The organism is Bacillus sp. mrc49 (assembly GCF_002803435.1).
Map to the genome: position 1 here is coordinate 171,941 of NZ_PHNG01000688.1, position 57,671 is coordinate 229,611.

At 42.5% G+C, this 57,671-nt stretch carries 53 protein-coding genes, 2 pseudogenes and 1 riboswitch (2 of these 56 running past the window's edge); of the genes and pseudogenes, 45 read left to right on the forward strand and 10 right to left on the reverse strand.

The annotated features are described in order from the left end of the window. From CVN76_RS12145 to CVN76_RS12170, 6 genes are all read left to right on the forward strand, one after another. Window positions 1-986: the 3' portion of a THUMP domain-containing class I SAM-dependent RNA methyltransferase gene (locus CVN76_RS12145; protein ID WP_061144235.1), read on the forward strand. Its footprint begins 166 nt before the window's first position; the window shows 986 of its 1,152 coding nt (coding positions 167-1,152); its start codon lies off the left edge, out of view; the stop codon is at window positions 984-986. Window positions 987-1,175: 189 nt separating this feature from the next. Continuing rightward, entirely contained in the window at window positions 1,176-1,376 is a 201-nt protein-coding gene (locus tag CVN76_RS12150) for a cold-shock protein (protein WP_034307871.1), read from the forward strand. 231 nt (window positions 1,377-1,607) lie between these two features. Then, window positions 1,608-3,521: an ATP-dependent DNA helicase gene (locus CVN76_RS12155; RefSeq protein WP_100531448.1), complete on the forward strand. Its 1,914-nt coding sequence runs from the start codon at window positions 1,608-1,610 to the stop codon at window positions 3,519-3,521. Window positions 3,522-3,641: 120 nt separating this feature from the next. Further along, window positions 3,642-5,159 (forward strand): carboxypeptidase M32, encoded by a 1,518-nt coding sequence (locus tag CVN76_RS12160; protein ID WP_100531449.1) that lies wholly within the window; start codon window positions 3,642-3,644, stop codon window positions 5,157-5,159. Between the two features lie 188 nt (window positions 5,160-5,347). Beyond that, window positions 5,348-5,449: riboswitch (purine riboswitch) on the forward strand. Between the two features lie 170 nt (window positions 5,450-5,619). Next, entirely contained in the window at window positions 5,620-6,219 is a 600-nt protein-coding gene (locus CVN76_RS12165) for a xanthine phosphoribosyltransferase (RefSeq protein WP_100531450.1), read from the forward strand. Next, window positions 6,212-7,525 (forward strand): nucleobase:cation symporter-2 family protein, encoded by a 1,314-nt coding sequence (locus CVN76_RS12170; protein WP_100531451.1) that lies wholly within the window; start codon window positions 6,212-6,214, stop codon window positions 7,523-7,525. The genes CVN76_RS12165 and CVN76_RS12170 overlap by 8 nt, the downstream gene beginning before the upstream one ends. Before the next feature lie 361 nt (window positions 7,526-7,886). Here the strand turns inward: CVN76_RS12170 and CVN76_RS12175 are convergent, their stop codons facing one another. After that, entirely contained in the window at window positions 7,887-8,336 is a 450-nt protein-coding gene (locus CVN76_RS12175; RefSeq protein WP_100531452.1) for a chemotaxis protein CheX, read from the reverse strand. A 191-nt stretch (window positions 8,337-8,527) separates the two neighbouring features. Between CVN76_RS12175 and CVN76_RS12180 the strand changes: the two genes are divergently transcribed. The 6 genes from CVN76_RS12180 (at window position 8,528) to CVN76_RS12210 (ending at window position 17,303) form a co-directional block, all read left to right on the forward strand. Next, window positions 8,528-9,613 (forward strand): type III polyketide synthase, encoded by a 1,086-nt coding sequence (locus tag CVN76_RS12180; protein WP_100531453.1) that lies wholly within the window; start codon window positions 8,528-8,530, stop codon window positions 9,611-9,613. Further along, complete coding sequence (locus CVN76_RS12185) at window positions 9,613-10,143, forward strand: isoprenylcysteine carboxyl methyltransferase family protein (protein ID WP_100531454.1); 531 nt, start codon at window positions 9,613-9,615, stop codon at window positions 10,141-10,143. Before CVN76_RS12180 ends, CVN76_RS12185 begins: the two co-directional genes overlap by 1 nt. A gap of 494 nt (window positions 10,144-10,637) precedes the next feature. Beyond that, a complete protein-coding gene (locus CVN76_RS12190) occupies window positions 10,638-14,345 on the forward strand; it encodes a dynamin family protein (RefSeq protein WP_100531455.1) in 3,708 nt (1,235 codons plus the stop codon). A gap of 323 nt (window positions 14,346-14,668) precedes the next feature. Next, a complete protein-coding gene (locus CVN76_RS12200) occupies window positions 14,669-15,496 on the forward strand; it encodes a sulfurtransferase (RefSeq protein WP_100531457.1) in 828 nt (275 codons plus the stop codon). 85 nt (window positions 15,497-15,581) lie between these two features. Next, window positions 15,582-16,457 carry a 5'-3' exonuclease gene (locus CVN76_RS12205; protein ID WP_100531458.1) on the forward strand — a complete coding sequence of 292 codons (876 nt, stop codon included), beginning with the start codon at window positions 15,582-15,584 and terminating at the stop codon, window positions 16,455-16,457. Between the two features lie 552 nt (window positions 16,458-17,009). Continuing rightward, window positions 17,010-17,303, forward strand: coding sequence for a DUF6123 family protein (locus CVN76_RS12210; protein WP_061144225.1), 294 nt, complete (start codon window positions 17,010-17,012; stop codon window positions 17,301-17,303). 44 nt (window positions 17,304-17,347) lie between these two features. Here CVN76_RS12210 and CVN76_RS12215 read toward each other — a convergent pair whose 3' ends face one another. Both CVN76_RS12215 and CVN76_RS12220 read right to left on the reverse strand, forming a co-directional pair. Continuing rightward, entirely contained in the window at window positions 17,348-18,259 is a 912-nt protein-coding gene (locus tag CVN76_RS12215) for a DMT family transporter (protein ID WP_100531459.1), read from the reverse strand. Beyond that, window positions 18,243-18,656 carry a reverse transcriptase-like protein gene (locus tag CVN76_RS12220; RefSeq protein WP_100531460.1) on the reverse strand — a complete coding sequence of 138 codons (414 nt, stop codon included), beginning with the start codon at window positions 18,654-18,656 and terminating at the stop codon, window positions 18,243-18,245. Before CVN76_RS12220 ends, CVN76_RS12215 begins: the two co-directional genes overlap by 17 nt. A gap of 205 nt (window positions 18,657-18,861) precedes the next feature. On the opposite strand from CVN76_RS12220, the gene CVN76_RS12225 reads away from it, so the two are divergent. The 3 genes from CVN76_RS12225 (at window position 18,862) to CVN76_RS12235 (ending at window position 20,790) form a co-directional block, all read left to right on the forward strand. Continuing rightward, window positions 18,862-19,542, forward strand: a complete 681-nt coding sequence (locus CVN76_RS12225) for a reverse transcriptase-like protein (protein ID WP_232732192.1) — start codon at window positions 18,862-18,864, stop codon at window positions 19,540-19,542. Further along, window positions 19,539-19,724, forward strand: coding sequence for a zinc-finger domain-containing protein (locus CVN76_RS12230; RefSeq protein WP_061144222.1), 186 nt, complete (start codon window positions 19,539-19,541; stop codon window positions 19,722-19,724). Before CVN76_RS12225 ends, CVN76_RS12230 begins: the two co-directional genes overlap by 4 nt. A 79-nt stretch (window positions 19,725-19,803) precedes the next feature. Next, the gene (locus CVN76_RS12235) at window positions 19,804-20,790 is read left to right on the forward strand and encodes an HD-GYP domain-containing protein (protein ID WP_100531461.1); all 987 of its coding nucleotides are present in this window, start codon (window positions 19,804-19,806) and stop codon (window positions 20,788-20,790) included. Between the two features lie 19 nt (window positions 20,791-20,809). Here the strand turns inward: CVN76_RS12235 and CVN76_RS12240 are convergent, their stop codons facing one another. Next, the gene (locus CVN76_RS12240) at window positions 20,810-21,271 is read right to left on the reverse strand and encodes an RrF2 family transcriptional regulator (protein WP_100531462.1); all 462 of its coding nucleotides are present in this window, start codon (window positions 21,269-21,271) and stop codon (window positions 20,810-20,812) included. Between the two features lie 170 nt (window positions 21,272-21,441). On the opposite strand from CVN76_RS12240, the gene hmpA reads away from it, so the two are divergent. The 4 genes from hmpA (at window position 21,442) to CVN76_RS12260 (ending at window position 25,887) form a co-directional block, all read left to right on the forward strand. Continuing rightward, window positions 21,442-22,650: an NO-inducible flavohemoprotein gene (gene hmpA / locus CVN76_RS12245; RefSeq protein ID WP_100531463.1), complete on the forward strand. Its 1,209-nt coding sequence runs from the start codon at window positions 21,442-21,444 to the stop codon at window positions 22,648-22,650. Window positions 22,651-22,987: 337 nt separating this feature from the next. Next, on the forward strand, window positions 22,988-24,076 hold the full coding sequence (gene proB / locus CVN76_RS12250) for a glutamate 5-kinase (protein WP_061144218.1): 1,089 nt from the start codon (window positions 22,988-22,990) through the stop codon (window positions 24,074-24,076). 39 nt (window positions 24,077-24,115) lie between these two features. Next, a complete protein-coding gene (locus tag CVN76_RS12255) occupies window positions 24,116-25,363 on the forward strand; it encodes a glutamate-5-semialdehyde dehydrogenase (RefSeq protein WP_100531464.1) in 1,248 nt (415 codons plus the stop codon). An 80-nt stretch (window positions 25,364-25,443) separates the two neighbouring features. After that, on the forward strand, window positions 25,444-25,887 hold the full coding sequence (locus CVN76_RS12260; RefSeq protein ID WP_100531465.1) for a general stress protein: 444 nt from the start codon (window positions 25,444-25,446) through the stop codon (window positions 25,885-25,887). A gap of 202 nt (window positions 25,888-26,089) precedes the next feature. Here CVN76_RS12260 and CVN76_RS12265 read toward each other — a convergent pair whose 3' ends face one another. Further along, entirely contained in the window at window positions 26,090-26,536 is a 447-nt protein-coding gene (locus tag CVN76_RS12265) for a DUF5392 family protein (RefSeq protein ID WP_100531466.1), read from the reverse strand. Between the two features lie 493 nt (window positions 26,537-27,029). Here CVN76_RS12265 and CVN76_RS12275 point away from each other — a divergent pair, with 493 nt between their 5' ends. Then, entirely contained in the window at window positions 27,030-27,410 is a 381-nt protein-coding gene (locus CVN76_RS12275) for a hypothetical protein (RefSeq protein WP_232732193.1), read from the forward strand. Continuing rightward, a complete protein-coding gene (locus CVN76_RS12280; RefSeq protein WP_100531468.1) occupies window positions 27,400-27,876 on the forward strand; it encodes an endolytic transglycosylase MltG in 477 nt (158 codons plus the stop codon). Before CVN76_RS12275 ends, CVN76_RS12280 begins: the two co-directional genes overlap by 11 nt. Before the next feature lie 84 nt (window positions 27,877-27,960). Here the strand turns inward: CVN76_RS12280 and CVN76_RS32375 are convergent. Next, a pseudogene (locus CVN76_RS32375) lies at window positions 27,961-28,781 on the reverse strand (transposase); the annotation flags it as partial. Window positions 28,782-29,142: 361 nt separating this feature from the next. Then, window positions 29,143-30,078 (reverse strand): MerR family transcriptional regulator, encoded by a 936-nt coding sequence (locus tag CVN76_RS12290; protein WP_157805653.1) that lies wholly within the window; start codon window positions 30,076-30,078, stop codon window positions 29,143-29,145. Between the two features lie 315 nt (window positions 30,079-30,393). Here CVN76_RS12290 and CVN76_RS12295 point away from each other — a divergent pair, with 315 nt between their 5' ends. The 9 genes and pseudogenes from CVN76_RS12295 (at window position 30,394) to CVN76_RS12330 (ending at window position 38,665) form a co-directional block, all read left to right on the forward strand. Next, window positions 30,394-31,932 carry a phytoene desaturase family protein gene (locus CVN76_RS12295; RefSeq protein ID WP_100531470.1) on the forward strand — a complete coding sequence of 513 codons (1,539 nt, stop codon included), beginning with the start codon at window positions 30,394-30,396 and terminating at the stop codon, window positions 31,930-31,932. A gap of 11 nt (window positions 31,933-31,943) precedes the next feature. After that, window positions 31,944-32,825: a phytoene/squalene synthase family protein gene (locus tag CVN76_RS12300; RefSeq protein WP_100531471.1), complete on the forward strand. Its 882-nt coding sequence runs from the start codon at window positions 31,944-31,946 to the stop codon at window positions 32,823-32,825. A gap of 75 nt (window positions 32,826-32,900) precedes the next feature. Further along, window positions 32,901-34,406: a phytoene desaturase family protein gene (locus tag CVN76_RS12305; protein ID WP_100531472.1), complete on the forward strand. Its 1,506-nt coding sequence runs from the start codon at window positions 32,901-32,903 to the stop codon at window positions 34,404-34,406. Next, window positions 34,399-34,542 carry a hypothetical protein gene (locus CVN76_RS30995; RefSeq protein ID WP_157805654.1) on the forward strand — a complete coding sequence of 48 codons (144 nt, stop codon included), beginning with the start codon at window positions 34,399-34,401 and terminating at the stop codon, window positions 34,540-34,542. The genes CVN76_RS12305 and CVN76_RS30995 overlap by 8 nt, the downstream gene beginning before the upstream one ends. Before the next feature lie 181 nt (window positions 34,543-34,723). Beyond that, window positions 34,724-34,939, forward strand: coding sequence for a hypothetical protein (locus CVN76_RS12310; RefSeq protein ID WP_100531473.1), 216 nt, complete (start codon window positions 34,724-34,726; stop codon window positions 34,937-34,939). Beyond that, window positions 34,932-35,189, forward strand: a pseudogene (locus CVN76_RS31780) (hypothetical protein). The gene CVN76_RS12310 and the pseudogene CVN76_RS31780 overlap by 8 nt, the downstream one beginning before the upstream one ends. A gap of 376 nt (window positions 35,190-35,565) precedes the next feature. Further along, window positions 35,566-37,014 (forward strand): sensor histidine kinase, encoded by a 1,449-nt coding sequence (locus tag CVN76_RS12320; protein WP_100531600.1) that lies wholly within the window; start codon window positions 35,566-35,568, stop codon window positions 37,012-37,014. Continuing rightward, a complete protein-coding gene (locus tag CVN76_RS12325; protein ID WP_100531475.1) occupies window positions 37,011-37,697 on the forward strand; it encodes a response regulator transcription factor in 687 nt (228 codons plus the stop codon). The genes CVN76_RS12320 and CVN76_RS12325 overlap by 4 nt, the downstream gene beginning before the upstream one ends. A 269-nt stretch (window positions 37,698-37,966) precedes the next feature. Continuing rightward, a complete protein-coding gene (locus tag CVN76_RS12330) occupies window positions 37,967-38,665 on the forward strand; it encodes an ankyrin repeat domain-containing protein (RefSeq protein ID WP_100531476.1) in 699 nt (232 codons plus the stop codon). A gap of 315 nt (window positions 38,666-38,980) precedes the next feature. Here CVN76_RS12330 and speB read toward each other — a convergent pair whose 3' ends face one another. After that, window positions 38,981-39,949: an agmatinase gene (gene speB, locus CVN76_RS12335; protein ID WP_100531601.1), complete on the reverse strand. Its 969-nt coding sequence runs from the start codon at window positions 39,947-39,949 to the stop codon at window positions 38,981-38,983. A gap of 367 nt (window positions 39,950-40,316) precedes the next feature. Between speB and CVN76_RS12340 the strand changes: the two genes are divergently transcribed. Beyond that, window positions 40,317-41,663: an APC family permease gene (locus CVN76_RS12340; RefSeq protein ID WP_442857567.1), complete on the forward strand. Its 1,347-nt coding sequence runs from the start codon at window positions 40,317-40,319 to the stop codon at window positions 41,661-41,663. A gap of 280 nt (window positions 41,664-41,943) precedes the next feature. On the opposite strand, the gene CVN76_RS12345 is transcribed toward CVN76_RS12340, so the two are convergent. After that, window positions 41,944-42,795 carry a MurR/RpiR family transcriptional regulator gene (locus CVN76_RS12345; protein WP_198512545.1) on the reverse strand — a complete coding sequence of 284 codons (852 nt, stop codon included), beginning with the start codon at window positions 42,793-42,795 and terminating at the stop codon, window positions 41,944-41,946. A gap of 197 nt (window positions 42,796-42,992) precedes the next feature. Here CVN76_RS12345 and CVN76_RS12350 point away from each other — a divergent pair, with 197 nt between their 5' ends. The 7 genes from CVN76_RS12350 (at window position 42,993) to CVN76_RS12380 (ending at window position 48,457) form a co-directional block, all read left to right on the forward strand. Then, window positions 42,993-43,382 carry a PTS sugar transporter subunit IIA gene (locus CVN76_RS12350; protein ID WP_100531478.1) on the forward strand — a complete coding sequence of 130 codons (390 nt, stop codon included), beginning with the start codon at window positions 42,993-42,995 and terminating at the stop codon, window positions 43,380-43,382. Window positions 43,383-43,400: 18 nt separating this feature from the next. Continuing rightward, window positions 43,401-43,871 (forward strand): PTS system mannose/fructose/N-acetylgalactosamine-transporter subunit IIB, encoded by a 471-nt coding sequence (locus tag CVN76_RS12355; RefSeq protein ID WP_100531479.1) that lies wholly within the window; start codon window positions 43,401-43,403, stop codon window positions 43,869-43,871. A gap of 39 nt (window positions 43,872-43,910) precedes the next feature. Further along, on the forward strand, window positions 43,911-45,497 hold the full coding sequence (locus CVN76_RS12360; RefSeq protein WP_198512546.1) for a PTS system mannose/fructose/sorbose family transporter subunit IID: 1,587 nt from the start codon (window positions 43,911-43,913) through the stop codon (window positions 45,495-45,497). A 9-nt stretch (window positions 45,498-45,506) separates the two neighbouring features. Beyond that, on the forward strand, window positions 45,507-46,208 hold the full coding sequence (locus tag CVN76_RS12365; RefSeq protein ID WP_100531604.1) for an N-acetylmannosamine-6-phosphate 2-epimerase: 702 nt from the start codon (window positions 45,507-45,509) through the stop codon (window positions 46,206-46,208). 383 nt (window positions 46,209-46,591) lie between these two features. Further along, on the forward strand, window positions 46,592-47,869 hold the full coding sequence (locus tag CVN76_RS12370; RefSeq protein WP_100531480.1) for a Glu/Leu/Phe/Val family dehydrogenase: 1,278 nt from the start codon (window positions 46,592-46,594) through the stop codon (window positions 47,867-47,869). A 32-nt stretch (window positions 47,870-47,901) separates the two neighbouring features. Next, a complete protein-coding gene (locus CVN76_RS12375) occupies window positions 47,902-48,192 on the forward strand; it encodes an SAV0927 family protein (protein ID WP_100531605.1) in 291 nt (96 codons plus the stop codon). 16 nt (window positions 48,193-48,208) lie between these two features. After that, a complete protein-coding gene (locus tag CVN76_RS12380) occupies window positions 48,209-48,457 on the forward strand; it encodes a hypothetical protein (protein WP_061144199.1) in 249 nt (82 codons plus the stop codon). Window positions 48,458-48,558: 101 nt separating this feature from the next. Here the strand turns inward: CVN76_RS12380 and CVN76_RS12385 are convergent, their stop codons facing one another. Beyond that, complete coding sequence (locus tag CVN76_RS12385) at window positions 48,559-49,299, reverse strand: IclR family transcriptional regulator (RefSeq protein WP_100531481.1); 741 nt, start codon at window positions 49,297-49,299, stop codon at window positions 48,559-48,561. A gap of 174 nt (window positions 49,300-49,473) precedes the next feature. Here CVN76_RS12385 and CVN76_RS12390 point away from each other — a divergent pair, with 174 nt between their 5' ends. From CVN76_RS12390 to CVN76_RS12420, 7 genes are all read left to right on the forward strand, one after another. Next, on the forward strand, window positions 49,474-50,331 hold the full coding sequence (locus tag CVN76_RS12390) for a dimethylarginine dimethylaminohydrolase family protein (RefSeq protein WP_100531482.1): 858 nt from the start codon (window positions 49,474-49,476) through the stop codon (window positions 50,329-50,331). Between the two features lie 21 nt (window positions 50,332-50,352). Beyond that, the gene (locus CVN76_RS12395; protein ID WP_100531483.1) at window positions 50,353-51,114 is read left to right on the forward strand and encodes a dimethylarginine dimethylaminohydrolase family protein; all 762 of its coding nucleotides are present in this window, start codon (window positions 50,353-50,355) and stop codon (window positions 51,112-51,114) included. Window positions 51,115-51,187: 73 nt separating this feature from the next. After that, a complete protein-coding gene (locus tag CVN76_RS12400) occupies window positions 51,188-52,804 on the forward strand; it encodes a M20/M25/M40 family metallo-hydrolase (protein WP_100531484.1) in 1,617 nt (538 codons plus the stop codon). 84 nt (window positions 52,805-52,888) lie between these two features. Then, complete coding sequence (locus CVN76_RS12405; RefSeq protein ID WP_100531485.1) at window positions 52,889-54,343, forward strand: YfcC family protein; 1,455 nt, start codon at window positions 52,889-52,891, stop codon at window positions 54,341-54,343. A 48-nt stretch (window positions 54,344-54,391) separates the two neighbouring features. Beyond that, the gene (locus CVN76_RS12410) at window positions 54,392-55,630 is read left to right on the forward strand and encodes an amidohydrolase (protein ID WP_100531486.1); all 1,239 of its coding nucleotides are present in this window, start codon (window positions 54,392-54,394) and stop codon (window positions 55,628-55,630) included. Between the two features lie 87 nt (window positions 55,631-55,717). Further along, complete coding sequence (locus CVN76_RS12415) at window positions 55,718-57,139, forward strand: amino acid permease (RefSeq protein WP_061144193.1); 1,422 nt, start codon at window positions 55,718-55,720, stop codon at window positions 57,137-57,139. 349 nt (window positions 57,140-57,488) lie between these two features. Beyond that, window positions 57,489-57,671 carry the 5' portion of a FadR/GntR family transcriptional regulator gene (locus tag CVN76_RS12420; protein ID WP_061144192.1) on the forward strand. It continues 534 nt past the right edge of the window, so only the first 183 of its 717 coding nucleotides appear in the window; it begins with the start codon at window positions 57,489-57,491; its stop codon lies off the right edge, out of view.

Genomic DNA, 57,671 nt, shown 5'->3' on the forward strand with positions numbered 1-57,671 from the left:
ATAGAGTCAAAATTAAAGTCGGAGAATTCAAAGCATATTCTTTTGATGAATTGTTTGAAAAAACGAAGGCCTTGAATTGGGAAGATTATTTGTCGGCCGATGTCGAGTTCCCTGTTAGCGGTAAATCCGTTAAATCACAGCTTTACAGCGTACCTGATTGCCAGGCTATCGTCAAAAAGGCGATCGTTGACAGATTGAAAAGCAAATATAAGCAAGTATCCTGGTTTGCCGAGACTGGCCCTTTGTTTAAAATTGAAGTATCCATCTTGAAAGATGTAGTGACGCTTACGATGGACACCTCAGGTGCAGGCTTGCACAAACGTGGCTATCGTACCGGGCAGGGGGAAGCGCCCCTTAAAGAAACCTTGGCAGCAGCCTTGATCATGCTGACCAATTGGAAACCGGAAAAACCTTTCATCGATCCATTCTGCGGATCCGGGACCATTCCGATCGAGGCAGCTTTGATCGGGCAGAATATAGCTCCTGGCTTCAATCGCGAATTTGTTGCGGAAACGTGGTCGTGGATGGACGGTAAGGTCTGGGATGAAGCGAGGAATGAAGCGGAGGACTTGGCCGATTATGATCAGCATTTGGATATAACCGGCTGTGATATTGACCATCGAATGGTTGATATAGCCAAGGCCAATAGTTTTGAAGCTGGCCTGGGGGATTTGGTTGAATTCAAGCAAATGCAAGTGAGGGATATATCAACGAGGAAAGAGTATGGTGTCATTGTAGGTAACCCTCCGTATGGTGAACGGCTTGGGGAGAAAAAAGCGGTCGAACAAATGTATCGGGAAATGGGACAGGCGTTCAAGAAGCTTGATACCTGGTCCGTATACATGATCACCTCCAACCCAGACTTCGAACAGCATTACGGGAAGCCAGCAACTAAAAAAAGGAAGTTGTTCAACGGCTTTATCCGTGCCGATCTTTATCAATATTGGGGAAAACGCCCGCCGAGACAGCCCCGAGTCGAGGAATAGGTCCAATATAATGGAACATTTTGAATAGTCAGGACGTTTTATTCATAATAGGTTCCAGTCTTGCTTATCATTTCCTTTTCTGTTATTCTAATAGTGAATTATTTTTGTTCAGATTTAAGGAATACCTTAATGTGCAATGAGCAAGGATAGTAATATAATGTGTGGAAAACACACTAGGAGGCAACAAAAATGGAACAAGGTAAAGTAAAATGGTTTAACGCAGAAAAAGGTTTTGGCTTCATCGAACGTGAAGGTGGAGACGATGTATTCGTACATTTCTCAGCTATCCAAGGCGAAGGTTTCAAAACACTTGAAGAAGGCCAAGATGTTACATTTGATGTAGAACAAGGTCAACGTGGACCACAAGCATCAAACGTAAACAAAGCTTAATTCAACCCTATATTATTTACAGACAGGCTCTTTTTAGAGCCTGTCTTTTATTTTCCTTGGACCAATTGTGAACAGCATACATAGAAGGGAAGCATGTGCTGAACATTTCATTCCTGGTATATTGGCAAATACCTTGACTATTAAAGTGTAATAAAGGATAATATACTTTTGCTTAAGATTATTATGGTGCGGATTTGACTTACTTTATGATAGATAAAAGGGGAGACCAGGATGCTTAAAACACTGCCTTTTTCGGTAACAAAGGAAGATTCTTTTTACGATAAGCTTTCAGAATGGATCGGTGATGTTTTTTACGATATTCTTCCCGAAAAAGGATTTGAGCTGCGTGATGAACAAATCTTCATGGCATTTCAGTTGGAAAAAGCCTTTAAAGAAAAGAATGTAAGTTTTGCTGAAGCTGGTGTAGGGACCGGTAAGACCTTGGTCTATTTACTATATGCGATTTGTTATGCAAGATATACGAACAAGCCGGCAATCATTTCGTGTGCAGATGAAACATTGATTGAACAGCTTGTGAAAGAAGAAGGCGACATTGAAAAAATCAAGAATGCGTTAGGTATTGAAGTGGATGTCCGTCTTGCCAAATACCACGATCAATATGTTTGTCTTAAGAAATTGGAGCATGCGGTCAACCATGAAGATTCTGAAGGCATCGATCAGCTTTATGATGAACTTCCGAAGTTTGTCCATGATAACTCATCCATGAATGCCTATACAGCATACGGGGACCGTAAACAATATCCCTATTTGAATGATGAAGATTGGTCCAAAGTCGGCTGGGATCAGCTTCAAAATTGTTTTACTTGTGATAAACGCCATCGCTGCGGCCAAACCCTATCACGGGATCATTATCGAAAATCAAGTGATTTGATCATTTGTTCCCATGACTTTTTCATGGAGCATGTATGGACTAAAGAGAAACGAAAGCGCGAAGGGCAATTACCTTTACTTCCAGAGCATAGCTGCGTCGTCTTTGATGAAGGCCATCTATTGGAATTTGCTGCTCAAAAGGCGTTAACGTACAAAGTCGGCGAACAAACACTCGCTTCTGTTTTGGAATTGCTTACAGGCAATCAGGTTCGTGAAGAAACGCTTTACATCATTGAAGACTTAATTGACATCAATGAAGAGTTTTTTGATTTGCTCGATGAAAAAGCGATTCATGTCAGCGGATCGAATCGCTATGAAATCCCGATGTCCAAACAAATAACGAGCTTCGCCCAAAAGCTTCATAAAAAGGTTGAAGAGTTGGAGGAGAGCCTCGTTTTTGAAGCGGAAATGTACACGATCAATGATTATGACCTAAAGGTTACGGAAGAATATTTAGAACAGCTGGGCTACTCGCTTTCACTATTCGTGAAGGACGAGCAGGCCGTTTCCTGGTTTGAAGAAAATGAAATGACGAAAACATTGGTCATTATGCCAAGGCTGGTACAGGACATCCTGTCCGAACAAGTATTTTCTAAAAAGATCCCGTACATTTTCTCATCGGCGACATTATCGGATAATAAATCTTTCCAATACATTGCTGATAGCTTAGGGATAGAAAAGTATGACAGCTTCTCTGTGGAATCTCCATTCGACTATGATGAAGTTATGAAAATGAACATGCCTGTCTTTGAAAATGGAGACCAAATGGCGAAGCTTCAGTATACATTGAAAACGATTGAGGAAAATGAAGGACGGACGCTGGTGTTATTCCATTCAAAAGAAGAATTGCATTGGTTCAAGGATCATTGTCCTGAATCCGCTTATCCTTTTTATTTTGAAGGGGAAGCGGAAATCAGTGATCTTGTTAAGAAGTTTCAAGAAGATGAGCAATCATCCCTGTTCTCCTATCATTTATGGGAAGGTCTGGATGTTCCGGGGCCATCACTGCAAAATGTCGTGATACACTCCTTGCCATTCCCGCCGCGTGATCCAGTGTTTGAAGCCAAACGGAATTCGGTTGTCGATGCATTCGAGGAAGTGGATCTTCCATATATGCTCCTTCGCCTGCGTCAAGGGATAGGTCGCTTGATCAGGACGAGCGATGACTCGGGAACCGTTCAGATTTTGACGGAAAAGAATCTTTCGGAACAGGTGAAAGATAAGATCGTCTCCGTTCTTCCTGTTACATTGTAAACGCACTTCAGTCTAGAGCCTAAGGGGGCTTGCTCCCTTGGCTCTTTTTTTTTGCCGATAGTTCTGAGGTGAATGATTTTAGTATAATATGGTAAAGTGTAGGTGGAAGGAGCAGTGAAAATGAATAAAAAGGGTATCGAACTGATAGAAAAGGAATTTAAAGAGTATGTCAAGAAAATTGCAGCCTATAAGGAGGCACTGGCGCTGATTTTTTGGGATTTGCGCACAGGTGCACCGAAAAAAGGAGTAGAGCAGCGATCAGAAGTTGTTGGGGTTTTATCCTCAGAGGTTTTTAATATGAGCACAAGTAAAGAGATGGAGTCCTTCATTTCAGGACTTGCAATGGGGGAAGCGAGCCTGAGCCCTACCACCAATAAAATGGTACAAGAATGTAAAAAAGAGTTCGAAAGAAACAGGAAGATCCCTGCAGATGAATTCAAGGAATTTGTAATTCTGCAATCCCGCTCTGAAAGTGCTTGGGAAGAGGCAAGGGAAAAAGCGGACTTTTCGTTATTTCAACCTTACCTAGAGCAAATTGTTGCGTATACGCGTAAGTTCGTAGAGTATTGGGGCTATGAGGGACAGAAATACAACACCCTATTGGATATGTATGAACCAGGGATAACCGTAGACATACTTGACAAGGTATTCAGTGAACTCCGTGCGAGTATCGTGCCTCTTGTAAAGCAAATCGCTGCAAGTGAACATCAACCGGAAACGGCATTCCTTTATAAAAAGTTCCCAAAGGAAAAACAGCATCAATTGAACCTTGCCGTTTTAGAACAGCTAGGGTATGATTTCAAGGCCGGCAGGCTGGATGAAACCGTCCATCCTTTTGCGACTGGAATCAATCGGGGCGATGTCCGGGTGACGACCCGCTACGATGAGAATGATTTCAGGGGTGCCATCTTTGGTACGATCCATGAATGCGGACATGCCATTTATGAGCAGAATATCGCGGAAGAGTTAACCGGAACGCTGCTTGATGAGGGGACATCAATGGGGATCCATGAATCGCAATCACTGTTTTTCGAGAATTTCATCGGGCGGAACTATAGCTTCTGGAAGAATAAATATTCCCTTCTAAAAGAATTTGCTCCCGGGCAATTCGATGATGTGACGCTGGATGACTTCTACCGTGGCATTAACGAATCAAAGCCATCTTTCATCCGCATTGAGGCAGATGAACTTACATATCCTTTACACATCATGATCCGGTATGAGCTGGAAAAAGCCCTATTCAATGGAGAACTTGAAGTGAAGGACTTGCCTAAGGTCTGGAATGAAAAATATAAGGAATATTTGGGGATCGTGCCTGAGAATGATGCAATGGGTGTATTGCAAGATGTACATTGGTCAGACGGCAGCTTCGGCTACTTCCCATCTTATGCATTGGGATATATGTATGCAGCCCAAATCAAGCAGTCCATGCTAAAAGACTTGCCTGAATTTGATGCTTTGTTGGAATCCGGCAACATGGAACCAATCAGGAAATGGCTGAATGATCATGTCCATAAATACGGCAAAACAAAAAAACCTCTAGAGATTTTGGAAGAAACGACAGGGGAAGGATTGAATGTCCAGTATTTAATTCAGTATCTTGAAAGTAAATACAAAAAAGTTTATAAAATTCAATAGAATATAGGGGACCTTGGTGAAAACGCCAGGGTCTTCACATTTTTTGGAGAATTAGGGAAAATAACCGGCTGTAAAATTTCATAATATTCCAAAAAAACGAATGTTCATTTTACATTTTAATTGAAAGTTCGGTTTTTATCAAAAATGCCTTTTCAAATTAAAGAAGCGTTGTTATAATTCATATATTAATAAAATTATAAAGTTTCACTCGTATAATCGCAGGGATATGGCCTGCAAGTTTCTACCGAATTGCCGTAAATAATTCGACTATGGGTGAGTAATAGATTCTGTCGCATACATAATGGGAGGCTTTTGCTTTTGCCGATTCATTATACATAAATGCCCAGGAATATTGCTTCACTCCAACAAAGTGCCGCAATGTTTCCTGGGCTTTTTCATTTTGTCCGGAAACCGGCACGGTTTATGGGTCAAAAAACATCCAAGACTGGGAGGAACCTTCATGCAACTATTAAAGGAAAAAATCTTGTCCGAGGGTCAAGCTTTATCTGAAGACATATTAAAGGTGGATTCATTCTTAAATCATCAAATGGATCCTTTGCTGATGAAAGAAATCGGTAAAGAATTCGCCAAGCGTTTTGAACAAAAGGAAATAACGAAAGTGCTGACCATTGAATCTTCAGGCATTGGACCTGGATTGATGGCAGCCTTGGAATTGGAAGTCCCGCTAATCTTTGCACGCAAACGTAAATCGCTTACGTTGACAAAGGATTTAGTGACTGCTTCTGTCCATTCCTTCACAAAGCAAGAAACCAATACAATCACGGTTTCCAATAAATATATTGAAGCGGGCGATAAGGTATTGATCATCGATGACTTCCTTGCGGTCGGTCAAGCAGCTAGAGGCCTGGTGGATATTTGCAGTCAGGTTGGTGCAGAAGTGGCAGGAATCGGCATCGTTATCGAAAAAGCTTTCCAAAGCGGCGGGAAGGACCTTAGGGAACAAGGCTTTCAGGTGGAGTCACTTGCAGAAATCGCGGAATTGAAATTAGGTGAGATAATGTTCGTTGAAGAAAAGGAAGGGGCTCCGATCCATGTCTAATCAATCACCATTAAAAGTTGCTTCCTTAGGATTACAGCATGTTCTTGCCATGTATGCAGGTGCGATCGTCATTCCATTGATTGTCGGTGGGGCGTTGGGATTGACCGCAGCGCAGTTAACCTATTTAGTATCGATTGACATTTTAATGTGTGGAATAGCAACCTTATTGCAAGTATGGAAAAATAAATTCTTTGGAATTGGGCTTCCTGTGGTCCTAGGGTGCACGTTCACAGCAGTTAGCCCGATGATAGCAATTGGTACGCAATATGGAATCAACTCCATTTACGGCTCCATTTTAGTATCGGGATTGATTGTCGTGTTAATCAGTAAATTCTTCGGGAAGTTGGCAAGGTTCTTCCCGCCCATTGTCACTGGATCGGTCGTTTTAATCATTGGCATCACGCTCATTCCTGTCGCGATCAACAATCTCGGCGGAGGTCAGGGGGCTGAAGATTTCGGTGACTTGACGAACGTGGCCCTTGGGTTTGGCACTTTATTATTCATCATATTCATGTATAAATTCTCAACGGGATTCGTACGCTCCATTTCCATTTTATTAGGGCTGTTGGTGGGGACCTTGGTTGCATTCTTCCTTGGAAAAGTGGATTTTAGCTCAGTGGTCAATGCCACTTGGCTGCATATGCCACATTTCTTCTACTTCGGCCTTCCGACATTCAACATCACACCGATCATTACCATGACTTTGGTGGCGATCGTCAGCTTGGTGGAGTCGACTGGCGTATATTATGCACTTGGTGAAATTACGGAAAAAGAGATTTCAGAAGACGATTTAGCTCGTGGATACCGTGCCGAGGGGCTAGCCATCATGATTGGCGGTTTGTTCAATGCATTTCCATATACCGCTTTTTCACAAAATGTCGGATTGATTCAACTGTCAGGCATCAAAACAAGGAATGTCATTTATACAACGGCAGGTATTCTTATTTTCATAGGTTTTGTTCCGAAAATTGGTGCATTCACGACCATTATCCCCTCATCCGTACTTGGCGGCGCAATGGTGGCGATGTTCGGTATGGTGGTAGCTGCCGGAATCAAGATGTTAAGCAAAGTGGACTTTGCTTCCCAAGAAAATTTATTGATCATCGCTTGTTCAGTCGGCATGGGCCTAGGGGTGACGGTCGTTCCTGAGCTATTTGCCCAAATCCCGCAAAGTTTTCAAATCTTGACGGAAAACGGTATTGTTGCCGGTAGTTTGACAGCGATTTTCTTGAATATCGTCTTCAACATCATTCCAACGAAGGGAAAAGTAAAGCAAGCGGGTCTGCAAGGCCAGAAGGCAGCCTAAGTTTTAGTAGATTCAGCCGTTTCATGCCCCGAATTCTCAATATCCGAGAATTCGGGGCAATTTTTATGCCTGGAAAAATGCAGCACCATTAAAGATGCATGATGGTTTTATCAGATAAAAGGAAACTATCTTCCGTTATTGAATATATTGATAGTATATGTTCAGGAAAGTAGTGATAGAGATGGAGAAAAAATATTGCATTCATTGTCGGACCATTTTAAGTCAGGAGTTCAGGTGCAGCGTTTGTGGCAAAGAAGAGTTTCAAAGCATAATTATCCAGGTACAAAATCAATCTTCCGTAAAAGAGGAAGAGTGAAAGCACCCCCTTACTTCTTCGGTAAGGGGGCTTTATTGGGTATGGCTATTTTTCGATCATGAGGATGAAATGAATCATCCCTGCACCATCCAATGAGATGGGAAGATTAATGGCTTCATTAAAGCCATATAATTTCGTCTTGCCGACTATGACGGTGGGAGGTGTTATATCCATCGTTGTATCGGCTGCCAAGGAGGTTGCCATATTTCCTGCGAGCATATTGCCTAGCTCGGCTGCGAAAGATTCAAGCATTTCCCCTTCCAATGGCATGCCAAACATGCTTTCACCTATTTTACTGATGCATTCGTTTGTGCCCTCAATGATCAGCCTTCCACGAATATCGCCTGTCATGCCGATGAGGACGCTGATGGATTCCTGCTCGAAAGGCTGCCTAAAGAGAGAGGGCTTTTGAATATCCAACGAGAAAGGAAGGACCGATTTGACAGCGAGAATGGTTCCATTCAGGACTTTTGTGATAACAGCGTTGCTTTCCATATAATATAATCCTCCGATAGTATGGGTTTATTCTCTATCTTACCAAATAAATAGGTTTTTTTACCTATTTATTTTAATGAATTAAGAAAAAATATAAGAGATCAACAAAAGTTGTAGTCATTTAGTTAGGAAGCATAAAAAATGTCCTTGTGGGTATATTATCCATATCAAGAATAATAAGGGGTGGGCTCATGCCGTATTTACTATCTGCTTCACATATAAAGCTGCCATATTTACTTTCACAGGATAAAATAATGGAATTTTCACGGGAGATCTTCGGACCTTCTTTTAAAAATATTGAACGGTTACTAAAGGCCTTTAAGAATGGACAAGTAGAGAATCGGTATTTTTCCAATGATCTTGATTGGTTTAAGGAAGAGCATACTTTTGCCGAACGGAATGATTTATACATCAAGCAGGCCATCGAGTTCGGTGTGGAGGCGATACAAAAATGCTTGGCCAACACGGAATTCTTAAAAGAAGAGCTTCCGGCAAACGAACTGGATGCTTTCTTTTATATTTCGAGCACGGGGATGGCTACTCCGACGATCGATGCCCGGATCATGAATGAACTTCCATTTAATCCGCATGCGAAAAGGATTCCGATTTGGGGGCTAGGCTGTGCTGGGGGGGCGAGCGGCCTATCAAGGGCTTTCGAATATTGCAAGGCTTACCCGAAGGCGAAGGTCATTGTCTTAAGCGTGGAATTATGCAGTTTGACATTCCAAAGAAATGATATTTCAAAAAGCAATCTCATTGGAACCTCCTTATTTTCTGATGGAGTAAGCTGTGTATTGGTGTGCGGCGATGAAGTATCTCCTGGACTATCAAGAAAAGAACGTCATTTGTCCTTCCTGGATTCCCAATCCACCCTCATGCCGGATTCATTGGATGTAATGGGGTGGGATGTTAAGGATCAGGGACTATATGTCGTTTTCTCCAAGGATATTCCCACCATCATCAAGGATTGGCTAAAACCGAATGTACAAGCCTTCTTAGTGGAAAATGAACTGAAGCTAGATGATATTACGGATTTCATTGCTCATCCAGGCGGGAAAAAGGTCATTGATGCCTATCACGAGGCCTTGGGATTCGATGATAGCATGACCAAAGAGTCAATGAATGTATTGAGGGAGTTTGGCAATATGTCATCAGCCACCATTTTGTATGTTTTGGAGAGATTCATGCAGCGCGGCGGAAATAAAGAAGACTTAGGCTTGGCCGCTGCATTGGGGCCAGGATTTTCATCCGAACTGTTATTAATGAGGTGGACATGATGATTTTTGCCATTTTCATTGTCTTGATTGCCATTCAGCGCCTCGTGGAATTATATATTGCCAAACAGAATGAAAAGCAGCTGAAAGGGGCTGGAGCGGTCGAATACGGTGAGTCCCATTACAGATGGATGGTCCTGATGCACGTAAGCTTTTTTATCGTCCTCATTTTTGAAGTGATCGTGTTTGGAAGGGATGTCTCTGCACTATGGCCTATATGGCTGACTCTTTTCCTGGTTGCTCAGTCAGGAAGGATTTGGGTGATCAGCTCATTAGGGAAGCATTGGAATACAAAAATCATCGTCGTTCCAAATGCCGAAGTAGTCATTAAAGGACCTTATAAATTTTTCAAACATCCAAACTATATCATCGTGGCTACGGAGATTATCGTTATTTCCTTGTTATTCAATGCATATTATACAGCGATCATCTTTACGGTTTTGAACATCTGGATGATGGCGGTTAGAATTCCTCTTGAAGAGAAAGCATTAAGGGAAAATACGGAATACTCGGCTGTTTTTAAAGGTAAATAAAAAACATTTCATTTTCTTATTGAAAATGATTATCGTTCGTGATAATATCTTAAATGAAGATGAAAATTATTCTCAATCAAATAACAAAATGAATTCTTTAAAAATAAAAAGCAGTTCAATATAAAAGAGGATGGTGTATGTAATGGTCTGGGTATTCATTTTATTGACAATCGCTACATATGGTTTGGTGATGAAATATGTACTGAGTAATATTCAAAAACCGGCAAAGTCGAATAAACCTTTTGATGAGTCAACAAAGGAAAACCGAGCATCATTTAACCCCCTCCTACAACCAGGTAAATAGCCTGGTTTTTTTTTTGTTTCAAAATAGGGTTTCGATCAATCAAACTGCGCCTAGCCACCAATCGGTGGTTTTCTTTAACATGCCATGTAATGCATCATATAGTAAAACTAAAAGCTGACGGTATGAATAACAATCGAAATCGTTTACAATAAGAGTATTAAAATGACGATAGATTAAGGGGTATGGATTCATGATTCAAGAAACAGTTAAACAACAGTCGAAATTGGGAATTTTGACTGCCATGTATGAGAAATTTCAGTCGGCAGGAGATACAGGCAACGCTGATAAGCTGAAGCAGTTAATCATGAAAGTGAATAATGAGGAATTCATCATCGCTTTTTGCGGGCATTTTTCAGCCGGTAAATCAAGTATGATCAATTTCCTGCTGGATGATCAAGTATTGCCCTCTTCACCGATTCCAACGAGTGCCAATACGGTTAAAGTCCAAAAAGGAGAAGACTATGCCAAAGTCTTTTATCATAACCAGCCGCCCGTTTTATTTCCAGCACCATATGACTTTAAAGAAGTTAAGAAATTTGCAAAAGATGGAGATTCTGTATCGGCTATAACCATAAGTTCCAAGCATTTTTCCCTGCCGGATTCATGTGCCATCATGGATACGCCAGGAATCGATTCGACTGATGATGCACATAGGGTTTCTACGGAATCAGCGCTGCATCTTGCTGATGTCGTTTTCTATGTCATGGACTATAATCACGTTCAATCAGAAGTGAATTTCCTTTTCACCAAAGAATTGCTGGAGGCTGAAAAACCGACCTATTTGATTATCAATATGATCGATAAGCATGATGAGCGTGAGCTTGGCTTTCAAGACTTCAAGCTTTCCGTTTCGGAAGCATTTGCAAATTGGAATGTATACCCTGATGGGATATTTTATACATCCGTTAGAGAACTGAACAATAAAGATAATGAAATCGAAGAGGTTCGTAAGTTTATATATGAAATGGCAGATAGGGGCCAAAATGATGGAAAGGATGCCATCATGCAATCGGCTAAAGCATTAGTCGACAGGCATCTTGCCTGGCTGAAGGAACAGTATGAAGAAGAACACGCGAATCAAATTGAAGTATTGTCGGAACTTCCTTTTGAAGAGCGAACGCACCTGACTCACCAAGTGGACAGCCTAATGAAAGAAAAAAACACATTGAATGGCCGTACCGAGGCTATCAAGGCCCAATATTCCGAGGCTCTGGAAACGATTCTGAAGAGTGCATACATCATGCCCGCATCCACACGTGACCTTGGAAAATCCTTTTTGGAGTCGGCACAACCTGATTTTAAAATGGGTCTATTATTTGCCAAGAAAAAAACGGAGACGGAGCGTGAGGAACGTATCCGGGCATTTTTGGCTGACTTGCAAGAAAAAGTGAAGACCCAGCTTGAATGGCACCTTAAGGAGTTGGCGGTCAAAACGCTGACGAAGGCCGAAGTACATGATTCAGTGCTTGAAAGCAAAGCCCAGACACTGCAAATCGAGGTAACGGAAGCCTACATAAAAGGCTCCCTGAAACCTCAAGTCGATATTACCGGTGAATATGTCTTAAATTATACAAATGACTTGGCCTCTGCCATCAAAAAGAAGGCCCGTGATGTATCGGAAAGCTTTTTGAACCAAATCGCTGCCGTCATGGAAGGAATCGTGGAAGAGCAGTCGCAATCCATCGATAAGGAGCTCGAAGGTTTTGCCGAATTCGCGGAAGCCTTAAAAGCAACGGCGGTTATCAACGCCGAAATCGCTGCCCAATCGGAAAGTTTGGAGGCAATTGCCAATCAAACGGCAACTTTGGCAACGGAGCACGATATCGACAATCTTCTAAGTCAGTGGAATGAAGAGGAAAAAAACATTACCGTCAAAATCATGAAAACCGCTGAAGCAAACCAACCGGAGCATGTCAAAGCGCCTGCTGTGGCAGAGCAAACAGTGCAGGATGCAGAACCTTCCACTGCGGTTCCAATTCAGGGTGCACCGGATCTAAGGGGAAAGGGAAAGTTAATGGAAACGGCGACAAGCTTACAGCAGGCCGCCCAATTGATTCAACCTTTGAGAGGCTTCCAATCACTTTATAAAGAATTGACAGATAAGGCAATTCGTTTGGAGAAGCAGACCTTTACCGTTGCCCTTTTCGGTGCCTTCAGTGCCGGTAAATCTTCCTTTGCCAATGCGTTAATGGGAGAAAGCGTCCTACCCGTTTCTCCGAACCCGACAACAGCTGCCATCAACAAAATCATGGCTTCTGACGCTGATCATCCTCATGGAACAGCAACGGTCAAATTAAAAACGGAAGCGATGCTGTTGGAAGATGTTAGCCTGGCTCTGGCTGCCTTTAATAAATCGGCAAAGACACTTGATGAAGCCCTTCAACTGGCAGGGCAAATCATCGCCCATGCAGGCGAGGTGGATAAAGGGAAAACACATTTATCATTCCTTCGCGCTTTTCACCAAGGAATGCCCGAGCATAAAGACGATTTAGGCAATGTGGTTACGGTGGATCTGGAAGGGTTCAAACGGTTTGCTGCGGAAGAGTCCAAGTCATGTCTCGTGGATTTGATCGAATTGCGGTATGACTGTGAAATGACAAAGCAAGGGATGGTGCTTGTCGACACTCCAGGAGCGGATTCGATAAATGCCCGACATACAGGAGCTGCTTTCGAATACATCAAGAATTCCGACGCCATTCTTTTCGTGACCTACTATAATCATCCGTTTTCCCGGGCAGATAGGGAGTTCCTGATTCAACTTGGCCGTGTGAAAGATTCATTCGCCATGGATAAGATGTTCTTTATCGTCAATGCCGTCGATCTTGCACAAACGTCCGATGAATTGGACGAAGTGATGGATTATGTCAAGAATCAACTGAATGGATTCGGCATCCGTTTTCCAAAGCTGTTTCCACTCACGAGCAAAGGGGCATTATCGGAAAAGCAAACGCCAGGTTCATTTCAGCACTCGTTCCTGCCGAATAGCGGAATTTCCGAGTTCCAAAAGCAATTCGATTCTTTTATCGAAAATGATCTAACAGGACTTGCCATTGAATCGGCACAAGCAGCCGTAAAAAGGACGGAAGAGCTCCTTCGTGATGTGATTGCAGCTTCAAAGCAGGATGAAAAAACGAAACGAAAAGCTTTGGAAACCCTTTCCAGTGAGGCTCACGCGATTTCTGAAATTCTCTCTGTGATGAAAGGGGATGCAGAAAAGCAAAGGTTGAAAAAAGAAATAGACGAATTGACTTTTTATAGTAAACAACGGGTCTTTTTCCGGTTTAATGATTTCTTCAAGGAGTCATTCAACCCATCTGTCCTGAAGGATGATGGCGGGGATTTGAAAATGGTCCTGAGGCAATCACTGAGTAATTTACTGAATGCGTTAGGCTTTGACCTCGCCCAGGAAATGCGGGCAACGGCTTTAAGATCGGAAATGTTCGTCAATAAATTGTTGAACGAAAAACAAAACGGTTTGGTGCAGCAAATGCAGAAAGTAAGAAAAACCCTTTCGGTGCAGCCATATGAACCTAATGAGCGGGAAACGCCAGAATTCTCGGGAGCTTTCGTCCAATTGGATACAGCGGAATTCAAGAAGGAATTGGCTTTATTTAAAAACCCTAAGTCTTTCTTTGAAAAAAATGAAAAAGTGAAAATGAGCGAGGGTCTTCAGAAGCGTTTGGATGAACCTGCCCTTACGTATGTTAAAGAGCAGGGGGAGCGGATTTTTGCCATGTATGATCAAGTGCTTGATCAAGAATTGCTTGCCATTCAAAACGAGTTCAAGAAGGAGGTAACCGATATCTTTGCGGGGCTGCGTGCAGCTTTGGAGGAAAAGGTCGATTTACCATATTATGAAAATGCAGTAACGCAATTGGTGAAAATGCATTCTAAATAAATGTAGTGAGAACCTGGATATCATATGATTGAGAAAAAAATCATAAAACCAAAGAATGGCTGCTGCCGGCAGCCATTCTTTTCATTCATCGAAGAATTTCCAGTTTCCTTTTCATCAGTATATGTGATAAGTAATACGGGAAAATATCCAGCCAAGAAGAAGTGCTTGAAACCGAAAACAATGAATGGGCAGTCCGATTTTGCTGAAAAGCCGAAAAAAATCTTCCCATTAATAGAGGGGAAATCAGCGTACATAAAGAATGAAAGAATGAAGCCTTTTGCATGGAAGTGCACGTGAATGGTCCCAAATAGGAGGAGATATAGATGAGTTATATAATCGATAAAGAAGAATTGTTGCCGTTGCTGACATCCAATGATATCAGGATTTGTGATTTGCGCTTTCGGCTAGGATCGCCTGACGCAGGGCAAAGGGAATTTGAAGAAGACCATATTCCAGGCGCTGTTTATTTCGATCTTGAAAAAGACTTATCAGGTCAGGTTCAGGAACATGGCGGGAGGCATCCGCTTCCGGACTTAACCGTGTTTAAGGGGAAATTGGAAGCAAACGGAATAACGAATGATACGGTACTAGTGGCTTATGACGGCGGAGAAGGTTCTTATGCGTCCAGATTTGTCTGGCTACTGAGTTATCTTGGCCATCGGAATGTCCAAGTGCTGGACGGTGGATATGCTGCCTGGAAGGACGGAGGGTACCCAATAGATGCAGCTCTTTCGTATTATCCATCAACTGAGTACCATATTGAATTAAATGAGTCGGTTCACGCCTCTTATCAAGAAGTGAAGCAATATACATTGAAAAGCGCGGGTGATATCGTTTTGGTGGATTCAAGGGAAGCCAAACGGTATCGGGGAATCGAGGAGCCGATCGATAAAAAAGCCGGACATATTCCAGGCGCAGTCAATAAGCTGTGGACGAAGGTGTTCGATAATGGCCATTTCAAAAAGGAGGAAGCACTTCAGGCGAATTTCAGCGACATCGGCAGAGATAAGGAAATCATCGTGTACTGTGGTTCAGGTGTAACGGCAGCTCCCAATTATGTTGCATTGAAAGAAGCTGGTTACAAACATGTTAAGCTTTATATTGGCAGCTTTAGTGACTGGGTTTCGTATGATGATAATCCGATTGAGTGATTTATTTTCCAAATAAACGCTCCTTAAAAAAGTGGACAGGTATGGTAAAATAAATGTACATCATGATAGAGGTGATAATGTGTTAATGAAAGAAAATGAGCAGCAGCATTCCTTCATGCTTGTTGACGGAATGGCGCTCCTATTCAGGGCTTTTTATGCAACGGCCGTTACGGGGCAGTTCATGATCAATTCAAAAGGAATGCCTACAAATGCCGTTCAAGGCTTTTTGAAGCATATGCTGACAGCTGTGAATCAATTTACACCCAGTCATGTAGCGGTATGCTGGGATATGGGAAGCAAGACATTCCGTAATGAAATATTTGATGGATACAAAGCCAACCGTTCCGAAGCTCCCATCGAAATGATCCCGCAATTCGACCTGGCTAAAAAGGCAGTAGAAGCCTTTGATATTCCAAATATAGGACTCTCTGGTTTTGAGGCGGATGACTGTATCGGGACCATTGCAAAAGCATCTGCCCAGCATAGCCAAGTAAGTATTTTGACAGGCGACCAGGACATGCTCCAGTTAATAGAAGAAAATATATCCGTTCTATTGCTGAAGAAAGGCTACGGTAATTATGAGGTTCATAATCCCGATAGCTTTTATGAGTGGAAAGGGATCACACCAAGGCAAATGGTTGATTTAAAAGCTTTAATGGGTGATACAGCTGATAACTATCCCGGAGTGAAGGGGATTGGCGAGAAAACAGCGTTAAAATTATTGATACAGTATCAAAGCATCGAAGGCATTCTTGAAAATGTCGCTTCCTTGACTAAAGGGCAGCGGGCTAAGATTGAATCTGCCGTTGATATGCTCCATTTATCCAGAAAACTTGCTGAAATAAAATGTGACGTTCCGATTTCATGTTCTTTGGATGATGCTGTGTACCGCTATGACCGTGAGAAAGTGCAAAACCTTGCCAGGGATCATGAATTCAGGGCTTTACTAAGGATGATATGACACAAAACAAGGGGAGCTTCCTAATCGAAGCTCCCCTTTTGAAACTCCTTGGATTGTTACCCTGAATTTCAGAGGTCAGGGAACCAACCAAACGGTTCGATGGCACCAGCTGATCTAACGTAATCATATCAGGTTGATTTCGCTGAATGGAATCGTCCCCTCAAGTTTTTATCATTCCCTTGTGAAACCATAATGACTTTAGGGAAAAGGGTTCTGTCTATTGGTTGAAACAAAGTTGATTGGAGCGGGTGATCGAGGCTCCTGCGGGAATAGCCTTCTATGGACACCACGCAGGCGAAAGCCGAGGAGGATCGGCGGACCGCCTCTTTAGAAGCGTTGCCTGTAGTGGAAAGCAACGGCCGAAGTAGACCCTTCAGAACCGAGGATAAGGGGAAAACCATCCATGAACTTTGAAGATCAATTCGTTTTTAATGGGTTTTGTTTATAGGAAAGGGCCTAACCGAGAGTATGCTCTTCTACTTTGTACCGTGAATTTTTTGTCGAAAAATGGATAGTCAAAATCTTTTATTTACGGTAAGATGAAAATAAGGCATGAATTTTGGAGTGGATGAAGAAGTGGCGAAATCGACTGAGGAGTACGTTCGTTTTTTGGAAGGAAAGGGATTCACTTTTGGCAATGATGCCATTGGCTTTATTTATTTTGGCAAGCGCTATACAGACGCCAGTGATATTTTAGTCAATGCCGCAATAGAGTTGACTTTAAAGGTCCAGAAGAATTTTGACGGGAGCTTTTATATCTCATTTTTGGAGAACTTGAAACAAAATGGCATTGAAACCCGTAATGGTGCGATATCGTTCGCAATGGAACAGGGGCTGTTAAAATAAATCGGACTTCCTTTAGGTAGAAGTCCGATTTATTTTATGTAGCGTCAGGAAATTTCCTGCGCGATCTTCGTTTTTTTCCGCCTTGTTGGCAATTCAGCAAGTATCATTCCCAAGAAAATGAGTGCACAGCCGATGAGGGATGCGGAAGTCAATTTTTCCCCTATCAAAATGTAAGAGGATAAGGCTGCAAAAACCGGTTCCATTGAAAAAATCAATGCAACCCTGGTCGGTGTGGTATAAGCCTGGAAGAAAGTTTGGGCAAAAAAAGCGAATGCAGTGGCAAGTGCTGCCGTCACCAATAAAGCAGTCCACACGTCTTTCTGCAGCATGATAGATGGCCGGAACATGACGGAATGATCTTCGTTGAAAATGAAGGCTGACGCAAAGGACAATAATGAAACTGTTGAAAGCTGGATTAGCGTCAACGGTAACGCAGGCATGCTTTTGGCGTACCTGGCTGTAGTGATGATTTGCATCGCAAAACTTATCGCGCATAAAAATACCAGTAAATCACCGATATTCATGGTCGATCGGTCTGCCAAGGTCATGAAGTAAAGCCCGGCAGTAGCGGCACCGACGCCTATAAGGGTACGAAGGGAAAGCTTATGCTTTAAAAGGAGAAGCGAAAAGACGGGGACCATGACGACACTTAATCCCGTTATGAAGCCTGTCTTTGCAGGAGTCGTATAATTCAGTCCTATCGTTTGGAACCCATACCCTAGAAAAAGCCAAACCCCAATGTGAATGCCTGCTAATAAAAGACCTTTAATGCCTGTTTTTTGCCTTTTGTGAATGGTAAGTAAATAAGGGATGAGCAAGAAAACCACGGCCATCAAAAAACGGACGGCATTAAACGTGAAGGGTTCAAGAAACGACAGAGCGTTTTGGACCATGACAAACGTAACTCCCCAGATGAATACAACGAATAATAATGAAAGATCAGCAGTCTTGTTCATGAACTTCCTCATTCTGATTTAAGCGAATGGCCCGTCTGGCCAATTCATCAGCGGATTTATTTTCGATACTAGGAATCCATTTCATGAAAAATAACTCAAGATTGGCCGAGAGCTTAAGCGCCCGTTCAAGCAATATGGCATACTTTTTTTTTGCATATTCCTTTTCAATGGCCTGGTTAATGGCTTGGGAATCCGTTCGAAATGAAACGACATCATATTTATTGGCAACACAAATTTCCAATGCCTTAATTAGGGCATGGTATTCCGCTTCGTGATTCTCCATTATTCCAAGCGGAATGGAATGCCGCTCGATGACACCGTTATTATTTATGAAGACACCAGCGCCGCTTGGACCAGGATTGCCTGCGCTGGCACCATCGATATATACTTCAATCATGATGTACTCCTCCCTCTGTATAAGCTAGCAATGATTTGGTGAATGAAAATAAGATTGAAACAGAGAATTTCAGGCTAATATGGGGACTATAATAGTAAGGATGCATGAACTCCCTTACATTATATTATAAATGGTATTCGAAAAACAGGTAGGAAATTGAACGATCGTCCGCATGAATATTGAAATGATAAGGAGCTGGAAACCTTTGAAGGTAATTATGCTATGGACCTATCAAGCCTCCAAAAAGCCATCTGCCGCTTTCGTATCGGATTGGCTTGAAGCTGGTACTGCGCTCGTCATTACGGAAGATCTTGAAAAAGCAGGAAGGCTGAAGGAAGTCGAATTTAAGGATGAATTCGATACAGTATGGACGAAGAAGGAGTTAAAGAGACTTTTGACTGAAGTGGAGGAAGAACCGCAAGATGTGTCGGTTTTTTTTGATGGAGGATATCAAAAGCAAGAAGGCCTCGCTGGAATCGGTGTGGCCATTTACTTTCGCCAGGGCAAAAAGTTCTGGCGATTACGCTCCAATCTAAAACTGGAGCAATTGGAATCCAATAATGAAGCGGAATATGCTGCTTTTCATGAAGCCCTCAGGCAACTCGATGAACTAGGGGTCCATCACCAGAGCTGTGTTTTCAAAGGGGATTCGCTTGTTGTCTTGAATCAACTTTCAGGTGAATGGCCATGTATGGAAGAAAGCCTGAATAAATGGCTGGACCGCATTGAAGCGAAGCTTGATAAGTTAAAGATCATTCCGGTTTATAAGCCAATTGCGCGAAAGGACAATCAGGAAGCCGATCGTCTGGCAACCCTTGCTCTTGAGGGAAAAGCCATTTTCAGCAAATCCGAAATTGCAGGGTCAAAGGAGCCATATCAACAATGAATAGGAAAAAAATTTATGAAGAAGTCGAAGATGTTCTGACTTCATTCTGCCAGGATTGCTTTTTGAGAAAACATTTCCGAAAAGAAAAGGGGCGTACTTACGCCCACCAGTTCTGTATTACCGAATGTACCGTTGGAGAAAAGCTAAAGAAATTAGGCAACGAACTTAAAGGACATTTGTAAATTCAGGTCAACATAATATCCTGCAGGATCACCAAGGATATGGTATTATAGGTAAAAAATAGAGAAAAGTGTGAGAGCCTTGAAAAATAGAAAAGGGAAGCTGAATGATAAATCGTTTCCGCCTCTTACCATTCCGGAAATTGACTTCATGATGGCAAAATTGAAAAAAGCCGAAAATTACGGAGCGACCTTGAATGAACATCAAGCACTTTCAAAAGTGGAAATCAATAAAAAAATCAATGAAGCCTCCGTTCAACTGAAAGGTCTTTTTCACGAAATACGCAACAATGGCAATATGCAGCTTGAAACGGTCCAGGCAATTCAATCGGATATTGCACCTGTCATTTTGGAAGCTGCAAAAAATCCGGATATTCATTACCTTTTCGAACGTTTGAAAGCGAGCAGTGAGTACACATACAGCCATAATATCGGTGTAGGGATCATTGCCACTTACATAGGGAGGAAGCTTGGATTTTCCAAAGAAAATCTTTCAACCCTGACTTTGGCCGCCACCTTGCATGATGTTGGAAAAACAAAGATTCCCGAGAGTGTATTGGAAAAACGGGGGAAATTGACTGCTGCAGAGTATGAGGAAATGAAGCGTCATACAATCCATGGGTATGAATTACTTAAAGATATCCCCGGCTTGCCTCCGGCGGTTGCATTATCCGCCCTTCAGCATCATGAACGGGAAGATGGGAATGGGTATCCATTAAGACTGAGGGCAAATGATATTCATCCTCATTCGAAAATCGTGGCGATAGCCGATGTATTCCATGCGATGTCATCCAACCGTGTATATCATCAGGCCATGCCATTCCATAAGGTGATTGAGCAAATGAACCGTGATATGTTCGATAAATTCAACCCGGAATACCTGCTTGGTTTTATATCTCAACTAATGTCTACCTTGGTAGGAAAAGAAGTCCTGCTGACCAATCAGCAAACCGGGACGATCATCATGATCAATCCATACGACCCGCTTAAAGTTTTGTTGAATACGGAAACAGGAATCAAAGACTTGAGAATGGAAGAGGAATGCAGAATCGAACGGATCATTGGTTAATGAAAAAAGGGACCGATCTTTAAGAATCGGTCCCTTCGTCATGCTGTTTAACAGAATCGAAAAAGGCTTTAAGCATCACTTTATTCTCAATAAAGTCTGCAATCGTATATTGATCGAGGACCTGTAGGAAAGCATCCAAAGCATTATTTAGGGCAAATTTCAATGAACAGACAGGAGAAATGATACAGTTGCCGTGATCTTTAAAACATTCCACCAAATAAAAATCCTCTTCGGTTTTCCTTACAATTTCCCCGACGTTTATTTCTGCAGGCGGTTTTGCCAGGCGAAAACCGCCATTTCTACCGCGTATCGTCTCGATATAACCTAATTTACCTAAATTATGAACGATCTTCATCAAATGATTTTTGGATAGTTGATAAACTTCCGAAATCTCTTTAATATTTGATAATTTGCTTTGGTCGTGGGAAGCCAGGTAAATCAACACTCTAAGTGAGTAATCGGAATAACTCGTCAACCTCATGTCTATCGCCTCACATTCTATCCCCATTTGACTATATCATAAATGTGAACAATTTATAAACATCAAACTTTAGCGACTGAAAAGATGTATGAAATATATTGCTTTTCAGTTCGTTCCGTTCTAATATAAACATGTATTCAAAATACTTGTTTATGAGAAGGGGTTTATTTATGCTATCCCAGAAAACCATCAATATTATTAAATCCACAGTGCCGGTATTAGAGGTGCATGGTACAACCATCACAACCGTATTCTACAAAAATCTTTTTGAAGCATATCCGGAATTATTGAATATTTTCAATCATGCCAATCAGAAGAAAGGACGGCAGCAACATGCACTTGCCAACACAGTTTTGGCAGCAGCCAAAAATATCGATCAACTAGAATCGATCTTGCCAGTGGTCAAGCAAATTGCGCAAAAACACAGAAGCCTTGCCGTCAAGCCTGAGCATTATCCCATCGTCGGGGAATATTTATTGGCGGCAATCAAGGAAGTATTACAGGAAGCAGCTACGGAGGAGATCCTCCAAGCCTGGGGGGATGCCTATGGTATCATCGCCGGAGTCTTCACTAGCATCGAAAAGGAAATGTACGATCAAGCTTCGGAACAGGAGGGGGGCTGGGCAGACTTCAAACCATTCACAGTCGTCAAAAAAGTGCCGGAAAGTGATGTAATCACATCCTTTTATTTAAAGCCGGCAGATGGTGCTGTAATTCCATCCTTCCTTCCTGGCCAATATGTAACCGTCAGGATCGCGATACCTGGTGAACGCTATCTTTTCAATCGGCAATATAGTTTGTCGGATGCCGCTGGAAAAGACCACTTCCGGATTTCCGTCAAAAAAGAGAGGCAGGAAAGCTCTCCGGATGGCAGAGTCTCGAACTACCTGCACGATTCCATCCAGGTGGGGGACAGTCTTGACTTAACCGTTCCTGCGGGCCATTTCACCATCGACCTGGAAAAAAGGACACCTGTCGTCTTCCTCGCCGGCGGCGTCGGGATAACCCCTTTCATGAGCATGGTGCATGCAGTTGCCGATCAAACACCCGAACGTGATGTACACTTCATTCATGCTGCCGATAACGGAAAAGTGCAACCGTTTAGAGGCGAACTGACAGACCTAGCACAGAAACTCGTGAGCTATCAATTATCGTTCGTGTTTAAAAATCCGGATGAGCAGGATAAGCAGCTGCAAAATTATGTGAAGGATGGGTATATCGATAAGGAATTATTGAGCCTCCATGTAAAGCATGAAGCTGACTATTATATTTGTGGCCCTGTTCCTTTCATGAAAGCGCTCATCACTTGCCTAAAGGAGTTAGGGGTCGAACCTGATAACATTCACTATGAGTTCTTCGGTCCTGCCATGGCACTATAAGAAGACTGTGGTGCAAGGAATGTTATTGACATCAAGAAGATAATTTTGCATACTATATTAAAACCATGAACGTTGAGAGAAGATTAGTATGCGAGATATGACTGTGACAGAGAGCGGCGTCAATTGCTGGAAGGCCCGCGACAGGAAAGCGCAGAACCTGCTTCTTGAGTCCTATGCAAAACATAGGCGCAAATCCTGGCGTTATCAGGCAAAGTGGAATGCATGAAACTTGCGTTCAATGAAGGTGGTACCACGGAGAGCAGCCCTTTTCGTCCTTATTTCGAGGATGAAAAGGGCTTTTTTTCATGGCTAAGATATTTATTGGAGGACTGAAACGATGGAAAAGAAACGCATCGTAGTTAAGATAGGAAGTAGTTCTTTAACCAACTCACAAGGTGAAATCGATCAAAGCAAATTTTCCGATCACATTCAGGCAGTGGCAGCTTTAAGGAATGCCGGACATGAAGTGGTCCTTGTTTCATCAGGTGCTGTAGCGACCGGATTTCGTAAGCTTGGATATCCGACCAGGCCTGTGACGCTTAAAGGAAAGCAAGCGGCTGCGGCTGTTGGGCAAAGTTTGCTGATTCAGTCATATATGGAACAGTTGGGGCAGTTTGGAATCGTCCCGGCACAGATTCTGTTGACACGGAAGGATTTCTCGAAAAAAGACAGATATAAGAATGCCTATGCTACACTGATGGAATTGCTTGAACGCGGCATCCTGCCGATTATCAATGAAAATGATACGGTATCCGTCGAAGAGCTGACCTTTGGTGACAATGATATGCTCTCCGCCTTAGTGAGCGGCCTGGTACACGCCAACCACTTGATCATTTTGACGGATATCAATGGTCTCTATGATTCCAATCCGCATACGAACCCGGAGGCTAAAAGGTTTGATAAGCTTTCCGAAGTCACGGAAGATTTATTGCAGATGGCAAAAGGTGCAGTCTCCAATGTAGGTACAGGGGGGATGAAATCGAAGCTGATTGCAGCCCAGACAGCACTTTCACTTGGGGTGAAAGTATTTATAGGGTCTGGAGCGGGAAGTGAAAAACTCATCAAGATCCTCGAGGGCGACGGGGACGGCACATACATCGGCAATGATGTCTTGACGACCGTAACGAAAAACAAACAATGGATATCCCTTCATTCACAGGTTTCCGGAAAAATCTTCGTTGATGAAGGCGCTGAACGGGCATTGGTTTCGAATGGAAGCAGTCTATTGCCCGCTGGAATTTATGAAATAACAGGCGTTTTTAACAAGGGGGACGTCGTCGAAGTCTTTGGCACAAATGGATTGCTGGGCCGCGGTGAGGTTCTATATTCCGATGAGGAATTGAAACAGGCCATGGGCAAGCGGACAACCGAGCTTGTGATCACTTCCATCGAGGTCATCCACCGTGATAAATGGGTGAAAGCATAGCTCAAAATCAATCTAAAGGAAGAAAAGGGGGCATTTGAAATGAGTGAAGTGACGGCAAAAGGAAAGGCAGCGAAAGCGGCCAGTTATCAGCTAATCGGATTGACTACAAAAAAGAAGAATGAGGCACTCGAGAAAATAGCAGAGCAACTAGTAAACGATAAGGAAAGTCTATTGATTGAAAACCAAAAAGATCTTGAAGAAGGCCGCAAAAAAGGCTTGAGTGAATCAATATTGGATCGAATCATGTTAAACGATGCACGCATTGATGATATGGCAGCTGCGATAAAGCTTTTAATGGATTTAAAAGACCCTATCGGCGAAACATTGGAAACGATTGAAAAAGAAAACGGCTTATTGATTAAAAAACTGCGGGTGCCAATCGGTGTTATCGGAATGATTTATGAAGCAAGGCCCAATGTAACCATCGATGCGGCTACATTAGCTTTAAAAACGGGGAATGCCGTCCTGTTAAGGGGAAGTTCATCAGCGAGACATTCCAATATGGCATTGGTCTCCTCCATCCATAAGGCCTTGGCGAAAACGGAAATTCCTGTGGAAGCTGTACAGTTAATCGAGGATACGAGCCGTGAAACCGCAAAGGAGCTTTTCCATCTTAATGAGTATTTAGATGTTTTGATTCCCCGAGGCGGTAAGAATTTAATAGAAACGGTCATTAAGGAGTCCACTGTTCCTGTCCTTGAAACAGGAGCAGGCAATTGCCATATCTTTATCGATGAAACGGCAGAAATCGCCATGGTCGAGCGCGTTGTATTAAACGGTAAAACACAGCGCCCATCCGTGTGCAATGCAATCGAGAGCCTTCTTATTCATAAAAACTGGTTTAAAGGAAATGGCGGACGCTTGCTGACGCTCCTCGATGATGCGGGAATAGAAATATTCGGGGATGAAGAGGTTTGTCATACTTTCCCGAAAGCGCAAGCTGCTACGGAGGAAGATTGGTCAAATGAATATTTAGCATTGAAGATCAGCGTGAAAATTGTCGAAGATGTATCGGAAGCCATCGAGCACATTAACCAATACGGTACGAAACATTCCGAAGCGATCCTTACGAAAGATGAACAAAACGCTTCCATATTTTTAAATAAAGTAGATGCAGCAGCTGTTTACCACAATGCCTCCACCCGCTTTACCGATGGTTTCGAATTTGGTTATGGTGCAGAAATCGGCATTTCCACACAAAAACTCCATGCGCGTGGACCAATGGGCTTGCCAGCGATGACTTCGAGCAAATACTTCATTTATGGACAGGGGCAAATTCGCGAGTGACATTCATTTTTTACTTGGAAGGTTAGAAAAGCTCTAGTAAGGGTATTGTATAGTACATTACTTTTAAAGGAGCAGATACCATGGACAAGAGGTTTATAGCAATATATGAAAATGAAAAAGAAGCGACTGAAGCAGTAGAGAACTTAAAGCAACAAGGTTATACTTCCGAACAAATATCTATCATAGCAAAAAACGTTGACAAATTGCCGAATGAAGCGGAAGAAGTCAGCCCGACAAGGACAGATGGATTGGTTGCTGGTGCAGCAGCAGGCGGAGCTGTCGGATTGACTGGCCTATTGATTGGAATGAGTGCATTGGCCGTACCGGGAATAGGACCGATATTGGCAGCCGGGCCGATATTCGCTACATTTGGGGGAGCGGCAGCCGGGGCAGCCTCAGGAGCAGGCGGCTTGAGGAAACCACTATTGGATATGGGATTGGAGGAAGAAGACGTCGATCAATACGTGGAAGATATCAAGGCAGGAAAGATCCTTGTCATTGCAGACCCCGTATTAAGTGAATGAATTCACGCATAAACATAAAAGCCCCTTGTGAGTTCATGAGGGGCTTGCGTTTGTTTTTTCAATCTCTTACTATTGCTTGATAAGATGATGGCCACCGAGTTCCACCTAATGGTTAAGACAAATGTTGATGACTTCCGGACCGCTTCCGGCAAACAGCAATGACCCCTTCTTGATCGTTCAAGAAGGGGTTTTTTTGCCTTTATCATTCATTATGGAAGGACTGATCCTTCCTTTGCTGTTCTTCTGCAAGAAACTCAAAAAAAACATTCATGGCATATAGGGGCTGCTCATTCATCTTCTTATAATAATTACTTTTCCGCGCATCCGTTACATAGCGGCTTTTTTTCATTCTCTCCAACATATAATTCCGGCTCATTCTCGCAATTTCTTTTTGGTTGTGTTTATTTTCTTTTAATAGAGCGAACCCGACTGCCCCAATCAATGCATAGATACCTAGCGCAATATTCGAGGTCGATAATGATTCGTTCTTAAATAAAAGGAAAAAAAGATTGATGACGGAAAACCCGATCATCACAGTCGATAAAAAGCCATATTTCATATTTTTCTTCAACAAAGGAGATAACTTTGCTTGAAGCTGTTCGATTTCGGCCTGCATGAAACGCGGTATATTCGTTAGTTTAATATTCATAGTTTCCTCCTTATAATCTTGCATGCATCCGATAAAAGAATGACATGGGATAATTTTTACCTATTTTATGAAACAGGAAAAGGAACCTTATATCTATATCTTATCGTTTTGAACTGTATTTGTCATGTTTATCTACTTTTCGAAGGCTTGCCTGGATGGAGGCAAGACATGATCGTCTTGAAAAGCGAAAAAATCAGCAAGGGTCGGTAAGGTTTCTAAACATGCATCAAAAATTGCTCGCAAGTAGCGCCAACATTAGACCTGGCCTCCCTAGCTATCAAAAAGTATGGACATGTGGTAAAATAGTCCTTAACTGGAAGGCCGATCTTCCATTTAATCAATAGGAATCGGGAGTGATGGACATATTGCGCCTTTTTTTTACATAAAAATGTGACTATTGTGGTATTTTGTTCTTTTAAATCGAGTTTTGAGACAAATCAATATATAATTAGAAAGCGAGACAATAGATACAAAGATTAAGGAGGGACATAGAATGATGGAATGGGCTCTTGTCATTTTGTTTGGTGCAGCAGTTTTACTGTTCATTTTATCGTTTATTAAAAAGGATTCCGTAAAAATGGACGAACAAATGGAGCAGCTTGCCAGCTCATTTGGAGATGAAATGAGTGTATTACAAGAAAAAATCAGGAACATCGAGATAGATGCAGAAATTACGGCACAAGAGGCAGGCGTTCTTGCTCTGTCTTCGGAAAAACGGAGCTTATTGCGTGAAGTGCTTGATTTACATAAGCGGGGCTATTCAACTGAAAGCATTGCATTGAAAACAAAACATCCAGAGAATGAGATTGAAAACTTGCTTACTCCTTACATAAAAGCGAAGAATGAAAGGAGGACCGTTGCCAATGACATCTAAATCATTGCGCAGTTTTGCAGGTGGCCTCATTGTTGCTGCCGGTCTGTGCGGAGCAGTATACTTCTTTGGCCCAGGGGAAGCTACGGGCACTTCGGAGAAACTTTCTGAAGATGAAATGAAAGATTCCCTCACGAGCAAAGGGTATGTCATTCATTCAGAAAAAGAATGGGAAGATCAGATTGCTGAAGCGGAATCCATTAAAAAACAGATGGATGAGGCAAAAGCGGCAGAAACAGAAAAAGAACCGAAGGAAAAAATCGTTTACCGCACAGTCCTGCGTGTGTCTAAAGGTTCGACAAGCATCGATGTCGGGAAAGACCTTCAAAAAGCAAAAGTCATTAAAAATGCTAATGCATTTTCTAAAGAGGTTGAAAAGAAAGGCAAGGCCAACGGTTTACGCCCTGGAACATATGAGGTGGACAGTAAGATGACGACAGAAAAAATCATATCCATCATATTTAAATAACAAGGATTAACGACCATTTTTAAATGGTCGTTTCAGTTTGTAGACAAAGGGGTTCGGAATTATAAATTCCGAACCCCTTTTAAATTATCTTCGAATGTTCGCCTGGATTTTAGAGATCAGGGCTCGTCCCCTTTGTAAGGCCAGTATTGGACCTTTCCATGTCCAATTGGCCATCTTCTTTACATTCATGGCAGCGAAAGTAAGCATCGCCTGCATCGACAATTTTTTAAGTCCCCTTAAAGTAGTCCAACGCATACCATTTCTTTTGCATCTGCGAATACACGCTCAATCGTTTCTTTACGTTTCGGATAGATAGGGTTTCCATCTTGTTGATGACGCAGATGATCTGACCTTCCACATGTGTTTGCCAGATATGCTGTGTCACCACTTCCTGATGAATTTTGTTGTCTGTACATCGTGATAAAGATGAGCAGGTTGCACAGGTGTATTGGGGCGATTTGTACTCACGATAGCCCTCTTTATTCAATGGTTGTTGAGTACGTTAAAAGCTAACAATCAAAATGTTCATCGTATACCTAGTCATGTTTGCGAAAGAACCCCTCTTCTGTTCGAGGACGTGTACAGGGTAAAGCCGGGATGATTTCTTTGTTAAATAGATAGTTTGTGATTGCCGGTGTATTATAAGCGGCATTTGCGGCAACAGCTTGTGGGTTTCCAACTTTCTCAATCACTTGATCAATAAGAGGCTCTAAAACCTATCGTGTATTTCCAGGTGTTACAAACGTTCCTAATACGAACCCGTTGCGGTCTGCGGCTGCGTGGAATGAATAGGCAAACTGTTTTGTTCGTTCATCTTTCACATAGTAGCCACTCTCGGAATCTGTTGTACTTTCTTTTATTTCTTTGATTTCGTTCTTATCAAATTTATCCGGTGGAAAAGGCTTCTACCTATGAATTTAAACAAAGTTGATTGGAACGGAAGGTACGAGACTCCTGCGGGAAGTGCAAGTCACGGGAACCCCAGAGGCTGTAAAGCCGAGGAGGCTCCCGGACCGCCTCTGGATAAGCGAGTGCCTGGAGAGGAAATCAACGGCCACATTGTCCAACCATAAAAATGGACAAACTCGATTTTCATCGAGTTTGTCTACAGTCTGTAACGACCATTAAAAAATGGTCGTTTTTTTATATAGCGACACTTTTATGGTTGAGCAAACATACCCGTTTTGAATCAAGGGTGAAATGATTAACGAAGACATCCATGCGCAATGAATATCAGCCTTTCGCAGTCTTAATTAAATTCACCCTTCATTGACCTGAAATTCCGGATCCCTTCCCTTGCTTCGTAAGTAAGATTTCTTCGATGCTGTTGGTAACACAAATATTATTGATCGTTTTATCTTTAGTGTATTGCATTGCACCCGCTCCTCCTAAATAAAACTCGATTTCTTTATTTTCAGCAGCGAATAAATCCAGGGTGCTAAGCAAATCAGGATCCTTTTCAAATGGAAGCGTCGTCGATGCAGACAGCAGGACTTTAACGGGCTGTAACCTTGTTATTAGTGATTGGATCGATCCAGGAGCCGGTGAAGCTCCGATCAGTGTCGTTTTCCACCCTCTTAACATGAACCGTAACAAAATATAGTGTACAGGAATTTCATGGTATTCATGTGGAAGACAAGCACCTAAAACTAATTCCGCTTTATCCGAGTATTGAAAGTTACGGCGGATTTGCACAAGGAAGTCCTTGACTACCATACTCGAAACAGATTCCTGATATTCATCCCATTCGCCACTTTCCCACATATCCCCGACTTCTTGTAAAAAAGGTGAGACGACAGAAGTCAAAAATTTTTCCAAACCGTAAAAGTGATAAGCCTGCTTTAGAACGATCAGTAAATCCAATTCGTTACACGTATAGCCTATTTCCATCAACTGAATCACATAATAATTCAGTTCTATGTCAAGAGAGCTTTTGGCCTGAATCGTTGCGTTTTCCATCGTATCGAGCTTCTCTTTTGCCAGGTCCGATGCTTGTTTAATAGAAAATCCCTTTTTTTGAAGCGATTTAATAGTTAAAAGAGTGTTGATATCTTCCTCGCTGTAAAGTCGGTATCCATTCTCATGGCGAACAGGCTGTATGATATCATATCTTTCTTCCCATTTTCGAATCACTTGTTTGGAAATTCCTGTAAGAGCAGAAACCTCTTTTATATAAAACTTGCCACCACGGGCATGGTTCATAGTTTTCATCCCTTATATCAAAATATTTTAGGTATTATCTGTCGGTTCAAACATATAATGAAAATCCTATAACATTGTACAAGGCAACGAGCCGAATGTACATAGAAAAAACCTTATTTACGCTAGTGAACGTGTCAGCTAGTAGAAAAACAACAAGTTTGTATAACGTTTGTATAAAAACATTATACAAAACGGTTGACAACTAAACAACTTCCTAGCAATAATTAACTCAATAACATTACAGGAGTTCTTAAGCTTATTGAAATATTTGGCAATATTACATGAGTGATATGGAAAAAGACATTGGGGGAAACCATGGTTAATAAAAAGAAGGTAATTATTGTTGGAGCGGGAGTAGCAGGGTTGGCAAGTGCGATTAGATTGCAGCATGCGGGGTATCAGGTGGAACTTTTTGAAAAAGAAGCGATACCCGGTGGAAAAATGCACAAAATTGATAAGGATGGTTACAAATTCGACTTAGGACCAAGTATAGTCATGATGCCAGAGCTTTATCAGGAAATTTTCGAATTGGCAGGCCGTAATCCGGATGATTATATTCCAATGGAGAAATTAGATCCGATGTATTCCGTTTTCTTTGGAAGCAAAGCGGAAGATACTTACGAAATTTCTTCAGACTTAGTCGATTTAATGAAAACCTTGGAGGACATTAGTGACAAAGATGCAGAAGGTTTCTTGAAATATCTTCAAAAAATTTATGAACGTTTCATTGTCGCAAAAAATCATTTTATTCAACGTCCATTCCGGCACGCATCCGATTTCTATAATCCTTTCATGATTCGTCAAGCGTTGAAATTGAAGACATTCGATAATGCCGATCATTTCATTGGTAAATATGTGAAAAATGAACGCCTTAAGCAGATGATTAGTTTTCAAACTTTATACATAGGTGTTTCACCATATAATGGACCTTCCTTATATACCATTATCCCGATGATTGAATTACTCTATGGCGTGTGGTTCATCAAGGGTGGCATGTATACGATGGCCCAATCAATGGAACGGCTGTTTATTGAGTTGGGCGGCATGGTTCACTATAACGCGAGTGTTCAAGAAATAATCATTGAAAATCAGCAGGCCCTTGGCATTAAAGTGGATGATAAAGAAATTCATTCTGATTATGTCCTTTGTAATGCCGACTTTCCCTATGCGATGAAAAATCTGGTCAAAGACACGAAATCGAAAGGCAAGTATACAGATAAAAAAATTGACAGCATGAAGTACTCTTGTTCGTGTTTTATTATGTACTTGGGAATGGATCGAAAATATGAATCGTTAAAAACGATCCATAATTTCGTATTTAGTGAAGGTTTGGAGAAGAACTTAAACGACATTTTTGATGGAAGGCTTCTAGATGACCCATCCTTTTATGTCTATCTCGGCTCTAAAATTGACCCATCATTGGCTCCTGAAGGAAAAGATGGGATATATATTCTAGTTCCTGTATCTGATCTGTCAACCTCCGAATACGAATGGAATGATGAAACGATAAGCCATTACCGTTCAAAAGTGTTCGAAGCTCTTAAAAAAATAGAAGGTCTTGAAAATATTGAAAATGAAATTGTTTCGGAATCCTATATGACACCGCCCGATTTTGAATCGAAATTCAATGCCTATAACGGTGCATGCTTCGGCTTACGTCCTAACCTAGCACAAAGTAATCATCTTCGCCCGCAGAGTAAAGCTAAAAAATGCGAAAATCTGTATTTTACTGGAAGCAGCACGCACCCTGGTGCCGGAGTGCCCATCGTATTACTTTCAGCTAAAATCGCTACAGAAGAACTGATTTTGGATGATCGTGGCAGTAAGCAGGCAGTACATGCAGGGAATAACTAGGAGGACGGCCGATGAGATTGACTGATCAAACACTATTGGATGAAGATTATCGGTATTGCGAGGACATCATCAAGCAGAATTCTAAAAGTTTCTATTTTGCTTTTTTAGGCTTACCGAAGGCGAAAGCAAACGCCGTTTATGCCATCTATGCTTTTTGCAGAATTGCCGATGATAGTGTGGATCTGGGAGGGACCAGGTCAGAAAAAATCAACGCGTTGAACCGCATTTATCAGGAGTTAAGCTTATTCCAGGACGAAAAGGAACTGGACCATCCGCTTTGGAGGGCTTTAAGAGATGTGTTCACCCGTTATAAAATGGATATTCAGCCTTTCTTTGATCAGCTGAAAGGTCAGAGAAGGGATATTGATTTCACCATTCCCCAAACAATGAGCCAGGTAGAGGAATACAGCTATTACGTAGCGGGAACGGTTGGTTTAATGCTCTTACCCATCATCGCTTCCGAATCGGAACAAGATCTTACCCAACAAGCGATATCTCTTGGAGTCGCTATGCAAATTACTAATATATTGAGAGATGTTGGGGAGGACTATAGAAAAAACAACCGAATATATTTGCCGTTATACGAGATGGAATCGGAGTCGTACACTGAGGAAGATATTAAACAAGCCAGGATCAATATTGGCTTTATCAGGATTTGGGAGAAGATGGCCAGCCGTGCAGAAGCGTTGTTTGATGACTTTCAAGAAGTGATTAAATATTTTGATAAAGACAGCCGATTTCAGGTTTTGCTATCGGCACGTCTTTATCGTGGAATCTTGAACGCCGTAAGAGATAATGAATATGACTGCTTTTTTAAGAGGAATTTCATTTCTCCAATGGAAATGCAGCAAATTCAACAAGAAACCAAGGTTTTCGCTTCCGCTTCGACTTAGAAAAGGATAGTGAATGAAGATAATCCTTTATTGTTTATCGTTAAATTTTTGAATGGAAAAAGGGGAGTGAAGGGTATGACCAAAACCGCTAAAACGGTCGTCGTTATAGGAGGCGGGCTGGGAGGACTTTCAGCCGCCATATCGATGGCGCAAAGTGGATATAAGGTTTCACTTTATGAAAAGAACGACCATCTTGGTGGTAAACTGAATCGATTGGAACAGGATGGCTTTGGTTTCGACCTTGGCCCATCCATATTGACGATGCCTCAAATATTTGAACGATTGTTTGTAAAAAGCGGCCGCGATATGGCTGACTATATTCCTATGCTTCGCTTAAAGCATGAATGGCGATCCTTCTTTTCAGACGATTCTGTCATAGATCTATATGGAGACTTGAATTTGATGTTACAGGAAAATACTTGCTTGTCTAAAAAGGACATTGAGGAGTATGGACATTTTTTAGAATATGCAAGGCGAATATATGAAGTGACTGAAGAAGGATACTTTGCCAAGGGCTTGGATTCGACGATGGAAATCTTTAAACAACACGGACTGATAGAATCGGTTAAAGGTTTTGATCTATTTTCAACAATGTATGATGCCATCCAGAAACGGATCAGCAATCCAAAGCTTCGGAATATGCTTGCTTATTTTATTAAATATGTAGGGTCTTCTCCATACGACGCTCCTGCCGTTCTTAATATGATGATCTATATGCAGCATGCTCAAGGTGTTTGGTACGTACCTGGCGGGATGAATCGAATTGCTCAAGGCATGGTCAAACTTGCAACTGAATTAGGTGTTGAATTACATACTGGAATGGCAGTCAGAAAACTCATCACCAAGGAAGCTTCAAAGGGAATTTTGGCAGCAGAGCTGGATGATGGGACGAGGAGAACGGCGGATTATTTTATCTCCAATATGGAAGTCATCCCAGCCTATGAAAAATTATTGGATGAAGGAAAGCACTTTATCAAGAAGCTTGAAAAACGGTTTGAGCCTTCCAGTTCCGGTCTAATCCTGCACTTGGGTGTGCGCAAAACATACCCTCAGCTTGCCCATCATAACTTCTTTTTCTCTAATAATCTACAAAAACAAATGAATAAGGTTTTCCGTGACCATGAACTGCCAGACGATCCTACCATTTATTTAGTCAATGTTAATAAAACCGATCCATCTCAATCACTTCCAGGACATGAGAATATTAAAATACTTCCACATATCCCGTATATTCAAGATAAACCATTCACACAGAATGATTACATAGCCCTCCGGGAAAAAGTATTGATGAAATTGGAGAAAATGGGCTTGACTGATTTGCGGCAAAATATTGTGACGGAAGACATGTGGACGCCGCATGATATTGAAAGAAGGTATGGATCACATCGCGGATCCATTTATGGTACAGTCTCCCACCGTAAAAAGAACCGAGGATTCAAACATGCAAAGCAAAGTGAGCGCTACGATAACCTTTATTTCGTGGGCGGTACCGTTAATCCAGGCGGGGGGATGCCGATGGTTACATTAAGCGGCCAACAAGTTCGGGATAAAATAGTACAAAAGGATTCCATTCATGGCTAATTCGAATGCAAATCCATCTCAACTAGAGCAATGGAGAACGGTTTCAAAAAGCCAGAAAGAGCATACCATGACAGAACAATCAATGAACCTGAAGTGCAGGCGCCAGCTTTTTATCCCGATTAAAGAGCATGCTTAGAGATCATGAAGAAGCTGGGTTGGAAGCGTTGAAGGCAGATTTGGGTAAACGAAGCGCCGAGCTTATGCTTCGGAACTGGCTGTTTTGTAAAACGAGATTGATTAAGTAGACCGGCATTTGTCTAAGTGGAGGAGGCCAAGGGGTTAAACCGGCTTTTGCCTGGCGGGTTGGAGAAAGTGAAGTGGTGCAACTCTGGATCATGATTCTTGACATCGTTGCATGGTGTTTCTTCCATATGGTTTTTTCCCTGTATACTGTCAATATACCTAATCACCATTCGTGCATGACAATTTTATATATCGGATTAAAAGATGGGGAAATCACGGAAAGTGTGCTAAACGTATTGCCTAGTGAAGAAATGGAAAAATTACATACCGGATGGTTCAAAAATGATTAAACGCGGTTTTGAAAAGAAACAGCTTCAAGGAACGGATACAATCTCTTTGACGACGTTCATGTTGGAGACAAAACGGGCAGAATCAACTCACTGATTTTCCATCTTTCTAACTGGTTTCTTTTTTCTATGGAATCCAGTTTGGGCAGGGTGGATCATGCTAGCCTATGCGATCTCTTTCAATATTCCAATCATCATAGTTCAAAGATACAATCATGCCCGTTTGCAACAATTGTTGGCCAAGAAGAACTAATCTGTTTAAATAACTGTAAATGAGGACAAGCACGGAAGGGGGGCAGAGCCCAAATAAAATGGATGAATGAAGAATAACAAGGAATAAAATTATGAATGAATAAAAAATGATTGAACCAACGAAATGGATTCTCCGTATACTCTCCTCTAAAATTTCTTCTCCTCTGCGATTCTTGCCCTTCATTGTTTAGGGATTTTTCATACCTGCTTTAGAAAATTTTAAGATTTGTATGGTATGGTTTCTTTAGTGTCTTCATCGGTAAAGTGACTTGTTCACATCAAGGAGAAATCCAAATCAATTGGTAAGGATTAGTGTTACATATTTCTTATTGAATTTATAAGCAAAAGAGTGATAAGTAGTTGTGGAGGTGATTGACATATCGATAAAAACGAGGTTTCTGTTATCTTACGTCGGAGTAATCCTATTTTCCATCGCCTTGCTATTGGTCGCTGGGTTTTTAATTATTTTCGCGATAACGGGCGATCCAAACTCGATTGAAAATTTTTACAAAAAATCTTATGTCCAGAAACCATTGACGAATGTGGAAGAAACCGCATTTCTTGATTTAAAGCTTTTGGCCAAACATAAACCTGAACAGCTTCTTAAAGAAGACCAATTAAAGGAAATTAAACAAAAGGACATCGACATCGTCGTCAGAAAAGATTCGAAGATCGAGTTTACTTCGCTTTCCTTTAACAATCAGGTACTGGGCAGGTCTCTCCCGGGATTCGAAGAAACGAACATCAATACGAGGGATACGATTAAAATCGATGACTTTTTTTACACATATGTCAAATTTGATTTTTATTTCTCGGATAAAAGCCAAGGAAGTATTTTTGTGTTGAGAAAGGTGAGTTCCTCTGCCGAGCTGGCTCGGGAGTTATTCCCTATTTTATTCGGGCTATTATTATTTCTATTCATCATGATTATCGGGCTGTTAAACTATTTAGTTTCCAGAAGCATCATCAAACCCATTTCACTTCTTAAGGAAGGGGCCAGTCGGATCAAATCAGGAGATTTAAACTTCGAAATAAAAGCTGCCTCCAATGATGAAATCGGACAGTTAAATCGGACATTCGATGAAATGAGGATAAAATTAAAAGAATCCGTTAAGATTCAGCTTCAATATGAAGAAAACAGGAAAGAACTTCTATCCAATATTTCGCATGATTTGAAAACGCCGATTACTTCGATTATCGGATATGTTGAGGGAATACAAGATGGTGTCGCCAATACCCCGCAAAAAATGGAAAAGTATTTATCGACTATCCATTTAAAGGCGAAAGACTTGGATTCATTGATCGATGAATTATTCCTATTCTCCAAGCTGGATTTAAATAAAGAACCATTCACTTTTGAAACTGTGGAAATGAATCAATTTATCGGAGACTACGTGGAAGAATTTCATTTGGATTTCCTTCAAGATGGGACTCGAATTGAATGGAATCAAGTGTATGAACCAATATTTGTGACAGCGGATAGGGAGAAACTAAGACGAGTATTGGCTAACTTAATCAGTAATTGCGTGAAGTATGCGGAGAGGGATAAAGTGAACATTTCCATTGCTTTACATGAGGGGCAAGAGGATGTAGCTGTACAGGTTACGGATAATGGCCAAGGAATAGAACCTTCTGCCCTGCCTTTCATTTTTGATCGCTTTTACCGTGCTGAACAATCCAGGAATTCAGAGACTGGTGGCAGCGGCTTAGGGCTGGCGATTGCCAAGCAAATCATACGAGAGCACGAAGGGGATATTTGGGCTACAAGCGAGATGGGAAAGGGCACAAGTGTCTTCTTTACCTTAAAGAAAGGTGAGGAGCAATGAAAAAAATATTACTTATTGAAGATGATGTCAGCATTGCTGAACTGCAGCGGGATTATTTGGAGATTGATGATTTTAAAGTAAACATTCAACATACAGGTGATGCAGGACTTCAGCAGGCCCTTCAAAAAAACTACGATTTAATCATTCTCGATATCATGCTTCCCGGCGTGAACGGGTTTGAGATTTGCAAACAAATACGAGCTGCCAAGGATATACCGATATTGATCGTTTCCGCCAAAAAGGAGGATATCGATAAAATTCGAGGGCTTGGATTAGGCGCTGACGATTATATCACAAAGCCTTTTAGTCCAAGTGAACTGGTTGCTAGGGTGAAAGCGCATTTAGCCCGGTATGATCGTTTGGCAGGGAATCATTCCAAAATAAATACGGTTTTCGTTCACGGTATATCGATAGATAAGTCATCGCGTAAAGTTCATATCAATGGCGGGGAAGTGCCTTTCACGACAAAGGAATTCGATTTGTTGCTGTTTCTAGTGATGCACCCGAACCAAGTATTGAGCAAGGAGCAACTATATGAGAGCAATTGGGGAATGGAGTCGGCGGCGGATGTCTCGACTGTCACCGTCCATATTAGAAAATTACGTGAAAAAATCGAAAGAGACCCGGCACATCCTAAATACCTGGAAACGGTTTGGGGCGCCGGGTATCGTTTCAATGTATAAATGGTCTTTGCATTACCTGTCACAAAAGTGGCGATTTTTGGGATGATAAATAAAATTTAAAAAGACGTTAAGCTTTTTTTGGAAATTGCATAACGGGAGTTAATGATTGGGCGTTAACACCATATTAAACGGATAACAAAGACTCAACTAAGTTTTATGGGATGCGATCGAACAGGGCTGCGTTTTAAACTTGAGTCAGTTAAGTTACAGCGGAATAGGAGGCAAATGCCACGAATGTTGGAAACGAATGTAAAAAGGGCGTGTTATGGATGTGGAAGTGGATGGTTGTAATGGCGGGATGTCTTCTCTTGCTTCAAGCATGTGCCCCTGATTCCAAGAAGAATTTGAAAAAACTTGGAAATGAGGAGATGGAAATGAATGAACAGCTTTTTCAAGCTGCAGAAAAGGAAGACACGGAAACGGTAATCAGGTTGATTGAGGAGGGTGCCGATATCGATTCTCGAGATGCAAAAGGGCGGACAGCCACTTTGATCGCTACTTATCATAATGATCCTGAGACGGCAAAAGTCCTAATCGCAGCAGGTGCAGACGTCAACATCCAGGATGATTTGAAAAACAATCCTTTCCTTTACGCCGGTGCAGAAGGATATCTTGAAATCCTCAAGGCTGCGATTGATGCAGGTGCTGACCCTGCGCTGACCAACCGATATGGCGGAACTGCACTCATACCTGCTTCGGAACATGGGTATGTCCATGTGATCAAGGAACTTTTGACCCAAACTGATATTGATGTAAATCATGTCAATAACCTCGGTTGGACGGCATTATTGGAGGCGATCGTATTGAATGATGGAGGTGAGAAACAACAGCAAACCGTGCAATTGTTGATAGAACATGGTGCTGATGTGAATATAGCCGATCATGATAAGGTGACCCCATTACAGCACGCCCGAATGAAAGGCTTTAAAGACATTGAACAAATGTTGATGAAAAAAGGAGCGCAATAACCACATCAAATGGCTCATCATAAATGCAGTCAGTTAGGCAATGACCTGTTCTCGAAATCAAACAATATGAACGGAAGCCTGATGACGCACTGATACTCAAGCAGAATTCCCCGGTTTGGCAATCGGGCGTATTTCGGGGGCCATATGTGAAGAAGACAAAAGAACCTTTTGTTCGAGGCGTGTGAAGAGTCCAGATTGTACAACCGAAAAAAGACAAACTCGATTTTCATAGAGTTTGTCTACAGTTTGGAAGGGTCATTATTATTAAATGGCTCTTTTTGTCTGTCTGTGGGTTAATCGCGACCACTTGTTGTCCTAGTTTTTTTGACTATTTTCCACTGGCTTTTCTTGTTCTGCCCTCAATTTCAATGCTACTAAACTGGCAAAGTCGTGAATGATGGTGGCTGCCAATAGGGAAGTGATTTGGGTTGGGTCATAGGGTGGGAGAACTTCCACCAAGTCGAAACCGATGAAGTTGAATCCGTGCAGGGAGCGAATCAACTCCAATGTTTCAAAGCTATTCAAACCTCCAACCTCCAAGGTGCCCGTACCAGGAGCGCACGATGGATCTACGAAATCGATATCGAAGCTCAAGAAACATGGTGTATCCCCAATCGTCTTTTTGACTTCCTTCACGACATCCGCGATTCCCCTTTCCTTCAGCTGAGGCGTTGTTATCACGGTATAGCCCAGGTCTGTACTGGAATCAATATCGCCTGGATGATTGAGTGTTCCTCTAATTCCGATTTGGAAAACTTTATCCGTCTGCAGCAGCCCTTCCTCATAAGCACGGATGAACGGTGAACCATGCCAGTATTTCTCTTCATAATAAGTATCCCACGTGTCAGTATGTGAATCGAAATGGAGAAGAGCCACTGGTCCATGGATTTTTGCGGCAGCTCTTAAATTGGCCAATGTTACGGAGTGATCTCCTCCAATTCCGATTGGGATGATGCCCGCTTTCATCAAGTCTGCCATTGCCGATTCAATTAATTCATAGCTTCGGTGGATATTATGGGGAATCACTGAAACATCACCAATATCAATGGCATTACACTCGTCAAATGGAAATACTTTCTGAATGGGATGATAAGGAAACAACGTCATGGATGCCTGACGGACAGCCTGTGGAGCGAACCTTGCTCCTACCCTGAATGAAGCGGCTGTATCAAAGGGCAGGCCAACCACGGCCAATTTGGCATTTTCTCTTGAAGAAGGTAAGCGCATAAAAGTTCCAGTGGTACAAAACTCTGGTTTTACATCGGGAGTTAAAGGATATTTCATTTTTTTATTCCTCCATTTTCTAATCATGTTAAGGGTTTCAATACTCCCCTTTTCAAATGCAATTAACATGCCAAGTCACCTAAAGCGATTTTCTGCAGATACGTATACGTTTTTTTATAAGGAAATTATGCATGGGCGAATAATCTATCGAAAAATGAATCGAGATGCAGTAAAAAAACGGAGCCGCATTTCCCCATGAACGATCGTAATGACATGAATGCTGCTGGAATCCCAGCTATTTACGTTAAATGGCACGATATTTGCATTTAGATATTCAGGTTGTATTTTAAAAAAGAAGGAGGTCTTACGATTTATTTAGGTAATGTCAAATCGAATATTTGAAAGCGTTTTCAAGGAGGAATGATAAGTGGAAAATGATGCGAAACTGAAACGAACGCTAAAATTATGGCAAATTGTTATGATGGGATTGGCTTATATGACTCCTATGGTCGTATTCGATACATTCGGTATCGTATCCGGAATCACCGGGGGACATGTACCGACTGCTTATATATTTGCATTGGTCGGTATGCTCTTTACCGCCGCAAGCTATGGTAAACTCGTAAAGGTTTTTCCAGCAGCAGGATCGGCGTATACGTATACGCAAAAGGCGATTAACCGGCATTTGGGGTTCCTGGTAGGATGGTCCTCGTTGTTGGACTACCTATTTTTACCGATGGTAAATGCATTATTGACCAAAATTTATCTTACTGCATTATTTCCAGAGGTGCCAACATGGATATGGGTCGTACTGTTCGTTGCCGTTGTCACGATTCTCAATCTCCGGAGTGTCAATGTATTGGCTAACTTCAATGCCCTTTTTGTTTTAATTCAAATTGCCATCATGACGGTGTTCATCATTCTTGTAATCAGGGGCCTGCATAGTGGAGAAGGGACAGGGGAAGTGTTCACGATCCAGCCCTTCGTCCAGGATGGGATGGACTATTCTGCCATCATCACCGGGGCCACCATTCTTTGTTTTTCCTTTTTGGGGTTTGACGCCGTAACGACACTATCGGAGGAAACACCAGATCCGAAAAAAACGATACCCAAAGCGATCTTTTTAACGGCACTATGGGGAGGGGTGATATTCATTATCTCCTCTTTCTTTATCCAGCTTTTTTTTCCTGATATCTCCCGTTTCAAGGAACCGGATGCTGCGTTGCCGGAAATTGCCTTATATGTAGGGGGGAAGCTGTTCCAATCGATTTTCTTATGCACCACCCTTGTCAATACGCTAGCATCGGGACTAGCATCGCATGCCAGTGTATCCCGCCTATTGTATGTTATGGGCCGTGATAAGGTGTTTCCGGAAAAATGGTTTGGCTATATTCATCCTAAGTGGAAAACACCTGCCATCAATGTCCTCATCGTGGGGGGCATTGCCTTGTCGGCCTTGTTCTTTGATTTGGTGACGGCTGCGTCACTGATTAATTTTGGTGCATTGATGGCCTTCACTTTTGTAAATCTGTCAGTGATCAGCCATTTTATCATCAAGGAAAAAAAGCATCGAACGATAAAGGGATATTTCCATTACTTAATCATGCCCTTAATCGGGGCCATAGCCATTGGCATACTTTGGATCAATCTTGAGACAAGTTCACTAATCATGGGGGTTGGCTGGTTTTTGGTTGGCTTTTGTTATCTGCTTTACATTACTAAGGCCTTCCGCACTGCTCCGCCCCAATATCAAGTGGAAGAAATTCAGCTATAGACTCTTCGCAAGGAAAATGTCACATGCAAGGACCGGTCAGTTTGCAGAGAAAAGGGGTACGGGATTCCTCCATTCCGTACCCCTTTTGATATGGTGTCGGCTCGAGTGAAGGGAGGGGCTGTATAATATTGTCCGCTATTCTATCTTTTGTTTTTTTACAGGAAACCCATACTACACCATGAAACTAGCAAAAGACTTCGTATTCATTTCAAGACGGATTCACGGTTCGCTGCAGATGCATCGAAGGCGCTTCACATATCGAGACTTCATTAATGATCTTTTACCTTCTTAGTCGGAGGATTTCTTCACGTGCTTTTTGATAATTATCGATGGTTTGTTTGTCGATGCGGTGAAAAACGCTTAAGTAAAGGGCGTCGACCATGTTAAGCTGCATGATCCTCGATGCAATGCTGCCGATTCGGTGATCATGTTCAATGTCAGGAAAGCAAAGCTGTATCGTAGCCAATTTTAATAGAGGAGACTTCGAATAGGCGGTAATGGCGACAATGGGAACGGCGATCTTTTTTGCATATGAAGCCATTTCCAAAACATCCTTCGTTTTTCCGGATGTTGAAAAAAGGACTAAAGCATCTTCGGAAGAGAAATTGGAAACATAGGAGATCACGGTGTGAAAATCCGTGTTCATCCCTGTCGCGACGCCAAGTTTAGCGAATTTATGGCTGGCATCCAATGCAGCTGTAGCGGAGCCGCCGACACCGAAAAAAGCAATCCGTTTTGCCCTGCTCAAGCATTCAACTGCTTTATCAAATTCTTTTTTGTTCAATGTTTGTTCAAGCGAACCCAAGGCAATTTTATTGCTCATCGTTACCTTTTGAAAAAGCTGGTAAGGGGTATCATTTTCACGCAATAAAGAAAGGTCATTTATATTGGCATGGTTTGAACTCAGTTCTTTCACTAAAGTATGTTGAAACGTTTTAAAGCTTTCAATGCCCATCCGTTTACAAAAACGGACAACGCTGGCTTGGGAAACATTGGCGTTACTCGATATTTCAGAAATCGTGTACGTTTGCACCAAATCGGCATGATCCAATATATATTGGGCTACTTGCCGTTCTGCACGTGACAGGGAATCGGCCTTTTCTTTGATTTTTTGTAATAAAGATGAGCTCATAATTGTCCCCCTTATAAGAGATATCCTATTACATTTATATCACAAATGAAATATTATTGTGAGCAAATGCAGAAAAAAATGCCATTTATGAAATTTTATTTCTTAATTTTTTCGTTATAATATTGATATTTTAATTCTTTTTATTTATGATATAAAAGATAGAATATATCAAAAATTCAAAATAAGGAGGTGGTAAGTTGAATAGGGCCATTATACTTGTAAGTCATGGCAACTTAGCCTCGGCAATGAAGGAATGTGTGGAGCTGATTACAGGAAAACAAAAACGCCTTTATGCATTGAACATGGGTGCCGACGAAGCATTCGACTCATTTTCAAGCCGTCTGGGAATTTCAGTCGATCAACTGCGGGTCCGCTACAAAGAGATAATCCTACTGGCTGATATTAAAGGGGGTTCCCCATGCAATGCATCTACACTTCAAGTGTTGAAAGATGACGCCGTACAGGTAATCACCGGTTTCCATTTAGGTTTAGTGATTGAATGCTGTCTATCACCTGCATGTCCGAGAGAGTTAATCGCCAATGCCTCCCAAAGCATTAGCCATATAAACTCCGTAATCATTCGATAATCGTGAAGGAGGTTTGTCATGAGCATTGTTGTTACCCGTATCGATGAAAGGCTTATACATGGACAAGTCGCTTATTCATGGAGCGTTGCTTATCAAGTCACTGAATATCTTGTAGTTGATGATGAAGCGGCGAACGACCCGACCCAAATCCTGCTGCTAAGCATGGCGGTTCCTTCTGGGAAAAAACTTGCCATTCTTTCTGTCGAAGATGCAGTGAGCCATCTCGATGCGCAGCCGGATTCCATGAAAACGTTCATCGTCGTGAAAAGTCCCCATGTTCTCTTATCCCTGATTGAAAAAGGGATTATGCTGCCTTCGATAAATGTAGGCGGCATGTACTATAAAGCTGGCAAACAGGAAATATGTAAAACAGTCTATTTGGACGAAGAAGATAAGGCCGTTTTCCGAAAAATAAAAGATCACGGGATTGCCTGTGAAATCCGAACATCTCCAAGTGACAAATCCATTGATTTATTTACGAAAATATAGAGACGGGAAAGGCCGTCAGAACGTAAAGGGGGAGAAAAAGTGGATATTGGCTTCCTGCCAGCCGTTTTGCTGAGCGCTTTTGTTGCGGGTCTTATGACTGAAAACTATGGGTACGGATATTGGATGATCAGCCGTCCGATTTTTGCGGGCCCGTTACTAGGTTTAATGATGGGCGACCTCCAAACAGGTTTGATTGTAGGGGCGAGCGTCGAATTGATGTTCATGGGGGTCCTGCCGATTGGAGGGAGCATCCCTCCAAATGCACAAATTGCAGGACTGATTGGTACCATTTTTGCAATCAGTGCTGGCGGTAAACCAGAAGTTGGAATTGCCCTGGCCTTGCCAATTGGCATTCTGGCTCAGCTTTTGATCATGCTTGCTTGGAACTTCAATATTTTTCTCGTGCATCGTGCTGAAAATGCTCTAAAAGCGCTTAATCTAAAGAGGGCAGGACGGCTGCACCTGTCTGGTTTGATCGTATTTTTCACAGTCATGTTCATCCCGACGTTTTTGGCCGTTCAGTTTGGAAGCGACTTTGTAAAGAACCTTGTGGATTCCATGCCTGCGTGGTTTCTGGATGGTTTAAAGGTTTCGGCAGGAATTCTGCCTGCCATAGGAATGGCAATGCTCCTGAAAATGATGGACTTCAAGAAGTATTGGTCATTTTTCCTGATTGGATTCGTACTGGCGGTTTATTTGGAACTCCCCGTACTATCGATTGCCTTGTTGGGTCTTGGAATCGCCATCAGCATTTCGGTGGTGATGAATATTGCAGATAACAGTGAAATCGCCCTTCCTTCGTCCCAGCGAGGTGAAGCGGAAACGGCGATCCTGACAAAGAAGGATTTAATCAGTACCTTTTTCCGTTCCTTCTTCAGCATGACGTCGATAAATTATGAGCGCTATGGCAGTTTAGGTTTTTGTTTTGCGGTAATTCCGGCACTCAAAAGACTTTATGGAGACGAAGAGGAATTAAAAGAAGCGATTGTCCGCCATAATGAGTTTTTTAACTGTCACCCGTATACTACCAATGCCATCATCGGTGTGACACTCGCCTTGGAAGAGCAACGGGCACAAGGAAAACCGATCACCTCTGAGACTATTTCTTCAACCAAAGCTGCATTGATGGGACCGCTTTCTGGAATTGGTGACTCTGTGTTTAAAGCGACCTTCATGACCATTTTTGCGGCAATTGGCGCTGGCTTGGCGTTGGAGGGAAACCCGATAGGTCCGATCCTATTCATCGTGCCAAACGTATTGCTAAACATTATCTCCCGCTATTATGGATTGATTTATGGGTACAGGTTTGGAATGAACCTTATCTTGAAAATGAAAGATTCGGATATCCTCAATAAGTTTGTACAGGGGGCAACCATTGTCGGATTAATGGTCACAGGTTCGATGATTGTCCATTTTGTTCAGGTGGGAGTGGCCGCTAAATGGAACTACGCTGGCAAAGAAATCATCTTGCAAGAACTTCTCGATTCGATCTTGCCCGGGCTTTTGCCTCTTCTCTTGACGCTTGGCTTCTTATGGGTTCTGCATAAATATAAAAAGGCAATCTACTGGCTCATTCTTTTTTGCTTTGTTGTAGGTCTAGTTGGAAAATCATTTGGAGTCTTGTAGGTGATAAAGATGGATAAAAAAAACGTATTGAACAAGATCAAGAATGGATTGATTGTGTCGTGCCAGGCAAGGGTAGGCTGGCCCATGTATGGGGCGAATATCATGGGCGCGTTAAGCAAGGCTGCTGAAAAAGGGGGCGCCGTTGGAATAAGGGCAACCGCGCCTGAAAATATCGAAGCGATCAGGAAGGTAACGACCTTGCCTATCATGGGGATTCACAAACAATGGTTGGATGAAAGCGAGGTATATATCACTCCGACCTATGAAAGTGCTAAAAGCATCATTGAGGCTGGTGCCAGCATTGTAGCCCTTGATGGCACCCAACGAAGGCGACCTGGGGGTGAAACGCTTGAAAGCATCATAAAAAATATCAATAGTAAGCATCCCAATATTTTAGTGATGGCAGATTGTGCGACTTTTGAAGATGGGCAGATCGCAGAAGAACTGGGAGCGGATATCGTATCAACGACATTGTGTGGATATACGGAGGAAACGAAAAACGTGAAGGAAGTCGATTATGTTCTCATTCATAAACTCTCTTCTGCATGCAAAATCCCCATCATTGCTGAAGGTCATATTCACACGAAGGATCATGCTCGAAAAGCCATTGAAAGCGGTGCCTTCGCTGTCGTGGTTGGAACGGCCATTACTCGTCCGGAAATTATCACGAAATGGTTCGTGGATGAATTGAAGCTGCTGGCTGAGAAATAGAAGCTTCCAAAACCGATCTATATGGCGGTGTCGGTCTTCTTCGCACAAATGCAAAAAAAGTTCTCATAGGTCAAGTGAAAAGGGCATGCATGCGTGCGTGCCCTTTTTTTGTTTTTTGCATACATCAGCTGCCAACTAGTTCAATATTTCTACTATAGGAATCATCCAGATATGGAGTTTGTAATGTTGCCTATTGATGTCCTGTTACTTGCAATTTCATAATATGCAGACCTGAATGGCTTATGAATTCATACATACCCCAGAAAAAGTTACATTCACCGGCGATGAAGGCAACCTCACGATCTATGGCCGTTTACACAAGTTTTTAAAACTGGCATGAAAGTTGCTTACTAGTTTAATAAGAATAAAAGTGAGGTGCTAAAATGACAGGCAAAACAAACCTGATGGAAACCCGTCAAAGCGACAATCCGCTGCAAGAGTTCCAGGATATTTTAAAAGAAGCGGTTCATGTTTTAGGGTATCCAGATTCTGTATATCAATTTTTGAAAACGCCGATGCGCTTTTTGGAAGTCAGCATTTCCATACAAATGGATAATGGTGAAACGCGGATGTTCCAAGGATACCGTGCCCAGCATAATGATGCGACCGGACCGACGAAAGGCGGGATTCGGTTTCATCCGGAAGTCACACCTGACGAGGTTAAGGCATTGGCGGGATGGATGAGCTTGAAATGTGGAATTACGGATCTTCCATATGGAGGCGCTAAGGGCGGTATTGTCTGTGATACCAGATTGATGAGTTCGTCTGAGCTAGAACGATTAAGCAGAGGGTACGTCAGGGCAGTCAGCCAGATAGTGGGACCGACGAAGGATATTCCTGCACCGGATATGTATACGAATTCCCAAATCATGGCGTGGATGCTCGATGAGTACGATCATATCAGGGAATTCGATTCACCAGGCTTCATTACCGGTAAGCCGCTGACATTAGGCGGATCGAAGGGACGTGAAACAGCTACCTCCAAGGGCGTGTTATATACGCTTCAAATGGTCTGTGAATTAGAGGGAATTCCCATTGAAGGCTTGCGCGTGATCATCCAGGGATTCGGGAATGTTGGCAGCCATTTGGCAATGTATTTGCATGAATGGGGGGCAAAGGTGGTTGGGATAGCGGATGAGCTCGGGGGAATATATGACCCAAACGGGTTGGATATTCCGTATCTTTTGAAGAACAGGGACTCTTTTGGTGTCGTTTCGAATTTATTCAACGAATCATTATCGAATTCCGACATATTGGAGAAGGAATGCGATGTGCTGATTCCTGCGGCAATTAGCGGGGTGGTCCATAAAGGAAATGCCGAACGATTGCAATGTAAAATCTTGATCGAAGCCGCGAACGGGCCGACAACAAAAGAAGCAATCAAAATTCTTGATGAAAAAGGTATCGTTTTGGTACCCGATATTCTGGCCAATTCAGGGGGAGTGATCGTTTCATATTTTGAATGGTGCCAAAACAATCAAGGATATTACTGGACGGAAGAACTTGTGGATGAACGATTGAAGGAAAAGATGGCAGAAAGCTTTTTGAATGTCCATCATACCTCACAAAAATTTTCGGTGAATATGAAAGTTGCTGCCTATATTGAAGGGATACGCAAGATCGCGGAAGCTTCCCGGCTTCGTGGCTGGGTCAGATACTAAAATGATGAAATATGGAAGAAAGGGGCTATCCATTGAACTTTGACATTCTTTCCGAAAATAAAGAAAATCAAGCGATCCATCATTATTGCCTTTTATCCAAAAATTATCGTTATGATGTGACCATTGTATATTCAGCGCAGTTCTTCGGTAAAGCGATGGTAACCTCCTTGCAGAACGGAAGAATGATCCTGATGTGTGCCGGCGATATTTCTTTGGATCAATATTGGGTCCAGGCGCTTGGCGTCGAACAAGAAGATATTCCTGAATTCCAGGATTTTCTTAAGTTAGTCCTGCAATCCCCATTTAATTTGGAACAATACTAAAAGGAGGAATAGTGCCATGTACATTGATGTGATTCTTAGCCCGTGTGAAGGTACGCTTGAAAAAATTTCGCTTTCCGAAAATTCCAGATTTTACGAATGGGAACAACTATTTCAAATCAAGAAAGCGGATGGGAGTGTGGAGATCATTGAAATTGGCGTCAGCGGGGAAATACAATCATTGGAGGTAATGGAGGGGGAAGAAGTGGTGACAGGGGAGGTCCTTGCTTATTTTAAAGAAGACTTATTCGTGACCGGCAGCGATTAATGATAAGCGAAAGAAGATGAAATGACTCATCTTCTTTTTTTGTTTTTCCGTAATCCTTCCCCGCTTTCTGGTTAGGGACAGCGATCGATGGGGGGGAATGGTCATGGTCCCCTATAGCCTAATTTGGAAGAAATCCGCTTGCCTGTTTCCATCACATGTTGAATGAGGAAATCCAGTCTGTCCTCTGTCAGATTAAAGCTGACAAATCCGATACTCACTGCGCCATGCACTTCCCCGAAATGGTTTAAGATCGGAACGGCCACTGAAGAGGTTCCTTCCGTTCTTTCATTGTGGCTGATGCCATAGCCTCTCACTTTCGTTTCTTTCAAGATATCCCATAATGCGGCTCTTTCATTTTCAGGAACAAGAGCATCTATGATTTCGTTCGCTTGGATATATGGCATGTAGGCTAGCATTGCCTTATTGGCGGCACCGATATGCATCGGGATCCGTGAGCCGAGCTGATCATATACGCGAATTTGGCTTTTTTCACTATCGATACGTTCGATGATGAGGGACTCCATTTCCATTGGCTGGCTAAGGTAGACACTTTCTTTCACCCAATTCATCAGCCTTTCCAGCTCTGGCCTGATTTGACTGATATAATCCATTTTGTCATACATCCGCAGGCCATATTCGAGCCAAATATTCCCCAAACCATAGTGTTTGGATTGCTCATCTTGTTGTATGAGGCCGTGCTTGGACATGGCTTTTAACAAGCGGTGCATGGAACTTACCGGAAGCTCACATTCTTGGGAGAGATCCGTAATGGCAAGCCCATTTACCGATGAATGGGAAACTAATACGTTAATGACATTCATCGCACGGTCAATCGATTGCATAAACATTCCACCTATCTTTCCATACAGAAATCGTGAAGATAATATTGTTTGAATATTTAAAACATATTGACATTATACCATAAAAAATTTTATAATTTAATAAAAATTCCTATTAACGGAAATGTTTTCCGCGTAGTGGAAAAAGGAGGAGAGGAAGTGTCATATTGTTCATCAATGTACAACTCTTTGCAACGTGTCATTGTTAAACACCCGAATGATGCGTTCATTAGTCAGGCGCATTTAAGTGATGAATGGCAAAGATTCAATTTTTCAGACGAGCCGGATTTAAAAGAAGCCGTAAGAGAGTTTGCTGATTTCATTTCCATTTTGGAGAAGTATGTACCCGACATCAGTTACTTGGCAGCATCGAAGGAAGTGGGCATTGACTCCTTGTACGCGCATGACCCTGTCAAGTTCACAAGCGAAGGAGCGATCCTTTTAAAGTCAGGGAAAAAACTTAGGCAGCCAGAGGCCGCTGTATACAAGCATTTTTGCATGGAAAATAACATCCCCATCATAGGCGAACTAACGGGGGAGGCAGTCGCGGATGGCGGTGATTTGGTTTGGCTTGATGATAGGACTCTAGTTGTAGGACATGGTTACCGGACAAACGCCGAGGGAATTAGGCAATTAAAAGAAATGACGGCCCATCTAGTGGATGAATTCATCGTAGTCCAGCTTCCCCATGATCAAGGGGAGGCAGAGTGTCTTCACCTCATGTCTTTCATTAGCATGATTGACCATGATTTGGCTGTCGTTCATTCACGGCTCATGCCAGTCTACTTCAGAAAACTCCTCATTGAAAGGGGCGTTCAGCTAATAGAGGTACCGGAAGAAGAGTACATGAATCTTGGCTGCAATGTGCTTGCATTAGCTCCGCGGGTTTGTGTAATGACTGCCGGGAATGAATATACAAAGCAAAAGCTTCTCGATGCGAAAGCCACGGTATATGAATATAAAGGAACTGAAATCAGTTATAAGGGCACGGGCGGGCCTACCTGTTTAACTTGCCCGGTAGTGCGAAAAAAATAGTGAATAATGGGGGAATGAGCTTTGTATAAACATGTCATCGTAAAAACACCAGGTAGAAGTTATGTAAATGGATTAACAACATCGGACCTGGGTACGCCCGACTATGATATAGCATTGGAACAGCATGCCGCTTATGTGGAAGCATTAAAAAAATGCGGGGTCGAGGTGACGCACCTCCCGGCAAATGAGGAGTTTCCAGATTCGACATTCGTAGAAGATACGGCTGTCATTACCCCTGAATTTGCGGTCATTACGAATCCAGGGGATGTTACCAGAAACAAGGAAATAGTGGAAATGGAACCCGTCTTGAAGGAGTTTCATGAAACCATTCACCATATACATGCTCCGGGAACTTTAGATGGGGGAGATGTGCTTCAAGTCGATGACCATTTTTATATTGGCATTTCCGAGCGTACAAATGAGGAAGGTGCACAGCAGTTAAAGAGAATCGTAGAATCCGAAGGCTATAAAGGGACGATTGTTCCATTAAAAGAGTTCTTCCATTTAAAAACGGGAATTGCCTACCTAGGAGATGATTTGATCGTTGCGGCTGGGGAGTTCATCGATCATCCAGACTTTGTCCAATATAAGAAAATCATCGTTTCAGCTGAAGATGAATACTCGGCGAACTGCATTCTCGTCAATGATTATGTCATTATCCCTAGCGGATATGTTCAGACGAAAAGTAAATTGAATGAAGCTGGATATAAAACGATCGAGCTGGAAATGTCAGAGTTCCGGAAGCAGGATGGCGGATTGAGCTGTTTATCGCTTCGCTTTTAATAAAGGTGAATGAAGGAAGCATGCCTCCATGCTTCCTTGCATTTGATGATGACAAACGGAAAGAGGGATTTCAATGGTCCAATTAAGATGGGGAACTCCGGAAAAACTGCGTGCATTACTATGTGAGCTTGTGGGCTGGGAAAGCAGGACGCTTACAGAAGGTGAAATCACGTTTCCTTATAAAGTCCAGGAGAAATTAGGAGAGCTTGATTTTTTTAAGAAGAATCCTGCCAATTTATCACTTCATGAAGTGGATATGGGAAGGCATTTCGTCCATGCTTTTTATAAGCATCCTGAAGCGGACGAGACAATCGTTTTGATAAGTCATTTCGATACGGTACAGACGGAGGAATATGGTGATCTCGAGATGCTGGCCTTTCAGCCAGAACAGCTCACGAAAAAACTCCTTGATCGAAAAGATGATCTGCCGGAAGAGGCGCGCATCGACCTCGAATCGGGTAACTACCTGTTTGGGCGTGGAACGATGGATATGAAAATGGGGCTAGCCCTACACATGGCCCTCATCGAAAAAGCAAGCATCGAAAAGTGGCCGGTCAATCTTTTGCTGCTGACCGTTCCAGACGAAGAAGTCAATTCTGCTGGCATGAGGGCGGCAGTCAAGGAGCTTGTTGCGCTGCGTGATAAGTATCGTCTTTCATATAAGATGTTTCTCAATAGTGAACCATCTTTTTCACAGAAACCTGGAGACGAGAGCCATTATATTTACTCGGGAACGATGGGGAAAATCATGCCGGCAGCGCTTTTTTATGGAAAGGAAACACATGTGGGAGAGCCATTGAAGGGGATGACAGCTAACTATATGGCCTCGTTCCTTACACAGCTCATGGAGTGGAACACTTCTTTTTTGGAAAGCGATTTCTCGGAAAAAACACCTTTGCCAGTATCGCTTCAGCAAAAAGATCTCAAATTGCAGTATTCAACACAAACGCCTTACCGCGCAGCAGCGCTTTATAATGTTTTCATCATGAAGAGAAGCGCTGGGGAAATCATGGATATTTTCGAGAAGGTTGCAGAGGAAGCGGCGATCAGGTGCAATGAGTCCTATAAGGCCTTATGCATTCGTGAACGGATTGAAGGGGTAGGTGAAGTTCAGGTGCTTCGCTACGAAAAACTGCTATCTTATGCCGTGGGGAAATTCGGGGCGAATCTTGTTGAGCAAATTAAAGGAGAGGTCCAGGCAAATGGGGATTGGGATGAGCGGGAAAAATCACTGCGGATCGTAGAAAAACTGATGATACAATGCCAGGAGCTTGCACCTGCCGTTGTATTGCTGTTTGCGCCGCCGTATTATCCTGCCGTCAATACATCAAGTGATCCGCTTGTCATCGAATCCGTTAAACTATTAAAGGAAACGGCGCAATTGTTTAATGAAGAAATCAGCCAGGTTCATTATTTCAATGGTCTTTGTGACCTGAGCTATGTCCAATATAAAGATGAATCGGATGGCTGGACCGCTTTTGAGAAGAACACGCCAGTTTGGGGGGATAGTTACAGCATTCCTTTTGCCGATATGCTAAAACTTCAGGCGCCGGTGCTCAATGTAGGGCCGTTCGGAAAGGATGCACACCAGCGAACTGAGCGGCTTCATATCGATAGTGCCTTCATTCATACGCCTCTCATGCTGGAAAAGCTAATAAAGAGCATGATCAAAGTCAAGGATGCGCATTGATCCCCAGCAGAAAAAGCAAGGATTACTTTGATAAAAGGTCCAAGTTGCAGCTCATAAAGGAGAAAATATATGGGAGGGTCAAATATGGATAACCTACCAAACGAGCAAATCACATCCGAGCCGCTTAATCCTAAAAATAATGTGCCGAACCAACTATCCGAGTTACCGGATAAAGGAATCAACCCTTTTGTGTTAATGTTCATCGTCATCGTGATTGTGACGATATTAACCTACATATTGCCTGCTGGCCAATATGAGAGGATTGAACAAGATGGTCGAAGTGTCGTCGATCCAACGTCCTTTAAATTTATCGATTCAACACCAGTAGGGCTATTGCAAATGTTCAGCAGCATTCACGCTGGAATGATCGAAGGGTCATCGATCATCTTGTTTGTCTTTTTATTTGGAGGGGCACTTGGAATCATGCAGGCAACAGGGGCACTTGATTCATTCATCAAATTCGTGGCGGTCCGATTCGGGACAAAAGAAAAATTGCTTATTCCGTTGATGGTATTGATTTTCGCCTCATTAGGGACATTGATAGGTTCAGCTGAAGATGCGCTCGTCTATATCGCGATCATCGTTCCGATGACGATTGCCTTGGGGTTCGACGCCCTCACGGGGTTTGCGATCGTCATCCTTGGAACCTTGGCAACGGGATTCATTTCCGGAATCACCAATCCATTCAATGTAGGGGTCGCCCAAAGCATTGCGGAACTGCCCATGTATTCGGGAATGGGGTTGAGAATTGCCATCCTTGCTGTGTTTTACGTCATCACCGTTTTATATATATATTTTCATGCCATGAAAGTGAAAAGAAATCCTGAATTAGGTGAATACGGTAAATTCAGGCGTGAAGATCATACGATGGTTGATGAAGACTTCAAGATGAGTAAACGACATTCCATGGCTTTATTCGTCTTATTGCTGAACTTCATACTATTAATCTATGGTGTCATTAAATTAGGTTGGTATATAAGCGAAATTGGCGGGTTGTTCTTATTGAGCGCGATCATCATGGGAATGATCGGGGGCTTATCAGCATCCAAGATGGCCAATGGCTTTATCTCAGGAGCGGGCGATATGGTTTCGGGGGCATTGATTATAGGGGTTGCGCAGACGATCTTGGTCATCATTACAAGCGGCGGCCTGCTGGATACGATTTTATATTATGCGGCAGGAATGGTCGAGCATCTACCGCCCGCCATCAATGCACTTGGAATGTTCATTGTGCAAATGTTCCTTAACTTCATCGTTCCGTCCGGCAGCGGCCAAGCAGCATTGACGATGCCAATCATGGCGCCGTTGGCGGATATAATGGGAGTGACAAGACAAACTGCCGTATTGGCTTTCCAATTGGGGGACGGGATATCGAATATGATATTCCCAACGTCTGGAGTGCTTTTGGCCGGTCTTGCCGTAGCGGGAATCTCATTTACGAAATGGGTGAAGTGGGTGCTTCCTTTCCTTATCATCCAGATTGCCGTGGCGATAATTTTTTTAATCATTGCCCAAAGCATTCAATATGGTCCTTTTTAAATGTAAAAATATCAGAATTTTCCAAATTAATAATCAAGGAGGCCTTTTATGTTGAAGCATGTACAGGAGACGATGGTTGATGAGGTGATTTCGTGGAGACGCCATTTTCACGAAAATCCTGAGCTCTCGTACGAGGAGCACGAGACTTCAGAATATATCTACACGATATTGAGCGCCCTTTCAGGATTAGAAGTGACTAGGCCGACCAAGACAAGCGTCATGGCGGTTCTCAAAGGAGACAAGGCTGCGGCGCAAAAACAGAATATCATCGCATTTCGTGCAGATATTGATGCTCTTCCGATCGAAGAGGAAACAGAATTGGAATGTAAATCAAGAAATCCTGGCGTCATGCATGCATGCGGACATGATGCGCATGCAGCGATGTTATTGGGTGCGGCCAAAATCCTTTCTGAAAAAAAAGCGGCCATCAATGGGGAAATCAGATTCATTTTCCAGCACGCCGAAGAGGTTTTGCCAGGGGGAGCTCAAGAGTTGGTGAAAAAAGGGGTCATGGAAGGAGTCGAATTTGCATTTGCCCTTCATGTTACTCCGTATGAAAGAACAGGGACGATATGTTTAAGGGACGGAGTGTTCTGTGCAGCAGCAGATGACTTTGAAATCAAGATCATTGGTCAGGGCGGACATGCTTCGACCCCTGAATTGACGATCGACCCGCTAATGATCGGTGCAGAAATGACAACCAATATTCAAAACATCGTCTCCAGAAAGATTTCCGCCCTTAGGGCACCCGTCATTTCAATCACTCAGTTTCATGCTGGAAGTGCGCTCAATGTCATTCCGGAATATGCTGAAATCGGCGGTACGATTCGCTCCTTACACTCCGATAGCCGAGTGAAGGCTAGGGAGTACTTGGAGCAAATCGTCAAAGGTGTCACCGAGGCTCATGGAGCAAGATACGAATTAACTTGGCATTTAGGTTATCCAGCCGTAGTGAATGATAAGGCTGCCGTTGATATTTCGCGAACGGTCATGGGAGAGATTTTTGAAGAAAAACAGATCATTGTGGTCGATGATCCGATGTTTGGAACGGAAGATTTTTCGGCGTTTTCAGAAATCGTTCCAGCTTCGATGCAGTTCCTTGGGGTTCATAGTGATGAGTTGGGAAAAGCTTACCCTTTACACCATCCTAAATTTAAAATCGACGAAAGGGCCTTGGAGTATGGTGTAAGATATTTTGTCGGGATTGCCGAAAAATTGTGCGGTCAGCAGCCATCAATTGAAGGAAGCATGGCGGGTGAGCTAAAAACGGGTAACATGGCCGAATGAATCGCGGCTGTCCGGAATTCGCTCCGGATTAAAATTTTAGATGGCCGGGAGAAGATAGTTAATTGATAAGATAAGGACGTGGAAATTATGGGGAATGGACTGGAGAAAGATGATCAACTGCAGCGTTCAATGAAGCGGCGCCATTTATTCATGCTTTCGCTTGGCGGCGTAATCGGTACGGGCCTTTTTCTGAATGCAGGCTATACCATTAATCAAGCAGGTGCAGGAGGGGCTTTGATTGGTTATTTAGCGGGCGGTATCATTTTATATATGGTCATGGTCTGTCTTGGAGAACTGGCGGTTCATATGCCGGTTACTGGTTCCTTCCAAAAATACGCGGCTGAATATATTGGGCCATCCGCCGGATTTTCACTTGGTTGGATGTATTTCGTCGGCTCGGCTGCAACTGCGGGTGTTGAATTTACAGCAGCAGGAATCTTGATGAAGCACTGGTTTCCCCACGTTCCCACCTGGATATGGTGTGCGGTGTTCATTCTGCTTTTATTCTCCTTGAATGCCTTGACGACCAGAGGGTTCGCAGAGGCTGAATATTGGTTCTCCGGGATAAAAATCATTGCCGTAATCTTGTTCATCTTAATAGGAATCGCTGGCATCTTTGGTTTCGTCTCTTTATCGGATCGTCCGACCCCATTCTTTGAGAATCTTGCTCCTTCCGGCCTTTTTCCAGCAGGGGGGATAACGATTATCTTCGTTACCATGATGAATGTCATATTCTCATATCAAGGCTCGGAACTGATCGGAATCGCAGCGGGGGAGAGTGAAAAACCGGAAGAGAACATCCCTAAGGCAATTCGCAATGTCCTTTTTAGAATCATTGTCTTTTACCTTGCATCCATCATCATCCTTTCAGCGATATTCCCTTCGTCGGAATTGGGCTTATTGGAAAGTCCATTTGTTACCTTGATGAAGATAGCGGGGGTACCTTATGCAGCAGGCATCATGAACTTCATCATTTTGACAGCGATACTTTCCGTCGGGAATTCGTGTCTATATGCCTCAACACGCTTGCTTTGGGCGATGGCCCATGATGGAATGGCACCAAAGGTTTTCGGTTTATTATCCAAAAGGAAAGTGCCTTTGAATGCCCTTTTATTCACCATAATCTTTTCACTATTATCGTTATTGACCAGTTTCATGGCTGCTGATACGGTGTTCGTTTTGCTCATGTCGATTGCGGGCATATCCGTTACTATCTCCTGGATGGGGATTGCCTTATCACAATATATGTTCCGCAGGAAATTTATAAAAGCCGGCGGGAAAACGGAGGAGTTACAATACAAAGTGCCTTTTTATCCTTTTGTCCCTTTGTTTTGCTTAGGCTTTTGTTTAATGGTATTAGTATTCCTTGCTTTTGATCCGACTCAGCGGGTTGGCTTGTTCTACGGAATCGGATTTTTGGCAGCCTGCCTTTTATTCTATAAGTTCAAATTGGCCAAGAAGATTCCGTCAACGATGCAAATGGAAAATGGTAATGAGAAATTGATGTAGTCATGAGAAATGACTCGTTCGCAGAAATGGCGAACGGGTCATTTTTTCATATTAAAGGTTCTTTTGCATACTCACAGGGTACTGTCAGAACAAAATAAAATAGATTGACAATTATATAGAAGCCCTTTAAGATTAAATAAATACTACTTATTAGAATAAACAGATAAATAGTATTTATTTTCTCCCTATAAATTCAAAGGAGGCTGGTAATGGGTAAGTTGATTCTTTCGTCATAAAGAAAAGGCAAACGATTACTGGATTTTCGTGAGATATGACTCCCATTCTCATTTAAGACCCGTTACCATGTATACTGTTGGTAAAGGTATAAGAAAGGGAGGCAATGCAGGCAATGCAAAATAGAAGTGAAGAATTGGTCCATGAGCTTGGACGGAAAATCGTGAACGGAGAATACCTTCCTGGCGAAATATTGCCAAAGGCTGAAGTATTGAGTGAAATGCATGGAGTCAGTCGAACTGTGGTCCGTGAAGCCCTTAAGGGGTTGGCTACCCGTAAACTTATAAGGTCCAATCAA

Bases quoted from the DNA above. Each gene is read 5' to 3' on its own strand.
- CVN76_RS12205 (WP_100531458.1), top strand. From the start codon at position 15,582: ATGAAAGAAAATGAGCAGCAGCATTCCTTCATGCTTGTTGACGGAATG.
- CVN76_RS12215 (WP_100531459.1), bottom strand. From the start codon at position 18,259: ATGAACAAGACTGCTGATCTTTCATTATTATTCGTTGTATTCATCTGG.
- CVN76_RS12260 (WP_100531465.1), top strand. From the start codon at position 25,444: ATGGACAAGAGGTTTATAGCAATATATGAAAATGAAAAAGAAGCGACT.
- CVN76_RS12190 (WP_100531455.1), top strand. From the start codon at position 10,638: ATGATTCAAGAAACAGTTAAACAACAGTCGAAATTGGGAATTTTGACT.
- CVN76_RS12150 (WP_034307871.1), top strand. From the start codon at position 1,176: ATGGAACAAGGTAAAGTAAAATGGTTTAACGCAGAAAAAGGTTTTGGC.
- CVN76_RS12390 (WP_100531482.1), top strand. From the start codon at position 49,474: ATGTACAACTCTTTGCAACGTGTCATTGTTAAACACCCGAATGATGCG.
- CVN76_RS12180 (WP_100531453.1), top strand. From the start codon at position 8,528: ATGCCGTATTTACTATCTGCTTCACATATAAAGCTGCCATATTTACTT.
- CVN76_RS12200 (WP_100531457.1), top strand. From the start codon at position 14,669: ATGAGTTATATAATCGATAAAGAAGAATTGTTGCCGTTGCTGACATCC.
- CVN76_RS12280 (WP_100531468.1), top strand. From the start codon at position 27,400: ATGACATCTAAATCATTGCGCAGTTTTGCAGGTGGCCTCATTGTTGCT.
- CVN76_RS12355 (WP_100531479.1), top strand. From the start codon at position 43,401: ATGAGCATTGTTGTTACCCGTATCGATGAAAGGCTTATACATGGACAA.
- CVN76_RS12345 (WP_198512545.1), bottom strand. From the start codon at position 42,795: ATGAGCTCATCTTTATTACAAAAAATCAAAGAAAAGGCCGATTCCCTG.
- CVN76_RS12365 (WP_100531604.1), top strand. From the start codon at position 45,507: ATGGATAAAAAAAACGTATTGAACAAGATCAAGAATGGATTGATTGTG.
- speB (WP_100531601.1), bottom strand. From the start codon at position 39,949: ATGAAATATCCTTTAACTCCCGATGTAAAACCAGAGTTTTGTACCACT.
- CVN76_RS12175 (WP_100531452.1), bottom strand. From the start codon at position 8,336: ATGGAAAGCAACGCTGTTATCACAAAAGTCCTGAATGGAACCATTCTC.
- CVN76_RS12290 (WP_157805653.1), bottom strand. From the start codon at position 30,078: ATGAACCATGCCCGTGGTGGCAAGTTTTATATAAAAGAGGTTTCTGCT.
- CVN76_RS12295 (WP_100531470.1), top strand. From the start codon at position 30,394: ATGGTTAATAAAAAGAAGGTAATTATTGTTGGAGCGGGAGTAGCAGGG.
- CVN76_RS12240 (WP_100531462.1), bottom strand. From the start codon at position 21,271: ATGAGGTTGACGAGTTATTCCGATTACTCACTTAGAGTGTTGATTTAC.
- CVN76_RS12380 (WP_061144199.1), top strand. From the start codon at position 48,209: ATGTACATTGATGTGATTCTTAGCCCGTGTGAAGGTACGCTTGAAAAA.
- CVN76_RS12405 (WP_100531485.1), top strand. From the start codon at position 52,889: ATGGATAACCTACCAAACGAGCAAATCACATCCGAGCCGCTTAATCCT.
- CVN76_RS12170 (WP_100531451.1), top strand. From the start codon at position 6,212: ATGTCTAATCAATCACCATTAAAAGTTGCTTCCTTAGGATTACAGCAT.
- CVN76_RS12185 (WP_100531454.1), top strand. From the start codon at position 9,613: ATGATTTTTGCCATTTTCATTGTCTTGATTGCCATTCAGCGCCTCGTG.
- CVN76_RS12410 (WP_100531486.1), top strand. From the start codon at position 54,392: ATGTTGAAGCATGTACAGGAGACGATGGTTGATGAGGTGATTTCGTGG.
- CVN76_RS12155 (WP_100531448.1), top strand. From the start codon at position 1,608: ATGCTTAAAACACTGCCTTTTTCGGTAACAAAGGAAGATTCTTTTTAC.
- CVN76_RS12165 (WP_100531450.1), top strand. From the start codon at position 5,620: ATGCAACTATTAAAGGAAAAAATCTTGTCCGAGGGTCAAGCTTTATCT.
- CVN76_RS12160 (WP_100531449.1), top strand. From the start codon at position 3,642: ATGAATAAAAAGGGTATCGAACTGATAGAAAAGGAATTTAAAGAGTAT.
- proB (WP_061144218.1), top strand. From the start codon at position 22,988: ATGGAAAAGAAACGCATCGTAGTTAAGATAGGAAGTAGTTCTTTAACC.
- CVN76_RS12400 (WP_100531484.1), top strand. From the start codon at position 51,188: ATGGTCCAATTAAGATGGGGAACTCCGGAAAAACTGCGTGCATTACTA.
- CVN76_RS12230 (WP_061144222.1), top strand. From the start codon at position 19,539: ATGAATAGGAAAAAAATTTATGAAGAAGTCGAAGATGTTCTGACTTCA.
- CVN76_RS30995 (WP_157805654.1), top strand. From the start codon at position 34,399: ATGGCTAATTCGAATGCAAATCCATCTCAACTAGAGCAATGGAGAACG.
- CVN76_RS12275 (WP_232732193.1), top strand. From the start codon at position 27,030: ATGATGGAATGGGCTCTTGTCATTTTGTTTGGTGCAGCAGTTTTACTG.
- CVN76_RS12330 (WP_100531476.1), top strand. From the start codon at position 37,967: ATGTGGAAGTGGATGGTTGTAATGGCGGGATGTCTTCTCTTGCTTCAA.
- hmpA (WP_100531463.1), top strand. From the start codon at position 21,442: ATGCTATCCCAGAAAACCATCAATATTATTAAATCCACAGTGCCGGTA.
- CVN76_RS12385 (WP_100531481.1), bottom strand. From the start codon at position 49,299: ATGCAATCGATTGACCGTGCGATGAATGTCATTAACGTATTAGTTTCC.
- CVN76_RS12370 (WP_100531480.1), top strand. From the start codon at position 46,592: ATGACAGGCAAAACAAACCTGATGGAAACCCGTCAAAGCGACAATCCG.
- CVN76_RS12415 (WP_061144193.1), top strand. From the start codon at position 55,718: ATGGGGAATGGACTGGAGAAAGATGATCAACTGCAGCGTTCAATGAAG.
- CVN76_RS12210 (WP_061144225.1), top strand. From the start codon at position 17,010: ATGAATTTTGGAGTGGATGAAGAAGTGGCGAAATCGACTGAGGAGTAC.
- CVN76_RS12265 (WP_100531466.1), bottom strand. From the start codon at position 26,536: ATGAATATTAAACTAACGAATATACCGCGTTTCATGCAGGCCGAAATC.
- CVN76_RS12220 (WP_100531460.1), bottom strand. From the start codon at position 18,656: ATGATTGAAGTATATATCGATGGTGCCAGCGCAGGCAATCCTGGTCCA.
- CVN76_RS12325 (WP_100531475.1), top strand. From the start codon at position 37,011: ATGAAAAAAATATTACTTATTGAAGATGATGTCAGCATTGCTGAACTG.
- CVN76_RS12300 (WP_100531471.1), top strand. From the start codon at position 31,944: ATGAGATTGACTGATCAAACACTATTGGATGAAGATTATCGGTATTGC.
- CVN76_RS12255 (WP_100531464.1), top strand. From the start codon at position 24,116: ATGAGTGAAGTGACGGCAAAAGGAAAGGCAGCGAAAGCGGCCAGTTAT.
- CVN76_RS12305 (WP_100531472.1), top strand. From the start codon at position 32,901: ATGACCAAAACCGCTAAAACGGTCGTCGTTATAGGAGGCGGGCTGGGA.